54 protein-coding genes, 1 tRNA gene and 1 pseudogene (1 of these 56 running past the window's edge) are annotated in these 56,151 nt (G+C 66.7%); 20 read left to right on the top strand and 36 right to left on the bottom strand.

What is annotated here, in order from left to right; all coding sequences use genetic code 11:
* Positions 1-13: 13 nt before the first annotated feature.
* From GGQ89_RS02740 to GGQ89_RS02715, 6 genes are all read right to left on the bottom strand, one after another.
* Positions 14-1,897, bottom strand: a complete 1,884-nt coding sequence (locus GGQ89_RS02740; RefSeq protein WP_338112396.1) for a methyl-accepting chemotaxis protein — start codon at positions 1,895-1,897, stop codon at positions 14-16.
* Positions 1,898-2,039: 142 nt separating this feature from the next.
* A tRNA-Arg gene (locus GGQ89_RS02735) sits at positions 2,040-2,116 on the bottom strand.
* Between the two features lie 69 nt (positions 2,117-2,185).
* Positions 2,186-2,617: a DUF1178 family protein gene (locus GGQ89_RS02730; protein WP_184103839.1), complete on the bottom strand. Its 432-nt coding sequence runs from the start codon at positions 2,615-2,617 to the stop codon at positions 2,186-2,188.
* Entirely contained in the window at positions 2,614-3,438 is an 825-nt protein-coding gene (locus tag GGQ89_RS02725) for a carbon-nitrogen hydrolase family protein (protein WP_184103837.1), read from the bottom strand. Before GGQ89_RS02725 ends, GGQ89_RS02730 begins: the two co-directional genes overlap by 4 nt.
* Positions 3,435-3,692, bottom strand: a complete 258-nt coding sequence (gene grxC, locus GGQ89_RS02720; RefSeq protein WP_042486177.1) for a glutaredoxin 3 — start codon at positions 3,690-3,692, stop codon at positions 3,435-3,437. The genes GGQ89_RS02725 and grxC overlap by 4 nt, the downstream gene beginning before the upstream one ends.
* A 31-nt stretch (positions 3,693-3,723) precedes the next feature.
* On the bottom strand, positions 3,724-4,539 hold the full coding sequence (locus tag GGQ89_RS02715) for a ComF family protein (protein WP_342354502.1): 816 nt from the start codon (positions 4,537-4,539) through the stop codon (positions 3,724-3,726).
* Here GGQ89_RS02715 and GGQ89_RS02710 point away from each other — a divergent pair.
* On the top strand, positions 4,538-5,380 hold the full coding sequence (locus GGQ89_RS02710) for a class I SAM-dependent methyltransferase (protein ID WP_184104047.1): 843 nt from the start codon (positions 4,538-4,540) through the stop codon (positions 5,378-5,380). The two genes, GGQ89_RS02715 and GGQ89_RS02710, sit on opposite strands and share 2 nt — an antisense overlap.
* On the opposite strand, the gene GGQ89_RS02705 is transcribed toward GGQ89_RS02710, so the two are convergent.
* From GGQ89_RS02705 to GGQ89_RS02670, 8 genes are all read right to left on the bottom strand, one after another.
* The gene (locus GGQ89_RS02705; protein ID WP_056430281.1) at positions 5,381-5,767 is read right to left on the bottom strand and encodes a response regulator; all 387 of its coding nucleotides are present in this window, start codon (positions 5,765-5,767) and stop codon (positions 5,381-5,383) included.
* Positions 5,768-5,833: 66 nt separating this feature from the next.
* Positions 5,834-8,248, bottom strand: coding sequence for an ATP-binding protein (locus tag GGQ89_RS02700; protein ID WP_184103835.1), 2,415 nt, complete (start codon positions 8,246-8,248; stop codon positions 5,834-5,836).
* Positions 8,235-9,548 (bottom strand): EAL domain-containing protein, encoded by a 1,314-nt coding sequence (locus GGQ89_RS02695; RefSeq protein WP_338112394.1) that lies wholly within the window; start codon positions 9,546-9,548, stop codon positions 8,235-8,237. Before GGQ89_RS02695 ends, GGQ89_RS02700 begins: the two co-directional genes overlap by 14 nt.
* A 301-nt stretch (positions 9,549-9,849) precedes the next feature.
* Entirely contained in the window at positions 9,850-11,019 is a 1,170-nt protein-coding gene (gene argE / locus GGQ89_RS02690) for an acetylornithine deacetylase (protein WP_184103833.1), read from the bottom strand.
* A 181-nt stretch (positions 11,020-11,200) separates the two neighbouring features.
* Positions 11,201-15,433, bottom strand: a complete 4,233-nt coding sequence (locus GGQ89_RS02685; protein WP_184103831.1) for a translocation/assembly module TamB domain-containing protein — start codon at positions 15,431-15,433, stop codon at positions 11,201-11,203.
* On the bottom strand, positions 15,433-17,646 hold the full coding sequence (locus GGQ89_RS02680; protein WP_338112393.1) for an autotransporter assembly complex protein TamA: 2,214 nt from the start codon (positions 17,644-17,646) through the stop codon (positions 15,433-15,435). The genes GGQ89_RS02685 and GGQ89_RS02680 overlap by 1 nt, the downstream gene beginning before the upstream one ends.
* A gap of 99 nt (positions 17,647-17,745) precedes the next feature.
* The gene (locus tag GGQ89_RS02675) at positions 17,746-18,171 is read right to left on the bottom strand and encodes a hypothetical protein (RefSeq protein WP_076715058.1); all 426 of its coding nucleotides are present in this window, start codon (positions 18,169-18,171) and stop codon (positions 17,746-17,748) included.
* Positions 18,168-18,929, bottom strand: a complete 762-nt coding sequence (locus GGQ89_RS02670; RefSeq protein ID WP_184103829.1) for a prepilin peptidase — start codon at positions 18,927-18,929, stop codon at positions 18,168-18,170. The genes GGQ89_RS02675 and GGQ89_RS02670 overlap by 4 nt, the downstream gene beginning before the upstream one ends.
* 213 nt (positions 18,930-19,142) lie before the next feature.
* Between GGQ89_RS02670 and GGQ89_RS02665 the strand changes: the two genes are divergently transcribed.
* Entirely contained in the window at positions 19,143-20,324 is a 1,182-nt protein-coding gene (locus GGQ89_RS02665) for an acetyl-CoA C-acyltransferase (RefSeq protein WP_184103827.1), read from the top strand.
* Positions 20,325-20,481: 157 nt separating this feature from the next.
* Here GGQ89_RS02665 and GGQ89_RS02660 read toward each other — a convergent pair whose 3' ends face one another.
* Entirely contained in the window at positions 20,482-20,985 is a 504-nt protein-coding gene (locus GGQ89_RS02660; protein WP_244955748.1) for an SH3 domain-containing protein, read from the bottom strand.
* A gap of 135 nt (positions 20,986-21,120) precedes the next feature.
* On the opposite strand from GGQ89_RS02660, the gene GGQ89_RS02655 reads away from it, so the two are divergent.
* Positions 21,121-22,119 (top strand): 2-hydroxyacid dehydrogenase, encoded by a 999-nt coding sequence (locus GGQ89_RS02655; RefSeq protein WP_184103825.1) that lies wholly within the window; start codon positions 21,121-21,123, stop codon positions 22,117-22,119.
* 69 nt (positions 22,120-22,188) lie between these two features.
* Here GGQ89_RS02655 and GGQ89_RS02650 read toward each other — a convergent pair whose 3' ends face one another.
* A complete protein-coding gene (locus GGQ89_RS02650) occupies positions 22,189-22,551 on the bottom strand; it encodes a hypothetical protein (RefSeq protein ID WP_056430298.1) in 363 nt (120 codons plus the stop codon).
* A gap of 162 nt (positions 22,552-22,713) precedes the next feature.
* Here GGQ89_RS02650 and GGQ89_RS02645 point away from each other — a divergent pair, with 162 nt between their 5' ends.
* Positions 22,714-22,905 (top strand): hypothetical protein, encoded by a 192-nt coding sequence (locus GGQ89_RS02645; protein ID WP_042486195.1) that lies wholly within the window; start codon positions 22,714-22,716, stop codon positions 22,903-22,905.
* Between the two features lies 1 nt (position 22,906).
* Here GGQ89_RS02645 and GGQ89_RS02640 read toward each other — a convergent pair whose 3' ends face one another.
* The 4 genes from GGQ89_RS02640 to GGQ89_RS02625 form a co-directional block, all read right to left on the bottom strand.
* Complete coding sequence (locus GGQ89_RS02640; protein WP_184103824.1) at positions 22,907-23,392, bottom strand: hypothetical protein; 486 nt, start codon at positions 23,390-23,392, stop codon at positions 22,907-22,909.
* Between the two features lie 6 nt (positions 23,393-23,398).
* Positions 23,399-24,802 (bottom strand): NAD(P)H-dependent flavin oxidoreductase, encoded by a 1,404-nt coding sequence (locus tag GGQ89_RS02635; RefSeq protein WP_056430300.1) that lies wholly within the window; start codon positions 24,800-24,802, stop codon positions 23,399-23,401.
* 101 nt (positions 24,803-24,903) lie between these two features.
* Complete coding sequence (locus GGQ89_RS02630) at positions 24,904-26,040, bottom strand: glycosyltransferase family 4 protein (protein WP_184103822.1); 1,137 nt, start codon at positions 26,038-26,040, stop codon at positions 24,904-24,906.
* Between the two features lie 197 nt (positions 26,041-26,237).
* Positions 26,238-27,098: an alpha/beta fold hydrolase gene (locus tag GGQ89_RS02625; protein WP_184103820.1), complete on the bottom strand. Its 861-nt coding sequence runs from the start codon at positions 27,096-27,098 to the stop codon at positions 26,238-26,240.
* Positions 27,099-27,135: 37 nt separating this feature from the next.
* Here GGQ89_RS02625 and GGQ89_RS02620 point away from each other — a divergent pair, with 37 nt between their 5' ends.
* The 8 genes from GGQ89_RS02620 to GGQ89_RS02585 all read left to right on the top strand — a co-directional run bounded on the left by GGQ89_RS02620 (position 27,136) and on the right by GGQ89_RS02585 (position 34,500).
* Positions 27,136-28,512: a protein adenylyltransferase SelO family protein gene (locus GGQ89_RS02620; RefSeq protein WP_184103818.1), complete on the top strand. Its 1,377-nt coding sequence runs from the start codon at positions 27,136-27,138 to the stop codon at positions 28,510-28,512.
* A gap of 142 nt (positions 28,513-28,654) precedes the next feature.
* Positions 28,655-30,085 (top strand): succinylglutamate-semialdehyde dehydrogenase, encoded by a 1,431-nt coding sequence (gene astD, locus GGQ89_RS02615; protein WP_184103816.1) that lies wholly within the window; start codon positions 28,655-28,657, stop codon positions 30,083-30,085.
* A 62-nt stretch (positions 30,086-30,147) separates the two neighbouring features.
* The gene (gene cobA, locus GGQ89_RS02610; RefSeq protein ID WP_184103815.1) at positions 30,148-30,939 is read left to right on the top strand and encodes a uroporphyrinogen-III C-methyltransferase; all 792 of its coding nucleotides are present in this window, start codon (positions 30,148-30,150) and stop codon (positions 30,937-30,939) included.
* On the top strand, positions 30,936-31,232 hold the full coding sequence (locus GGQ89_RS02605; protein ID WP_056430319.1) for a DUF2849 domain-containing protein: 297 nt from the start codon (positions 30,936-30,938) through the stop codon (positions 31,230-31,232). The genes cobA and GGQ89_RS02605 overlap by 4 nt, the downstream gene beginning before the upstream one ends.
* A 10-nt stretch (positions 31,233-31,242) precedes the next feature.
* The gene (locus GGQ89_RS02600) at positions 31,243-32,868 is read left to right on the top strand and encodes a nitrite/sulfite reductase (RefSeq protein ID WP_184103813.1); all 1,626 of its coding nucleotides are present in this window, start codon (positions 31,243-31,245) and stop codon (positions 32,866-32,868) included.
* Positions 32,861-33,319, top strand: coding sequence for a DUF934 domain-containing protein (locus GGQ89_RS02595; protein WP_056430324.1), 459 nt, complete (start codon positions 32,861-32,863; stop codon positions 33,317-33,319). Before GGQ89_RS02600 ends, GGQ89_RS02595 begins: the two co-directional genes overlap by 8 nt.
* On the top strand, positions 33,312-34,049 hold the full coding sequence (locus tag GGQ89_RS02590) for a phosphoadenylyl-sulfate reductase (protein WP_184103811.1): 738 nt from the start codon (positions 33,312-33,314) through the stop codon (positions 34,047-34,049). Before GGQ89_RS02595 ends, GGQ89_RS02590 begins: the two co-directional genes overlap by 8 nt.
* 82 nt (positions 34,050-34,131) lie before the next feature.
* Complete coding sequence (locus tag GGQ89_RS02585) at positions 34,132-34,500, top strand: STAS/SEC14 domain-containing protein (protein ID WP_184103810.1); 369 nt, start codon at positions 34,132-34,134, stop codon at positions 34,498-34,500.
* 168 nt (positions 34,501-34,668) lie between these two features.
* Here the strand turns inward: GGQ89_RS02585 and GGQ89_RS02580 are convergent, their stop codons facing one another.
* Positions 34,669-36,162: a replicative DNA helicase gene (locus GGQ89_RS02580; RefSeq protein ID WP_056430330.1), complete on the bottom strand. Its 1,494-nt coding sequence runs from the start codon at positions 36,160-36,162 to the stop codon at positions 34,669-34,671.
* Between the two features lie 97 nt (positions 36,163-36,259).
* On the opposite strand from GGQ89_RS02580, the gene GGQ89_RS02575 reads away from it, so the two are divergent.
* The 3 genes from GGQ89_RS02575 to GGQ89_RS02565 are packed head-to-tail and all read left to right on the top strand — an operon-like array spanning position 36,260 to position 37,865.
* Entirely contained in the window at positions 36,260-36,742 is a 483-nt protein-coding gene (locus GGQ89_RS02575; RefSeq protein ID WP_056430331.1) for a UPF0262 family protein, read from the top strand.
* Positions 36,742-37,416, top strand: coding sequence for a GH25 family lysozyme (locus tag GGQ89_RS02570; RefSeq protein WP_184103808.1), 675 nt, complete (start codon positions 36,742-36,744; stop codon positions 37,414-37,416). The genes GGQ89_RS02575 and GGQ89_RS02570 overlap by 1 nt, the downstream gene beginning before the upstream one ends.
* Complete coding sequence (locus GGQ89_RS02565; RefSeq protein ID WP_184103806.1) at positions 37,413-37,865, top strand: cytidine deaminase; 453 nt, start codon at positions 37,413-37,415, stop codon at positions 37,863-37,865. The genes GGQ89_RS02570 and GGQ89_RS02565 overlap by 4 nt, the downstream gene beginning before the upstream one ends.
* 382 nt (positions 37,866-38,247) lie before the next feature.
* Here the strand turns inward: GGQ89_RS02565 and GGQ89_RS02560 are convergent, their stop codons facing one another.
* Positions 38,248-39,027: a MerR family transcriptional regulator gene (locus GGQ89_RS02560; RefSeq protein WP_184103804.1), complete on the bottom strand. Its 780-nt coding sequence runs from the start codon at positions 39,025-39,027 to the stop codon at positions 38,248-38,250.
* A 113-nt stretch (positions 39,028-39,140) separates the two neighbouring features.
* On the opposite strand from GGQ89_RS02560, the gene dcd reads away from it, so the two are divergent.
* Positions 39,141-39,695 (top strand): dCTP deaminase, encoded by a 555-nt coding sequence (gene dcd, locus GGQ89_RS02555; protein WP_042486309.1) that lies wholly within the window; start codon positions 39,141-39,143, stop codon positions 39,693-39,695.
* A 450-nt stretch (positions 39,696-40,145) separates the two neighbouring features.
* On the opposite strand, the gene GGQ89_RS02550 is transcribed toward dcd, so the two are convergent.
* From GGQ89_RS02550 to GGQ89_RS02515, 8 genes are all read right to left on the bottom strand, one after another.
* Entirely contained in the window at positions 40,146-40,517 is a 372-nt protein-coding gene (locus tag GGQ89_RS02550) for a hypothetical protein (protein WP_056430340.1), read from the bottom strand.
* Positions 40,514-41,404, bottom strand: a complete 891-nt coding sequence (locus GGQ89_RS02545) for a hypothetical protein (protein ID WP_184103802.1) — start codon at positions 41,402-41,404, stop codon at positions 40,514-40,516. Before GGQ89_RS02545 ends, GGQ89_RS02550 begins: the two co-directional genes overlap by 4 nt.
* Positions 41,401-42,135 (bottom strand): DNA/RNA non-specific endonuclease, encoded by a 735-nt coding sequence (locus GGQ89_RS02540; RefSeq protein ID WP_184103800.1) that lies wholly within the window; start codon positions 42,133-42,135, stop codon positions 41,401-41,403. Before GGQ89_RS02540 ends, GGQ89_RS02545 begins: the two co-directional genes overlap by 4 nt.
* Positions 42,136-42,221: 86 nt before the next feature.
* Positions 42,222-43,655 carry a DUF2235 domain-containing protein gene (locus GGQ89_RS02535; protein WP_184103798.1) on the bottom strand — a complete coding sequence of 478 codons (1,434 nt, stop codon included), beginning with the start codon at positions 43,653-43,655 and terminating at the stop codon, positions 42,222-42,224.
* A 27-nt stretch (positions 43,656-43,682) separates the two neighbouring features.
* Positions 43,683-45,500 carry a ThiF family adenylyltransferase gene (locus GGQ89_RS02530; protein WP_184103796.1) on the bottom strand — a complete coding sequence of 606 codons (1,818 nt, stop codon included), beginning with the start codon at positions 45,498-45,500 and terminating at the stop codon, positions 43,683-43,685.
* Between the two features lie 19 nt (positions 45,501-45,519).
* Positions 45,520-46,557 (bottom strand): cyclic GMP-AMP synthase DncV-like nucleotidyltransferase, encoded by a 1,038-nt coding sequence (locus tag GGQ89_RS02525; protein WP_184103794.1) that lies wholly within the window; start codon positions 46,555-46,557, stop codon positions 45,520-45,522.
* 11 nt (positions 46,558-46,568) lie between these two features.
* Positions 46,569-47,699: a patatin-like phospholipase family protein gene (locus tag GGQ89_RS02520; RefSeq protein WP_184103792.1), complete on the bottom strand. Its 1,131-nt coding sequence runs from the start codon at positions 47,697-47,699 to the stop codon at positions 46,569-46,571.
* A gap of 30 nt (positions 47,700-47,729) precedes the next feature.
* Positions 47,730-47,873: a hypothetical protein gene (locus GGQ89_RS02515; protein ID WP_156360964.1), complete on the bottom strand. Its 144-nt coding sequence runs from the start codon at positions 47,871-47,873 to the stop codon at positions 47,730-47,732.
* Here GGQ89_RS02515 and GGQ89_RS02510 point away from each other — a divergent pair.
* Together GGQ89_RS02510 and GGQ89_RS02505 are read left to right on the top strand one after the other, a co-directional pair.
* Positions 47,872-48,192 carry a helix-turn-helix domain-containing protein gene (locus GGQ89_RS02510; RefSeq protein WP_184103790.1) on the top strand — a complete coding sequence of 107 codons (321 nt, stop codon included), beginning with the start codon at positions 47,872-47,874 and terminating at the stop codon, positions 48,190-48,192. The genes GGQ89_RS02515 and GGQ89_RS02510 overlap by 2 nt on opposite strands.
* Positions 48,193-48,230: 38 nt before the next feature.
* The gene (locus tag GGQ89_RS02505) at positions 48,231-48,725 is read left to right on the top strand and encodes an ImmA/IrrE family metallo-endopeptidase (protein ID WP_056430363.1); all 495 of its coding nucleotides are present in this window, start codon (positions 48,231-48,233) and stop codon (positions 48,723-48,725) included.
* Between the two features lie 66 nt (positions 48,726-48,791).
* Here the strand turns inward: GGQ89_RS02505 and GGQ89_RS02500 are convergent.
* Together GGQ89_RS02500 and GGQ89_RS02495 are read right to left on the bottom strand one after the other, a co-directional pair.
* Positions 48,792-49,107 (bottom strand): annotated as a pseudogene (locus tag GGQ89_RS02500) (hypothetical protein); the annotation flags it as partial.
* 62 nt (positions 49,108-49,169) lie between these two features.
* A complete protein-coding gene (locus GGQ89_RS02495; RefSeq protein ID WP_184103788.1) occupies positions 49,170-50,243 on the bottom strand; it encodes a hypothetical protein in 1,074 nt (357 codons plus the stop codon).
* A 44-nt stretch (positions 50,244-50,287) separates the two neighbouring features.
* On the opposite strand from GGQ89_RS02495, the gene GGQ89_RS02490 reads away from it, so the two are divergent.
* Positions 50,288-50,863, top strand: coding sequence for a hypothetical protein (locus GGQ89_RS02490; protein WP_184103786.1), 576 nt, complete (start codon positions 50,288-50,290; stop codon positions 50,861-50,863).
* 121 nt (positions 50,864-50,984) lie between these two features.
* Here GGQ89_RS02490 and GGQ89_RS02485 read toward each other — a convergent pair whose 3' ends face one another.
* From GGQ89_RS02485 to GGQ89_RS20320, 3 genes are all read right to left on the bottom strand, one after another.
* The gene (locus GGQ89_RS02485) at positions 50,985-51,386 is read right to left on the bottom strand and encodes a hypothetical protein (RefSeq protein WP_184103785.1); all 402 of its coding nucleotides are present in this window, start codon (positions 51,384-51,386) and stop codon (positions 50,985-50,987) included.
* Between the two features lie 189 nt (positions 51,387-51,575).
* Positions 51,576-53,201 (bottom strand): class I SAM-dependent methyltransferase, encoded by a 1,626-nt coding sequence (locus GGQ89_RS02480; protein ID WP_184103783.1) that lies wholly within the window; start codon positions 53,199-53,201, stop codon positions 51,576-51,578.
* A 104-nt stretch (positions 53,202-53,305) separates the two neighbouring features.
* Complete coding sequence (locus GGQ89_RS20320; RefSeq protein ID WP_184103781.1) at positions 53,306-54,214, bottom strand: HNH endonuclease; 909 nt, start codon at positions 54,212-54,214, stop codon at positions 53,306-53,308.
* Positions 54,215-54,501: 287 nt separating this feature from the next.
* Between GGQ89_RS20320 and GGQ89_RS19825 the strand changes: the two genes are divergently transcribed.
* Entirely contained in the window at positions 54,502-55,743 is a 1,242-nt protein-coding gene (locus GGQ89_RS19825) for an SHOCT domain-containing protein (protein ID WP_240456575.1), read from the top strand.
* 96 nt (positions 55,744-55,839) lie between these two features.
* On the opposite strand, the gene GGQ89_RS02465 is transcribed toward GGQ89_RS19825, so the two are convergent.
* On the bottom strand, positions 55,840-56,151 hold the 3' portion of the coding sequence (locus GGQ89_RS02465; protein ID WP_338112392.1) for a thermonuclease family protein. 231 nt of this gene lie beyond the right edge of the window; 312 of the gene's 543 nt are visible here — the last part of the coding sequence; its start codon lies off the right edge, out of view; its stop codon occupies positions 55,840-55,842.

Below are 56,151 nucleotides of genomic sequence, written 5' to 3'. Positions count from 1 at the left end.
CCCTTTAGGGGGATCAGAATTCCGACCAGTCGCCGTCGTCGACCACGACCGCGGCGGCGGCACTCGATGCGCGGGCGACGCGCGGAGCGGCGGCGATGCGGGGCGTCGCCTGCGCCACCCGGGCCTGAAGCTGGTGGACCGGCGAGTGATGGACCACCGGCGCGGGGGCCCGCGCGACCATGCCGCCGTCGATCAGGCGGAAGCGGCCGACCTCGCGGGTCATGTGGCCGGTTTCCTCGGACAGGCTGCGCGCGGCGGCGGTGGCCTGTTCGACCATCGCGGCATTCTGCTGGGTCACGCCGTCCATCTCGGCGACGGCGGTGTTCACCTGCTGCAGGCCGGTCGCCTGCTGCGCCGCGGCCGAGGCGATGTCGGAGACAAGCGCGTTGATCTCGCCGATCCGCCCGGTGATGCGGGTCAGCGCATTGCCCGCCTGCGCGACCAGTTGCACCCCGGTATCGACCTGCTGGGTCGAAGCGGTGATCCGCTCCTTCACGTCCTTGGCCGCGTCGGCCGAACGCTGCGCCAGCGCCCGCACCTCGGAGGCGACGACCGCGAAGCCCTTGCCCGCGTCACCGGCGCGCGCCGCTTCGACACCGGCGTTCAGCGCCAGCAAATTGGTCTGGAAGGCGATGCCGTCGATCACCGCGATGATCTCGCTGATCTCATGCGACGAGCGTTCGATGCCATGCATCGCCTCGACGGCCTTGCGCACCACATCGGTCGACTGGTCGGCATCGGTGCGGGTTTCGGTGACCGCCTGATTGGCGCGCTTGGCGTTTTCCGCCGTCTCGCGCACCGTCTCGGTGATCTCGTGCATCGCGGCGGCGGTTTCCTCCAGGCTGGCCGCCTGCTGCTCGGTGCGGTGCGACAGGTCGTCCGACGCCTCGCGGATGTCGGCGGCGCCGTTGGTGATCCCCTGCGCGCTGGCGTTCACGGCGGTCAGCGTGGCGGACACCGAGTCCATCGCGTTGTTGAAATCCTGCTTCAGCTTTGCGAACGGCCCGGTCAGGTCCGCCTCGATCCGCTTGGTCAGGTCGCCCTGCGCCAGCGCGTCGAGGCCGCTGCCGATGCTGCTGACGATCAGGCTGGTCTGTTCGGCCTTGGCGCGCTCCGCCCCGACAAGCTGGTCACGGAACGAGACCATCGCGTCGGCCAACTGGCCCACCTCGTCGCGACGCGGTTCGACCTCCAGTCTGGTGTTCAGATCCCCCGCCGCCAGCCGCCGCATCGCGGCGGTCATCGCCGCCAGCGGATTGGCGATACCGCGGATCAGGGTCATCAGCAGATAGGCCGTCAGGGCGAGCACCAGCACCGAAATGGCGATCGAGGCATTGCGCGACCAGATATAGTCCTGATTCGCCTCGTTCATTTCCTTGTCCATCAAAGCGACCTGAATGTCGGTCATGATGGAGGCGTCCTTGTTCGCCGTATCGTACATACGCTTGCTGGCCCGAAAACTGGCCAGCGCCTCCGTATTCAGATTCTGGCGGCCGAGATCGATCGTCTTGCGCGACTGCTGCTCGAACTGACCCCAATGGTCTCGAAAGCTGCGGAATTGTTCGATCGCCTTGGGCGATGACAAAGCCCGGTCCAGAAAGGCTTCGCTCTTGGCGATCATCTGCGACCGTTCCTGAAGGTCGCGATAGGCGGCGTCGATCTGATCGGGTTCGGTCGAAAGAACGACCGTCGCCTCGGAGACGCGGTAGTCGGACGTCGCGGTGTTGATCTGCGAAATGGCGACCAGCTTGTCGCGGCGAACGCGCCCCAGATTCTCGGCCACGCTGTTCAGATGCTGCTGGCTCATGATGGACAGCACCATCGTGACGACCAGGGCGGTGGCAAGGATGCCGAACGCCACGAACAATTTGCCGCTGATCTTGAGGTTTTTCATCATGCACCACCCGGAATATGAGGCGGTTATCGCATCGACCTCTTAAGATCGCGTTTCATGGCATGATTGTCGATTGACTTGCCGGAAAGCCGTTTCGCAATCGTTATGATTGCCGATTTATAACGGACGCGGCCGACATCTTGCATGGTGACCCCGACTGGATTCGAACCAGTGGCCCTCAGATTAGGAATCTGATGCTCTATCCTGCTGAGCTACGGGGCCCCATGCAGGCCGGGTGATACAGGCGGGGCGCGGCGTGGTCCAGAGCGGTTTGACGGGCGCGATGGCCGGTCAGTTGGCGAGCTTTGGCGGCACCACGGGCAAGGGCAAGGGGGCGACCGGCACTCCGTCTTCGATCAGCGCCTTGGCCTCGGCCAGGCTGGCCTGACCGTGGATCTGCGTCACGGGCGCCTCGCCCTCATGCATGGCGCGTGCCTTCTCGGCAAAGGCACCGCCGACCCAGGTGGAGGTCTCCAGCATCTTCGCCTGCGCCTGGGCGAGATGTTCGAGCGCGGCCTTCATCGCCTGCGGGCTGGGCAGACCGGGCTTGCTGTTGCCCTTGGCGGCGATCTGCGGCGCCATCACCGCCTTCTCGATGCTGCGGTCGCCGCATAGCGGGCACTCGACCAGCGCCTTGTCGCGCTGTTCGGCATAGGCGGTCGAGGAGGCGAACCAGGCCTCGAACACATGGCCGCCCGCACAGCGCAGATCGAAGACGATCATGCCACCACCACCGGCGGAATGGCACGGCGATGGCGAATGGCGGGCAGGCGTTCGCGGACCGACTCGACCTGCGCCGGATCGATCTCGGCAAAGCCCAGCCCCGCCGCCTCGCCCATGTCGAGCAGCACCTCGCCCCAGGGGCCGACGACCAGCGAATGGCCATAGGTGGCGCGACCGTCCTGGTGCTCGCCGGTCTGGGCGGCGGCGACCAGATGCACCCCCGCCTCGATCGCGCGGGCGCGGAGCAGCACATGCCAGTGCGCCGCGCCGGTCGGCCGGGTAAAGGCGGCGGGCACCGACAGGATCGTCGCCCCCGCCTCGGTCAGCGCGGCGAACAGCGCCGGGAAACGCAGGTCGTAACAGATGGCGAGGCCCAGACGACCGACCGGCGTATCGACCACCACGGCCTGCTCGCCCGGCGCATAGGATGCCGATTCGCGCCAGCTTTCGCCGCTGGGCAGATCGACGTCGAACAGGTGCATCTTGTCATAGCGGGCGCGGATGTCGCCATGGTCGTCGATGACATAGCCGCGATTGGCCAACCGCCCGTCCGCTTCCCGCACCGCCAGCGAGCCGAGATGGACCCACAGGCCATGCGCCGCCGCCGCCGCGCGCACGCGGGCAAGCACCGGATCTTCGCCTTCCGACACCAGATGCGCCGCCGCCCGCGTACGATCGCGGTCGATCAGCCCGGACATCTCCGGCGTGAACAGCATCGCCGCGCCCTTTGCCGCCGCCTCGGTGATGGCACGCTCCAGAACCCCGGCATTGGCGGCGGGATCGATCCCCGCCGTCATCTGCAACACCGCGATTCGGGTCATGCCGCCAGAAGCGGGTCGAGCCCTCCGCGCTTGTCCAGCGCCGCCAGATCGTCCGAGCCGCCGATATGCTGTCCGTCGATAAAGACCTGCGGCACGGTGGTACGACCGTTCGCGCGCTGGATCATCTCGGCACGCTGGGGGCCGCCCATGCTGATGTCATATTCCTGGGGCTCGACGCCCTTGGAGGCGAGCAGCGCCTTGGCCCGCGTGCAATAGGGGCAGAACGCCTTGGTGTAGATTTCGACCTTTGCCATGTCCTTCAGGTGTGTCGCGGGACGCCGCTTGTCAATCGCCCGCCCCTTCGATGACCCGCGCCCAGCACAGGATCGCCACCGATGCCGCCCCGGCCGCCAGCAACACCCGGACGCAGGCCCCGGCCGTCGCGCCGGTGGTATAGACATCGTCGACCAGCACGACATGCCGCCCCTTCACCGCCGCTGGGTCGGTGACGCGAAACGCCGCCGTCACCGCCGCGCGCCGCTGTTTGGGGGAGAGTCCGCGCAACAGCGGCGTCGTGCGTACCCGCTGGAGGACGTGCCGCGCCATCGGCACCCCGCTGCGACGCGACACGCCCTCGCCGATCAGCACCGCCTGGTTGAAGCCGCGCCGCCACAGGCGCCAACGGTGAAGCGGAACGGGGATCAGCAGGTCCGCCCCCGGCGGCATCCGCCGCGCCATTGGTCCCGCCATCGTCTCGGCCACACCGATCCGCCCGCCATGTTTCAGCCGGATCGGCAGCTCGCGCGCGATGGGGCCGTAAGCAACGGCCGCATACACCCCCGCATGACGCGGCGGATCCGCCAGACATGCCCCGCATCGCCCCGTCAGCCCGCCCAGCGGCATTCCGCAACCCGTACAACCCAGCGCGTCCAGGAACCGCAACTGCCCCCAACACGGCCCACAGAAACGATGATCCGCCTCCACCGGCTCGGCACAGCCCGGACAGCGCGGCGGCAAGGCCCAGTGCGCCAGGGCCAGCAGCGGGGCGACGAGCACGGCGCGGCCCCGCTCCATCGCAAATCCGGTCTGTTTCGATCCCGCCCCCATCGGCTGTGCCTTGTCCCCGATCGCGCGAGCGCGCACAAGCGCGCGGGTGAGCATGTCCACCATCTTCGACCGTCGCGCCCGCCGCCTGCGCCGCGACCGTGCCCAGCCCGATTTCGCCGAGCATGATTTCCTGCGCGCCGCGATGCTCGACGGGCTTGCCGAGCGGCTGGATGCCGTCACCCGGCCGTTCCACGACATATTGGACCTGGGCTGTTTCGACGGCGGCTTCCTACCCCCGCCGGGGGCGCGGGTGGCGCGGCTGGACCCCGGCTTCGCCTTTGCCCGCGCCGCGCGGGGCGTGCAGGGCGACGAGGACCGCCTGCCCTTCGCCGATCGCAGTTTCGACCTGGTGGTGAGTGCGGGCGTGCTCGACCAGATCGACGATCTGCCCGGCGCGCTGACGCTGATCCGCCGGGTACTGCGCCCCGATGGCCTGTTCCTGGGCGCGTTCGTCGGCGGCGGATCGCTGCCCCTCCTGCGCGCCGCGTTGCGCGTCGCCGAGGCCGAACGGCCGGTCGCGCGACTCCATCCGCAGGTCGATGTACGGTCGGCGGGCGACCTGTTGATGCGCGCGGGCTTTACCCTGCCGGTCGCGGATATCGAGACGCTGGCGGTGCGCTACCGCGATTTCGGGCGGCTGCTGGGCGATCTGCGCGGCATGGGGGCGAGCAACCTGCTGGCCGAGCGGCGTCCGATCGGGCGGGACGCGCTGGCGGCGGCGGCGGGGGCCTTTGCCGAGATGGCCGATCCCGATGGCCGCGTCGCCGAACAGTTCAACCTGGTCTTCCTGACCGGCTGGGCACCCGACCCGTCGCAGCCGGTGCCCGCCAAGCGCGGCAGCGCGACCGCGTCGCTGGCCGAGGCGCTGAAGCCCAAACCCGAGGCGGGCAAATGATCAGCCGATGATTGCGCCGCGATCCCCCGCCAGGATACGGCCCATCGCCTCGAACAGCTGATCCATCGCGACCGGCTTCACGATCACGTCGTCGGCCCCCGCGCTCAGGCAGCGTTCGCGCAGGTCGACGCCGCTGTCGGCGGTCACCACGATGATCGGCACCTCTGCCTTCTGGTCGCCCCGCGCGCGGATGTGGCGGATGGCGGTGATGCCGTCCATGCCCGGCATGCGCAGGTCGATCAGGATCATGTGATAGTGATCGCGGTCGATCATCTCCAGGCCAAGCTCGGCATTCTCCGCCTCCGCCATGCTCGCGCCCGCCACGTCCAGCATGTCGCGCACGACGCGGCGATTCATCCGGTCGTCCTCGATGAAAAGGACGTTCATCCCCGTCCCCTTCGCCCGTCCCGCCGGATCGCATATGTCATCGCGGTCATTATGGCGCCCTAACGATCATGCCGCTTGCGTTACAAGGGGTTGGGCGGCGGTTTGCGGTGAGGTGTTGAACATCTTCCGCATCAGCTCGGCCCCCGTGATCGGCTTGACGATGATTTCGATCAATCCCTCATCGAGGAACTCGTTCCCCTCCATCGGTTCCGTTTCCGGCCACAACAGGCGGACGGGCATCGGGCGGTCGCTGGCAGTCACGATCCGGGCCAGGGCGGCGATGACGCCCTCATCGCGGATCGCGCTGTCGTCGATCAGCATTTGCGTGACGCCGCCGTCACTCAGCCGACACGCGGCCTCCCCGGCGGTCGCGGCAAAGGCGACCTGCGCGTGCGGCGCGCACAATTGCGTCCACATGGCGCGGCGGATCGGATTGCGGTCGAGGATCAGGACCAGTGGACGCTCCGGCCGGGCCGCAGGCTCGACCTCGGTCAGCGGCACGGTCAGCAGGAAGCGCGAGCCCCGGCCCTGCTCGCTCTCCACCGTCACGTCGCCGCCCATGGCGCGCGCCAGCCGTCGACAGATCGCCAGCCCCAGCCCGGTACCGCCGAACTGGCGGGTGGTGCTGGCATCGGCCTGATGGAATGCCTCGAATATCTCCTCCAGCTTGTGCGGCGGGATGCCGATGCCCGAGTCGATGACGCTGATCGACACGCCGCCCGCGTCCCGGCGCGCGACCAGTCGGACCTGCCCGGCGCTGGTGAATTTCAGGGCATTGGACAAAAGGTTGAACACGATCTGCCGGATACGCGCCGGATCGCCCATCACCGTGGCGGGGCAATCGTCCAGATCGACCGCGAAGCCGATCGCCTTGGCCGCCGCCTGCCCCTCGAACAAACGGGAGGCGTCACGGATCGTGATCGCCAGGTCGAAGGGCGTGTGCTCCAGCGTCAGCTTGCCGCGCTCGATCTTGGCGACGTCGAGCAGATCGTCGACCAGCGCACGCATGGTCAGTCCGGCGCCGTGCATCACCTCCACCCGCTCGCGCTGTTCGCTGGCCAAGGCGGTATCGGCCAGCATGACCTGCGTCATGCCCAATATGCCGTTCAGGGGGGTGCGAATCTCGTGGCTGGTCGTCGCCAGGAACTCGGTCTTGACCGCCAGCGCCTTTTCCAGCTGGTCGTTGGTCACGGCCAGTTCGCCATGCGCGGCGCGGATGCGGTTGCGGCTGCGGCCCAGCGTCACCAGCCAGATGCCGAGCAGCGCCAAGACCACGATGATGCCCGCGACCGAGCCGATCAGGATGAACCGCTCGGTCCGCAACTGCGCCCGCTCGAACGCGATGTTCCGTTGGAGGTCCGCCGCCTTCATCCGCGCGATGCGCAGCTCCTGATTGGCGAAGTCGAAGCGCGCGCCCATCAGGGCGAGGTTGGTCGAGGTCGCGAGCCGTGTCGATTCGTCGTCGATCCGCTTCAGCGCCTGCAAATGGCGCAGTGCATCGGCGGTCCGCCCGACCGCCTGATAGATGCGATAGGCACTTTGATGCGCATCGCGCTGCGCCACCGGGGTTTCCGTGAGATCGACGCTTTCAAAGCTATGATCGATCAGCTGCGCCGCATCGGCCGCCCGCCCCCGCTGGAACGCGGCCTGAGCGGCAATCGCATCCAGGGCGCGTTGGTCGGACGGGTCGGCGCGCCGGGCACGGGCGATCGCCCCCTCCCCCGCCGCGACATGGCCCCGGCGCAATTCCGAGCGCGCCATGTTGCGCCAAACCTGTGCGAGCAATGTCGGGCTGTCCATCTTGCGAGCCAGGCTCGCCGCTTCGCGAAGCTGGTCCAGGGCATCGTCGATCCGCCCCAATTCGCTCAGCGTGACCGAGCGGTTGTTCAGGATGACCATGCGCAGCGCGTCGTCGCCGCGATAGATGGCACGCGCCTGCTCCAGATAGCGCAACGCCGAGACATAATCCTTGGCGTCGAGATAGAGATTGGCGATCTGGACCAGCGCCCGCGCCTGTCCGCGCATGTCGTTCAGATGCTGGAAGATGCGATAGGCGGCCTGATAGGTGCTCAGCGCGTCGGCGATCCGGCCGCCATCGGTGTCCAGCCCCCCGGCGGACAGCAGGAGATTGCCGTAAAGGTCGGATTGCGGCGCCCTTTGCCGGGCCGTGCGCAACGCACCGGCAATGGCGGCCTTTGCCGCCTCATGCTGCCCGAGGCGGCTGGCCCCCTCGCCACGCAGCCAGTCGGCCGTGGCGAGCGCCAGCGATCGCTGCCCCGGATCGCCGATGCCATGGGCCAGCAGGCGTGCCCGTTCGGCCTCCTGCATGGCACGCGCCGGATCGCGCAGCATCTCGGCCTTGGCCGTATCGACCGCCCGGTCGAAGGCGGGCTGAAAGGCGGTGGCATTGCTCTGGCCCCGGACCTCGGCCGCCGCCACCAGCAATCCGGCAATGACCAGCGCGATCCTAAGCGCGCGCACGGGTCACCAACCGGGCCAACGGCGTCGGCCGGGCCAGTTCCGTCACGGCCTGATGCGCCTGTTCGTTCAGGAAGTGGATCAGCGCCTCCAGCCCGATCGGGCGACTGATCAGGTAACCCTGGATCATGTCGCACCCCATGACGCTGAGCAGCGCCAGCGTCGCGGGCGTCTCCACCCCCTCGGCGACCACTTCCATCTCCAGCGCATGGGCCAGATCGATCGTCGAGCGCACGATCAGCGGGTCACGGTTGCTGCTGGTCAGTTGCGTGATGAACAGCTTGTCGATCTTCAGCTCGCACGCCGGAAGCTGCTTGAGATACGACAGCGAGGAAAGCCCCGCGCCGTAATCGTCGATGGCCACCGCGATGCCCATGTCGACAAAGGCCTGAAGATTGGCCATCGCGCTGTCGGGATCGCGAATGACCGAGGTCTCGGTGATCTCGAACCCGATGCATGCGCCGCTGTCGAGGACGAGCGCACAGGCCTCGCGCACGAAATGCGGGTCGCCCAGCAACATGCCCGAGATATTGATGAAGATTCGAAGCGGGTGGCCCGCCGCCGCCAGACGACGCTGGTCGGCGATGACGTGACGCAGGATCCACAGGGTCAGCGGGCCGATGATCCGCGATTCCTCGGCGACCGGGATGAACTCGACCGGGCTGATCAGGCCATAGCTGGGGTGCCGCCAGCGCAGCAGCGCCTCGACGCTTGCGACCCGCTGTTGGCGGACATGCACCTTGGGCTGATATTCAACGAACAGCGCGTCCCTGGCGATGGCGCCGGTCAATTCATGCGCCAGCGCGATGCGGTCGAGCCGTCCGGTGGGAACCGCCATTTCGCGCACGACCAATCGCCCCTCGACCTGCGCATCGGCCAGGGCCTGCTCCGCCTCTTCAAGCAGGCGGATATCGTCGTCATGCGGCACGGCGGCGACGGCAGCGCCCAGCACGGGTTCGATGCGACATTCGCCCTCCGGCAGCGCGAAGGGATGTCCCAGTACCTCGGAAAGCGTCACCAGATGCGAATCCAGCGTCTCGCGAGCCTCGGCGCGGACCATGACCTCGACCTGGGCGGGGGCCGTCGGTCGGGCAATCGCGTCGGGGATATATTGGGCGACCCGTTCGGCAACCGCCTCGACCAACGTGGCGCTCAGCGTGCGGCCCAGTTGGCGGCGCAGCAGGGTGAAGTTGCCGATGCCGATCAGCACCAGCGATTGCCACTGGGAATCGCCATGGGCGGCGGCGGGCACCGTGGTGGACGGAGACGCGTCAGGCGCGGCGGACGGAGGGCCGTTCTTCACGCCCGCGACACTAGGGTCGGGGATTAAACAAGGCGTTAACCCCGTTAGCCCCGCCAATCCAACTATTTGTCCGTTCGTCGCTTACCCATTGCGTAATGGTTAATGCCGAATTAACCATCTCACGGCACTCAAAAGGGTGCTTTCGAGGGAGAAAACCCATGCTGAAGTTCATTCTGGCGCTGATTCACGGCGAGACGATGCGTCCTTGGTAATCCAAGTTGAGTCATGGGGCGATCGCGGCGGAGTTAACGCCGTCGATCGCCTCATGATTTTTGACTAACCCAAGTGATGATCGCATCCGTTAACGGATCAGATCATCCGCCAGCCGCAGCATGAACGCGGCACCGCGCTCCATCTGTTGCACCTCGATATATTCGTCCGGTTGATGCGCTTGTGCGATCGAGCCCGGACCGCAGATCACGGTCGAGAAACCCGCCCCCTGAAACTGCCCGGCCTCCGCCGCATAGGGCACTGCCCGCGCCGGGCCGTTATCGCCCGCCCAGCGCCGCGCCAGTTGCTCCGCAAGACCATCCGCCTCGGGCGCGAAGGAGGGGGTGCGTGACCGTCGTTCGACCCGGACCCCGGCTTCTGGAAAGCGGATGCGCAGTTCCGCATCCGCCGCCTCGCACGCCGCAAAGAAGGGCGCCAGGATCGCCTCCGGCTCCTGCCCCGGCAGGGTGCGCAGGTCGAAGGCGAAGCGGCACTCGCGCGCCAGGATGTTGACCGCCGTACCGCCGTTCATCTGGCCGATGGTCAGCGTGGCGTGATGCGGGCAGAAGGGCCCATGCGGATCGCCCTCCCCCGCCAGCCGGTCGGCGAGGTCCGCCAGTTGCTGCATCAACCGCACCGCCACCATGTTGGCCGAGGCGCCGAGATGGATCAGGCTGGAATGCGCCTCATGCCCCGTGACCGTGACGTTCCAGGTCGCGATCCCCTTATGCCCGCTGACCACCACCATCTCGGTCGGCTCGCCCACCACCACGGCGGCGGGTGACGGCAGCTCGCGCGCGATCTCGGCGATCATCGACGGCGCGCCCAGGCATCCCACTTCCTCGTCATAGGAAATGGCCAGATGCAGCGGCCGCACCATGCCGCCCCGCGCGACATGCGGCGCCAGGGCCAGCGACAGTGCGAGAAACCCCTTCATGTCGCAGGTCCCCCGCCCCAACAGCCGGTCGCCGCGCCGGGTCAGCCGCCAGGGATCGCTGGTCCAGGGCTGGCCGTCGACCGGCACCACGTCGCTATGCCCCGACAGGACGACGCCGCCCGGCTCCATCGGGCCGACCGTGGCGTAGAGATTGGCCTTGCTGCCATCGGCGTTGAATACCCGCCGCCCGGTGACGCCGATTCCACCCAGATGCCGCTCGACATAGTCGATCAGCGCCAGGTTCGATTCGCGCGACGTGGTGTCGATCGCGATCAGGTCGGCCAAGATGGCGGTGGCTTGGGCGGAGAGCTGGTCCGGGGTCATGCTGACATCCTGCCGGATGTTTCATTTTGATGAAACCCTGATGGGGACGTCACCTTCCTCCCCTGCAAGGGGAGGTGGCAGGGCGAAGCCCTGACGGAGGGGTGTCATCCTCTCGATAGCAGGACACCCCTCCGACGCGCGATGCGCGCCACCTCCCCTTGCAGGGGAGGAATTTTCTACCTCAGAAATCCCGCGAGTAGCGCAGGCTCGCCGCCGATCCGCCGAACGAGCCGGTTTGGGTCAGCAGGCTGAGCGTACGGGTCAGCGCGATCTGTAACTGGGTGGCGGTGAAGCCGCGCGCATCGGTGACGATCTCCACATAGATATTGTCGGTGATGTATTTGCCCGCCGCCAGGCTGGTGCCCCGGCCGGTCGCCTCGTCGGCACCCAGCACGCGCAGCCGGTCGAACCCGGTCGCCGAGCGCAGCTTGCCCAGCGGGTTCAGCCCGCCGCCGCCCGACCCGCGCAGCGAATTGAGCGCGGCGGCCAGCTGGATCGCCTCGGTCGCGGACAGATTCTCGGGGTTGGTCCCGAACAGCAACCGGCTGAGCACTTCGTCCTGTGGCAGGGTCGGCGTCGAGGTGAAGCTGATCTGCGGACGCTGGCCGGTGCCGGTGACGTTGATGACCGCGGTGATGCCGTCCGTCGTCGTCGTCGCCTGGATGTTGATGTCCGGATCGGTCAGCGCGCCGCCACGGAAGCGGATCGTGCCGCGATTCACCTCGAACCGCTTGCCCGCAAAGCTGTAGGTGCCGCGTACCAGGTCGAGCCCGCCATTGATCGTCGGCGCCGCACTGGTGCCGCCAATACGCAGGTCCATCTCCCATTCGGACTCCAGCCCCATGCCGGAGACGAACAGCTGGTTGTCCGCCCGCACCCGCAGGTCGAGGCGGAACAGCCCCGGCGGCGCGGCGGGCGCGGGCCGGTCGGTCGGACGCGGGGTCCGAATCTCGCTGCGCCGGCGCACGCCGGTCAGCTCGGGCACCTCGGCCTGGCCCTGACGGATGATCTGATAGCGGGCGTTCGGCACGGTCAGGTCGCCCCGGATCAGGCCGCCGTCGCGGTTGTGAGTCAGGCGGATCGTGCCGCTGGTCGTCGCTGCCAACGCATCGCTGTCGGCCAGCCGCGCGTTGTTGAGCTGCGCGCGGATGTCGACGGGATAGCCGCTGTCCGCCGCAAGGCCGATCGAGCCCTGCGCCTGGATCGTCCCCTCGCCTGCCTTGGCCTGCAACCGGGTGATCTCCAGCCGGTCGTTGTTGAAGCGGCCCGCCAGCTGCATGTTGGTCAGGCGGGTGCCGTATGCCTCATTGTCATAGGTCAGGTTGTCGGCGCGGATCAGGCCGTTGAGCTGCGGCGACGACACGCGTCCGCCGAAATCGGCGGCGACCGCGATCGGGCCGCTCAATTGCTGGTTGGGAAGCGCCGCAAAGGAGAACAGCACCGCCGAGGGACCGTTGTAGCGGATGCCGCCCGACAAGGGCGCCTGCATCAGCCGGTTGACCCAGCCGCCATTGCCCGGCGGCAGCGGACGCAGGTTCGCGACCATACGGCCGACGACCGTCTGCCCACGCCGGATCAGCGCGCGCGCCTCACCGCCATCGGGGACCAGACGGCCTGCGAACACGATGTCCACCGACTCCGACACTGCGGCGAGACCGGTGCGCCGGAAATTGGCGACGGTCAGCCGCGCCTCGGCGGCGGGGAAGCTGGCGTCGCGTGCCTGCGCGAAGTCGAGCGCGCCGCTCGCCTCGCCCGAAATGCCGAGATTGGGGACGAAGGCGTCGAGGATCGACAGTTGCAGCTTGTCCAGCCGCGCCTGCACCTTCAGGCCATTGCCATAGGACCCCGCGACCAGCACCGACCCGCGCCCGAAGTCGATCCGGGTCGGCGTCACCTGCCACTCGCCCTTCACATTCTGGATGCGCGCGGGGCTGGCGGTGCGGAAATTGATGCCGTTGGCCTGCCCCTTGGCCGCGACCAGATAGTTGTTCGGCGCGAGCTGCGCATTCAGCGCGATATTGAACGGAATGCTCGACGATCCGGTCAGCACCGCCTGCGCGGTGCCGCGCCCGCCGGTATAATTGACCTTCGCCCGCGCCGACTGGATCACCACCTCGCCATAGCGGGTGTCGGCCAGTTGGGCGTCGGCGACGATCTGCGGCGCGCCCGGCAGCATGACCACGCTGGCGTTGACGATGGCGCGACCGATGGTGAAGTCGACCATGCCGGGCACACGGGCATTATAGGCCCGTGCAGCGATATCGGCCCGCTGGTTGCCGCCCTGATCGGACAGCTGGGCGCGGCCGTTGATCCCCTGGCCGGCAAATTGCAGCGTTCCCGCAAATGGCCCCGCCGCCGTCTGCACCAGCCGCCCGGTCGTGTTGATCCCGGCAAAGACCAGGCTGCGAATGTCGACCGCCAGCTGCCGCCCGGTGCTGACCAGCACATTGGCGGTGAAGGGACCGTAATTGGTGTCACCGCTGGCATTGACGGCATAGGCGCCGTTCTGCCCCACGACCCGCGCCTGGAGATTGGCGAGGCCGACCCCGACGCCCGGCCTGGCCGCGCGCAGCACAATCACCGGGTTGGTCTGCGATCCCGTCACCCGTGCGGTGATCGGGCCGTACTGGTTGGAATAGGCATCCGCCTCGACCGCCAGCGCGCCGTTGGCGGGATTGTAGCGCCCGCTGCCCCGCGTCACGCGGAATTGCGGCGCGGCCAGCCGCAGGCCGCTGAAGGTCACGATGCCTTGCGGGCTATACTCGACATCGGCGCGAACGATCGCATTGCCGCCCAGGAAGTTGCGCGCGCCCTCGTTGAAGATCTGCGAGGTGCGGGCGACCACCCGGCCCTTCATCCCGAAGCCGCCCGGCGTCGCCACCAGATTGGCGTCGGTCGTCAGGTTGATGATGCCGATGCTCTCGACCCGGTAATTGTTGACCCGGCCCTTCAGCGCGCCGGTGTAGCGACCGGTGTTCAGATTCGCGACGACCACCGCGGTCGCATCGATATTGTCCGACCGGATGCGCAGATTGTCCGACAGGATATTGGGCATGGCGATCGCGAAATCGCCCTGGATCGCGACATTGGTGGTCAACCCGCCGACAGCGGCGTTCAGCCCCGCGATCCGCTTCGCCCGCGCCTTGACCGGCACCAGGATGCGATCGGCATTCACCTTCGCCAGACCCTCGGCATAGAGATTCTGGACCGAGGTTTCGCCGAACCCGAGCGCGGCGGCGCGCAGCTTATAGTCGACCGTAGGCGTCGCGAACGCCCCGTTCAGCACCACGCGCGCCAGCACGTCGCGGCCCGTCAGATTGGGCGCGATGGCGCCGGGCGTCAGCAGCTTGGCATCGACCGCGAAATTGCCGAACTGGCTCTTGGCCAGATCGATCAGCCCGCCCGCATCGACCAGCAGCGCCGAGGAACGCAGCTTCATCCGCGTATCCGCCCGCCGCTCGTTCAGCGTGGTGTCGATCGCGACCTGGAGCACAGGCGCGGTCAGCCGCTCGACCGGGCCTTCGAGGTACAGGCCGGGACGGGTCACGCCCCGAACCTCGATATGGCCATCGCGCGCCGTGGCGTTCAGATTGGCGAGCTCGCCGCCACCCAGCGTCGCGATGGCACGCCCCTGCCAGGCTTTCCACCCGCCGCGTCCGTCGACGGTCACGGTCATCGGTGCCTTCAGCCCCGCCATCGACGCGACGACGCCGCCGGTCGGCGCGGTCAGCTTGACGTCCACCGCCAGCCGGTCGGCATCGGGCACCGCATCGAGGACCAGGCGGAGCCGGTCGCCGCCCGCGATACCGGGCCCGCGCAGCGCATCCGCGCTCGCCGTGACCTGCGCACGGCGGTCGGCGATATGCACCTTGCCGTCGATCGCCAGGATGTGACGCTGCCCCGTCACCGGCGCACCGATCACGAAGCGCTTGATGGCCAGACGGTTCACGTCGATGTCGAGATCGGGGAGCAGCGGCGCGTTGGGATCGCTGGGCGTCGGCTTCAGCTCGGGCCGCCTCGCCAGCGTGACGAGGTCCGCGGTCAGCGACCGGACATCGACATGGTTCTTGGTATAGGCAAAGGGCCGCCAGTCGACCGCGAGGCGCGGGCTCGACAGGAACACACCCTTGGGGTCGCTGACCCGTAGGTCGACCAGGTTCATCCGGCCATAGAGCGAGCCCTCGATCCGCCCGACCTTGATGTTCAGGCCCGAGGCGGTGGTATAGCCGCCCAGCTGGTCCGCAACGAAGCGGCGGCCCGGATCGGTGTTAATGCCCAGCAGGATCGCCCCGACCAGCAGGATCAGCCCCAGGATCGCGATGCCGATCCATTTGAGCACGCGCTGCCACAAGGGGCGACGGACGATGACCGTCTCGTTGACGGGTTCGGCGGCCATGGTCTGTTCGTCCGCCATCAGAAGGCCTGCCCGATCGAGATGTACAGGGCGACTTTGCCGTCACCCGGTCGCGGGTTCAGCGGCGTCGCCACGTCGACGCGCAGCGGCCCAAAATTGGTGTAGAAGCGCCCGCCGATGCCCGCGCCGAAGCGCAGGTCCTTGCCGGTCGGCAGCGTGCTTTCATAGCTGTTGCCCGCATCGATGAAGGGCACGATGCCGAAATTGCCGAAGCGATAGCGCGCCTCCAGCGCGAACTCGTTCAGGCTGCGTCCGCCGACCGGATTGCCCTGCGGATCGAGCGGCCCCAGCCGCTGGAAGCCGTAACCGCGCACCGACCCGCCGCCGCCGCCATAATAGCGCCGCGACGGGGCGAGGTCATCGCGGTCGATCCCGAAGATCGCGCCCGCTCGCGCCCGGCCCGCAAGGACGAGGCTGTCGTTGAAGGGATAATAGAAGGTCCCTTCGATCATGGTCCGCGCATAGGGCCGCACCGCCCCGCGCACCGAGGTTTCGGGGCTGAGGTTCAGTTTGAGGCGATAGCCGCGCGTCGGATTGAGCAGGTCGTTGGACTGGTCGAACACCACCTGTCCGGGGATCGCCGCGATACCGAAGGTCGCGCGCCGCCGGTCGCCCAGCGCGAAGTCGTAGACGCTTTCGTTGGTGCCGGTCAGTTCGCCGCCAAAGGCATAGGTGAATTTCTTCTGCCAGATCGGCGTCGAGTCATAGCTCCAGCGGAAGGCGACCGTGCCGATGAACGCGTCGAACGCGTCGTAATTCTGGTGGCTGGCCGAGGCGATGACCTGGAAGGTCCGGTCACGCCGCCCGGCATTGGAACGGCGGAAGGTGCCGCTCAAGCCCTGTTCCTGCGTACCCGCGATGACCGAGGCGATGATAGCCCCCTCGGGCGGGAAGGCGTTGCGGTTGGTGAAGCTGCCCTGCAACCGCACGCCCTGGCCGGTCGAATAGCCGCCCTCCCCCGACAGGGTACGGCTCGGCCCCTTGGTCTGCGTGACCTGAAGATCGATCTGCTCGGTACCGTCGGGATTCATCCGGCCGGTCCGCTTCGGCTCGACCGCGACGCCGTTGAACAGGCCGGTGGCGACCAGCGCGTTGCGCAGGTCGTCGGTCAGCCGCGAGTCGTACAGCTGCCCCTCGTCGAAGCGCGGGAAGACGTTCAGGTGATTCAGGTCGAAGACCGTATCGCCCACCGTCGTCAGCTTGCCGAAGGACGAACGCGGCCCGGTATCGACCGGCAGCGTATAGGCGCCGACCGGCTCCGGCCCCTGATCCTCCAGCAGGATGTCGCGCTGTCCCACCTTGACGAAGGGATAGCCGCGCTGGGGCAGGACCAGACTGACATTGGCCTCCGCCCCCTCGATCCGCGCCGCCTCGATCGCGTCGCCGACCTTCAACGGCAGGTTGGAGCGGATCAGGTCGGTCGGCACGGTCGGTTGCGCGTTCACCGTGATCGACGACAGGCGATAGAGCCGCCCCGGCGTCGCGGTCAGCACTACCTTCAGGCGCCCGGCCTCGCCGTCCTCCGCCCCTTCGCGCTGGAGCGTCGAGATAGCGGTGGCGTCGTAATAGCCCAGCGACTTCATCAGCCGGATCGCCAGCTGCTCGTCCTCGCGCGCCCGCGCCGACACCTGGGTCGCGTTCGCCGCCTTGCCCTTGCCCTCGCGCAGCGCCGACAGCCCCTTGAACTCGTCGTCCAGCTTCAGCTCCGCGAGCCCGCGCACCTCCATATCATAACGGATATCGGGCGCGCGCTGGCCCTTGGCATCGGCCATGGTGTCAAGTGGCGTCGTGTCGAAGCTGCTCAACGGGGTCAGCGGCTGGGCGAGCTGCGGGTCTTCGGGCGCGATGGCGCCGATCGTCTCGCCGGTCGCCAGCGGTTGGTTGGTCTGCGCGCTCGGCAGCGGCGGCGCGGTCTGCGGGGAAGGAATGGCCTGCGCTGGGAGCTGGTCCTTCGCCATGGACGATATGGGCTCCAGCGGTGCGTTGATATCGCCGCTCAGCGGCGGCAGCGCGGCGTTGAACTGCGCATCGGGGACGATCGGGGCATTGCCCTGCGGGTCTGCGGTGCCCTCGCGCTGGTCCTGCGGCAGGCTCGGTCCTTGCGCGGGGGCAGTGCCGGGTTTGGACAGCTGTGCCGATACCGGGGAGGAAAAAAGGGTGGGAGCGATCAGCGCGAACGCAAGCCAGGTGTGTCTGCCGATCCGTTCCGCCACGCCGTCAAAAGCCCCTTTCCGACAGGGCTCTTCCGCAATTCGGAACGATCCCCCACCGCACCATAACGCCGACAGAAGCCGTGAAGTTCCCTCGGGTGATCAGCGCTCGGCAGGCGCACACCCGACCAGACCGCCGACGGGCACAATGATTTCATCCTGATTTCCGCGCGTTAGGCGAATACTGGCATCGGAGACGATCGCCCCATCCTGCAAGGTTTCACGCTGGGTGATCGTCATGTCGAGTGTCGCGGTGACGCCCGCCCCGGCATAACGGGTCGTGCTCGCCAGCCCCAGCGTCGCGCCGCCCCCGGCCTCCGCCGCGGTCAGGTCGGTCGGCTTGCCGTCCAGCATGATGCGCAGCCGACCCGGCTCGACCATGGCGACGAAACGCTGGTCCTGCACCGCCCAGAGATAGGCCGCGCAGCCGCGCTGGGGCAGAGCCTGTTTGGGCAGTGCGCCCAGAACCGGGGGCGCGGGCACGGTCGGGGTCGCCTGTGCCAAAGCGAGGATCGACAGAAGCATCATGCGGCCATTCCTATCATCAACACCCAGGCCGGGTAAGCCGCCAGGGCCAGCAGCGATCCCAGCGGCACCATGTCCTGCCCGCTCGCCCGCTGCCCCAGCAGATGCCGCATGGCGACGAAGCCCAACCCGATGACGCATGCCGCCAGCAATACGCCCGGCAGCATCCGCCAGCCCAGCCACAGCCCGATCGCGCCCAACAGCTTGGGGTCGCCGCCGCCCATCCCCTCGCGCCCACGCCAGCGGCGATAACCCTCGGCAATCGTCCAGAGCGCGCCGAAGCCGACCACTCCGCCGATGACCCGCTCACTCAACAACGGTGCATGGCCGAGCACCCCGGTCAACACCCCCGCCCCCGCCAGCCACACGGTCAACCGGTCGGGCAGCCAGAAGGCCAGCGCGTCGAGCGCCCCCAATGCTAATAGCGTCCAGCCGAACAACGCCCCCATCCAGCCATCCGGCCCCGCGACCCAGCCCGCCGATACGCCGATCAGCGCGGCGACGACCTCGATCCGCCAGTGCACCGGATCGATCGGCTGGCGGCACCGCGCGCACCGTCCGCGCAGCGCGACGAAGCTGACAACCGGGACTAGCTCCCACACGCGCAACGTCTTGCCGCAATGGTCGCAGGCCGACCGCCCCGTCAGCACCGACCGCTCGTCCAGCCAGCGCAGCACCAGCGCCGCGACGAACGACCCGATGATCGCCCCCGCCACGCCATAGATCGCGGCCCAAACCGCCGATACCGCCCCGAACGTCATGCCGAACCCTTACATCTCCCCTCCCCTTCAGGGGAGGGGCCGGGGGTGGGGCGCTTCCGCGAACGCAACGCCTGTGGCGACGCCCCTGCCCAAACCCCTCCCCCGAAGAGGGGGGGCTTCGACCAGCCCTAACCCCTTTGCTTGCCGGGGGCAAAAGGCGTAAGGCCCGCGCCAAATAACGACATCAAAACAGACCCAATCGGAGAGTATGCCATGACGGATCCCATCGTCATCCTGTCCTATGCCCGCACCCCCATGGGCTCGTTCCAGGGCAGCCTGTCGAGCCTTTCCGCAACCCAGCTGGGTGCTGCCGCCGTCAAGGGCGCGGTCGAGCGGGCGGGTGTCGACCCCACGCTGGTCGAGCGTATCCATATGGGCTGCGTCCTCCCGGCCGGGCTGGGCCAGGCGCCCGCGCGCCAGGCGGCGATCTTTGCGGGCCTCGGCGAACATGTCGAGGCGACGACGGTCAACAAGATGTGCGGGTCGGGCATGCAGGCCGCGATCATGGCGGCGGAAGCACTGGCGGCGGGATCGGCCGACCTGATCGTCGCGGGCGGCATGGAGAGCATGACCAACGCGCCCTATCTCAGCCACAAGCATCGCGGCGGCGCGCGGATCGGGCATGACACGCTCTACGATCACATGTTCCTCGACGGGCTGGAGGACGCCTATGAGCGCGGCCGCCTAATGGGCCATTTCGCCGAGGAAGCCGCGCAGGAATATCAGTTCACGCGGGGCGCGCAGGACGATTTCGCCATCGCCTCGCTGGAGCGCGCCAAGGCGGCGCAGGGCGCGGGCGCGTTCGACCGCGAGATCGTGGCCGTCACGGTCAAGACCCGCAAGGGCGAGGAACAGATCACGCTCGACGAACAGCCCGCCAAGGGCGACCCTGCCAAGATTTCGACGCTGAAGCCCGCCTTCTCCAAGGACGGCACGATCACGGCGGCCAATGCCTCGTCCATCTCGGACGGTGCGGCCGCGCTGGTCATGACACGCCTGAGCGTGGCCGAGAAGCTGGGCGTGACGCCGATCGCACGGGTGGTGGCGCAGGCCGGCCACGCCCATGCCCCCGCCCGCTTCACCACCGCCCCGGTCTTTGCGATGCGCAAGGCCCTGGAGCGTGCGGGCTGGGCGACCGGCGACGCCGACCTCTACGAAGTCAACGAGGCGTTCGCGGCGGTGGCGATGATCGCGATGCGGGACATGGACCTGTCGCACGACCGACTGAACGTCCATGGCGGCGCCTGTGCGCTGGGCCATCCGATCGGCGCCAGCGGCGCGCGGGTGCTGGCGACCCTGTTGTCGGCGCTGGAGACGAAGGGCGCCAAGCGCGGTGTGGCGTCGCTCTGCATCGGCGGCGGCGAAGCCACCGCGATGGCGGTGGAGTTGATGTAAGCTCCCTCTTCCCCTTCCGTGGCAGGAGAGCACCTTCTTCTTACTCCCCTCCCGCAGGCGGGAGGGGTCGGGGGAGGGCACGGAGTCTCACCGAGACCATCGCCTGCGGCCGTCACTCCCCCACCCCCTCCCGCCTGGGAGGGGCGTGCCAAGTGCCTTACGGTAGAACCTCACCCGGCTCGACACCCCAGATCGAGCCCACCGGCACGAACCCGGCCTGCCCCTTCACGTCGAACCGGCACCAGCCGCCGTTACACTCGCTGATCCGCCCGACCACGCCGGGGGCCGCGCGCCACAGCGTCTTGGCGCCCTCATCCGGGGCCGAGCGCATCGGCAACGGCTCGGTGCCGCGCACGATCGCGGTGCGCGTGTTGCGCAGCAGGACGGCGAGCATCCAGCCCTCCGTGCCGTCCGGGTCCTGGACCTTGCGCCATTCCTTGAACACGGCGACGACCTTCACGGGCAGGTCGGCGCGGCGGTAATTCCAGCTGGCGGGATAGGTACGCGCCGGGCCGGTCCGCATCCGCGCCACCGATGCGCCGATCGACCCATAATAGGGCAATGCCCGCTTCTCGGTCGCGGCCTTCGCCACCGGGGCAAGCGGCCCCACCGCCAGCATTCCGCTCGCCAGCGTCGCCGCCAAAACAGCCAGCCCGGCCATGGACCTGCGCATCATCCGTACCTTTAGTTGCTCGCCTGCGCGTTGCTCTACGCCGAGCCGGGGGGCCGCTTCAACCATGTTCGGGCGCGCGATCGCCGGTTGACGGACCCGCAGGCTTGCCGCAATCCGATGGTCATGGTCGATCCACGCCGCTGCCTGAACCCCAGGGTGGTCGTCACCCGCGAACTGCCCGATCCCGTGATGGAGCGGATGGCCGCGCTGTTCGAGACACAGCTCAACCAGAGCGACGAAAAGCTCAGCCGCGAGCAACTGGCCGCCGCCATGGCCGATTGCGACGTGCTGGTCCCGACCGTCACCGATCCGATCGATGCCGACCTGATCGCGAATGCCGGACCGCGCCTGAAGCTGATCGCCAATTTCGGCGCGGGCGTGAACCATATCGACCTGAAGGCGGCGCGTGCGCGCGGCATCATCGTCACCAACACGCCTGGCGTGCTGACCGAGGACACCGCCGACATGACGATGGCGCTGATCCTGTCGGTGCCGCGCCGCCTGCCCGAAGGGGAAAAGCTGGTCCGTTCGGGCGCGTGGAAGGGCTGGAGCCCCGGCGGGATGCTGGGCCACCGGATCGGCGGCAAGGCGCTGGGCATCGTCGGCATGGGGCGGATCGGCCAGGCGGTCGCACGGCGCGCCCGCCCCTTCGGCCTGTCCATCCATTACCACAACCGCCGCCGCCTGCCCGCCAGCGTCGAGCAGGAACTGGGCGCGACCTGGCATGACGATCTCGATGCGATGCTGGGCGCGGTGGACATCGTGTCGATCCACACGCCGCTCAACGCCGACAGCCACGACCTGATCGATCGCCGCCGCATCGCGCTGATGCGTGCCCACGTCTATCTCATCAACGCCAGTCGCGGCGGAATCGTCGACGAGGACGCGCTGGTCGAGGCGCTCGAGAAGGGGCAATTGGCCGGGGCCGGGCTGGACGTATGGCGGCACGAACCCGAGATCGACCCGCGCCTGCTCGCCCTCCCCAATGTCGTGCTGACCCCGCATATGGGCTCGGCTACATTGGAGGGCCGCGTCGCCTCGGCCGAAAAGGTCATCGCCAATATCCGCAGCTGGGCCGATGGCCACCGCCCGCCGGATCAGGTGCTGGAGGGGTGGCTATAAACGCGATCGGCACTGTTTTCCCCTCTCCCCTGGAAAGAGGAGAGGCATGAAGAGGATTGCTGACTGGGATTACTCGGCGGCCTGCACGACGAAGGTGAACCACGCGCTGTCGGCGTGATCGTAAAGCTGGACGACCTGATCCTCGATCCGGCAGGTGAAGTGGCCCGAGCTGCTGCGGTCGAAGCCCTTCGTCTCGCCATCGGCGATTTCCATATAGATCGCGGCCCCCGTTCCGGTTTCACGCAGTTCGGGAAGCGTGCCGCCGAACTTCACGTTCCGGTCGCCGTCCAGCCCCTGCAGATGTTCGCCCCGAGCCTCCGCCGCGATGCGGCGGTGCCGGTCCTGCGCCTGGTCATAAAGCCCGGCCACCTTCCTGCCGGTCACGAGCGCATGGGACGAAGCGGCGATGATCGCGCGGATATCTGGTTGCATGACGTGCGACTGACACAGCCCATGGACCGGATCAACCTCGCGCTCGATGATGGTGACAGGCTGCCGGGAAGAGCCGCCCCTGATCCATGTCAAATTGTTGCAATGCGGAACCGTTGCTGCGGGATTGCATTCCCTTCCTGTCATTCAACGGGAGCTACCACCATGAAAAAGCTGGCAATTACCTTCACCTTGGCAGCCGCGGCGATGTCGATCTCGGCCTGCTCGACGCTGAAGGGGGCCGCCATCGGTGGTGCGGGCGGCGCAGGCGTGGCGGCGGCAACCGGCGGTAGCGTCGAGCGTGGCGCGGCGGTCGGCGGCACGGCGGGCGCGGTCGTCGGGACCGTCGCCGACTAATCTATCGTGCGGGAGCGGCGGCCTTCCCTGCCGCTTCCGCCATCAGCGCCCGGATACGCGGCGCATCCTTGGGCCGCCCGAAAAGGCGGAACAGTGCGAGCAATTCCTGCTGGTCGGGCACGAACAGGGGCCCATCGGATTTCATGATCCGCTGACGCGTGCGGGGTTCGACCCGCTGCCAGCATCCGGCGACGGCGACATCGAGACCGGCCATCACCTCGACCGGAACCGGTGCGGCCTGCCACCGCGCAAAGGCCGTCGAGCGAAACAGCGGATCAGGCGGCAAGAGGATCGGCGCGATACCCAGCCGATCGAACACCGCATCGGCCAGCCCGGCCTCGATCAGCAGATCGACATCGTCAACCGGACCGGCATCGATACCGTGCAACGTCAGCGCCGCGCTGCCGATGATCCACCAGCCATCGGGGAATGACGCCATCGCCCCTGCGACGCTGTGCAACGTCGCGCAGAGTTCCGGCGTCATCATGATGGATCAGTCCCCGGTCAGGATGCGGTCGACCAGCTGCTTCACGGTCGGCACGAACCCGTTCGAGTAGAAGGGATCGCGCTTGAAGTTATAGGCTGCGTGCCCGGCGAACATCAGATTCTGTTCGACATCCCCGCCATGCGCGATCTCCTGCAGCGTCTTCTGAATGCAGAAGCTGCGCGGGTCGGCCAGACGGCCGGTCGAATTGGTTTCGCTGTCCGCCCAGCTGGAGAACAGGCACTGCGACAGGCAGCCCATGCAGTCGGCCTGATCCTTGCGGATTTCCTTGGCCTCTTCCGGGGTCACGAATACCAGCGTGTTGTCGGGCGTCTTCAGCGCCATGGTGAAGCCCGCGCCGAACCATTCGCGCGCGCGCAGCAGGTCGCCCTTCGTCACCCAAAAATTCTTGCCCTTCACGCCCACGTCGAGCTGGAAGACATGATCACCCGCTTCCTGGGTCGAGAAAGCGATCTGGCGCTCCGAACGCGCCTCCAGGCTGCGCAGGAAGGGATTGCGCACCGCACTGGAATAGAAGCCGGTCGGCGAGAAGCGGTGGAGCAGGACATCGCCCTGCTCGATCGTCATCAGACGCTGCTTCCACTCTTCGGGGATCGGGCTTTCCTGGGTCAGCAGGGGGCGCGTACCGAACTGGAATGCGATCTTGCCCAGCTCGGGATTGTCGATCCAGTCGTTCCAGTCGCGAAGATACCAGACGCCGCCCGCCATCACGATCGGCACTTCGTCCGAAATACCGCCCTCGCGCATCGTATCGCGCAGCGCTTTCACGCGCGGATAGGGGTCCTGCGGCTGCAACGGGTCTTCGGCGTTGGACAGGCCGTTATGGCCACCGGCGAGCCAGGGGTCTTCATAGACCACCGCCGCCAGCCATTCCGACGCCTTGGAATAGGCGCGCTTCCACAAGGCGCGGAAGGCGCGGCCCGACGACACGATCGGCAGATAGCTGACCTGGTGATGGGCCGCGATCTCGGACAGCTTATAGGGCATGCCCGCACCGCAGGTGACGCCCGCGACCAGACCCTTGGTGCGCGCCAGCACGCCTTCCAGCACCCGCTGCGCGCCGCCCATTTCCCACAGAACGTTGATGTTGATGGCGCCCTTGCCACCGGCAATGTCCCAGGCGCGCTTCACCTGCTGGACCGCACCCTCGATGGCGTATTCGATCAGTTCCTCGTGCCGCTCGCGCCGGGTCAGCGCACGGTAGATCTGGGGAATGATCTTGCCCTCGGCGTCATAGCTGTCCGCGTTCACCGCCGACACGGTGCCGACGCCGCCCGCCGCCGCCCAGGCACCGGCAGAAGCGTGATTGGTCGCAGCAACGCCCTTCCCGCCTTCGATCAGCGGCCAAACCTCGCGGCCGTTGTACAGGATGGGGCTTAGGCCTTTGAACACGTCTTCACCTTACTGGTCCGAAAGGGTTTCATATAGCGTGTTAGGATCGCTATGCGAGGGGAATTAACGGCACCCCTCCGTGCCGGGTTCCGCCACGACCTTCAGCCAAGCGCGCCGGGTCGTCCGAGCACCTGTTCGTAGAGCGCCTTGTAGCGCGCGACCATCTGCGCCTGGTCGAACTCGGCACGCACCCGTGCCTGGTTGGCCGCCCCCGCCTGGGCGCGCAACTCGGGATGCGTGATCAGCGCCTGGATCACGTCGCGCAGGCGCACCTCATTGGGCGCGTCGGCGATGAACTGGCGATTGGGCTCGGACACCATCATCGGCACATCGCCCACCGGCAGCGAGGCGATGGGCAAGCCCGCCGCCATCCCCTCCAGCACCGAGATCGGCGCCTGTTCCGACAGCGAGGACAAGGCGACGATGTCGAAATGGCGGATGTAATTATACGGCCGCTCCAGGAAGCCCGGCATCACCAGCCGGTCGGCGATGCCCATGGCGGCGGCGGCCTGCATGATGTTCGCCCGCTCCGGCCCCTCGCCGACGATCACCAGCCGGAAGCGGTTGGGTATGCCGCCCATCGCGCGGACCAGCATGGGCAGGTTCTTGACCGTCCGAAGTCCTGCCAGCGCGCCGACGACGATCTCCTTGGGCTGGCGGACGAAACCGGGAATGCCCTTGGGATCGGGATCGCGGGCATAGAGCCGGGTGTCGATGCCGTTGGGGATGCGATGGACGCGCTCGGCAGGCTGTTTCCAGGTCTGGCGTGCGATGCCCTCCAGGATATGGCTCGGCACCGCCAGCGCATCCGCCGCCGACAGCGCGATGCGGCGATAGATGTTGCGCTCGATCTTGAGGCCCCGCGCCTCGTCGGCGTTGAAACCGTCCTCGTGATGGACCAGCGGCGGCGCGCCCTTGGAATAGACGCGGCGTGCCATCACCCCGTCGATCGCACCCCAATTATACGTCAGCACCAGGTCGAAGCGGCGCATATAGCCCGCAATCGCCTCGTACCGCTTGACCGAGGGCGTGCCGGTCAGCGGCGGCGCATCCTGCGCGATCTCGTAGCGAATGCCCTTGGCAATGGCATCGCGCGCGCCCAGTTCGTCGGGCAGTCCCGAGACGATGGTATGCTTGGCGGCATCGCCAAAGGCGTTCATCAACGCGACCGCCCGCGCCTCCTTGCCGCCCAGCGAGAAGGAGGAGTGGAGATGCAGGATGTTCAGCGGACGGGCCATGCCCGCCGGATTAGCGGGCGGCGGCGGCGTTGAAAACCGCTGGCGCCATTTTCCTCCCTTGCAAGGGGAGGTGGCAGGCCGAAGGCCTGACGGAGGGGTGTCACGGTTGGAGAGGTTGGGGATCGCTCGCGACCGGGGACACCCCTCCACCAGCTTCGCTGGTCCCCCTCCCCTTGCAGGGGAGGAATTTGCCGGTCTTACCCCGCCACCGTGTCGAGCAAGCGGCCGATCCCCGCCAGCGCCTCGGGCTCGGTCAGCAACGGCGTGTGGCCGACGCTCGGCACCGTCACCAGTTCGGACGGCGACAGCCGCGCGACCATCCGCTCGGCGACCCCGGCGCTCAGGATATCCGACCGCTCGCCGCGCATCACCAGCGTCGGCACGCCGTTCAGCGCATCGAGCGCGGCCCACATGTCCGGCCCGCCCTCGGTATTGGGCACGCGGAACGGCTCGGCGATCTTGAGGTCGTAATCGAGCACGATCCGCCCCGCGCTGGTCAGGCGGTGCGTGCGCTTGGCCATGGCCAGCCAGTCCTCGACGCCCCAGCCGGGATAGACGTCCTCGTTATTCTCCTGGACGCAGCGCGCGGCGTGCAGCCAGGTGGGAAAGCTCTGCCCCTTGCCGACATAACCACGGATACGCCCGAGCCCCGCCGCCTCGATCTCCGGCCCGATATCGTTCAGCACCGCCCCCGCCAGCCGCTCGCGCGCGGTCGCCGCCAGCACCATGGTCACGATCCCGCCCAGCGAGGTGCCGACCGCGACGAAGCGCCCGATGCCGAACTCGTCCAGCATCGCCTCGACGTCCTGCACATAGGTCAGCGGCACATAGCTCATCGGATCCTTGGCATAGGCACTCTCGCCCCGCCCCCGGAAGCTGACCGCGATGACCCGCGCGCGGCCGTCAAGCGCCTCGGCCAGCCCCTCGAAATCACGGGCATTGCGGGTCAGGCCGGGCAGGCAGATGACCGGGGGCAGCGTATCGTCCCCCGGATAATCCCGTGCATGGAGCCGCAGGCCGTCCTTCGACCACCAATATCGATTCTCATGAGGGATCATGCTTGAAGGTCCTCCGGTGCCGCCTCCATATCGCGGCATGCCCGTATCCCCGCAAGCCTATCGCCCTTCGACCGCCCTGACCGAGATCGCCGATTTCATCGCCGATCCCGTCGCGCCCGCCGATTTCCCGCAGACGATCATCCGCTTCCGCAACGACCGGGCGGCGGCCGAGATCGGGTTGGAGACGCTGACCGATGCGGAATGGGCCGCGCATCTCGGCCGGTTCCAGCCCTTGCCCGACACGCTGCCGGGGCCTTTCGCGATGCGCTATCACGGGCATCAGTTCCGCCATTACAATTCCGACCTGGGCGACGGGCGCGGCTTCACCTTCGCGCAGATGACGGCCTGCGATGGCCGGTTGCTCGAACTCGGCACCAAGGGGTCGGGGCAGACGCCGTACAGCCGCTCCGGCGACGGTCGCCTGACGCTGAAGGGCGGCGTGCGGGAAATCTTGGCGACCGAGATGCTGGAGGCGCTGAACGTTCCCACCTCGCGCACCTTGTCGATCATCGAGACGGGCGAGGCGCTGCACCGGGGCGACGAACCCTCCCCCACCCGCTCGGCGGTGATGGTGCGGATGAGCCATGGCCATATCCGGATCGGCAGTTTCCAGCGGCTGGCCTTCGAACGCGACGAAGCGGGCATGCGGCGGCTGGTCGCTTATGTCCTTCGCCACTTTTATGGCGAGGACTCGGACGATCCCGTCCGGCTGCTGACCCTGGTGGCGCAGCGGACCGCGACGCTGGCGGCGCGCTATATGGCCGCCGGGTTCGTCCACGGCGTGCTCAATTCCGACAATATCAACGTGACCGGCGAGAGCTTCGACTATGGTCCCTGGCGGTTCGCCCCCACTTGGGACCCCGAGTTCACCGCCGCCTATTTCGACCATAGCGGCCTCTACGCGCTCGCCCGCCAGCCCGAGGCGATCCAGTGGGACGTGATGCAGCTCGCCTCCAGCCTGCGCCTGATCGCCGAGAGCGATCCGCTGATCGCCGCGCTGGAGGGCTTTGCCACGACCTATCAGCAAGAGATCGTGACCGCGATCCTCTGGCGGCTGGGGCTGACCCCGCGCGGCGGCACCGAGGACCGCGCGCTCGTCCAGACTTTCGAACGCGCGCTGCGGGACAGCCAGGCGAGCCTAGACCGCGCCTATTTCGATCTGTTCGGCGGACAGGTGCCGGATCATTACGACGAGACGTGGAACGCGCTCCGCGACCTGATCGAGCCCTATGCTCCACGCCGCGCGCGCGACGATGCCTATTGGCAGGGCGAGCCCGAGTCGATGCTGATCGAAGAGGTCGAGTCGATCTGGGCCCCGATCGCCGAGCATGACGACTGGACCCTGCTCCACGACAAGGTCGCGCGGGTGCGTGCCATGGGCCGGGCGCTTGCCGACCCGGTTGCGGCGGCCTAGCATCGCATCACAAGGGCCTGACTCCCCCTTCCCCTTCAGGGGAGGGGCCGGGGGTGGGGCGCCCGCCCCAGACCTGGCATCGGTGGAGAGGCCCCACCCCAACCTCTCCTCTGAAGGAGAGGGGCTTGTCTGGATCAATGCCATGTCATCACCGCGCACGACCGAAACGCTATCGACCTACGAACCCGCAACCGGCGCGCTGATTGCCGAGCTTCCCGTCGGCGATGTCAGTACGGAGGTCACTACCGCCAGGGCGGCATGGGCCGGTTGGGCGATGACACCGCTGGCCGAGCGGATCGAGACGCTGCGCCGCTTCGCCGAAATCGTGCGGGCACGCGCCGACGCCTTTGCCGACCTGATCGCGCGCGAGACGGGCAAGCCGCTCTGGGAAGCGAGGACCGAGGTCGACACCGTGATCGCCAAGGTCGCGATCTCGATCACCGCGCAAGCCGAGCGCGCGGGCGAGCGTTTCACCGACCAGCCGGGCGGCGGGCGCATGGCGCTGCGTCACCGGCCGCATGGCGTGCTGGCGGTGCTGGGGCCGTATAATTTCCCCGCCCATCTACCCAACGGCCATATCGTGCCAGCCCTGCTGGCGGGCAATGCGGTGGTGTTCAAGCCATCGGAAAAGACACCCGCGACGGGCGCGTTCCTGGTCGAATGCTATCATGCGGCAGGGGTGCCCGATGGGGTCGTGCGGCTGCTGATCGGCGGACCGGATCAGGGCCGTGCGCTTGCCGGGCATGACGATATCGACGGGCTGCTCTTCACCGGCTCGGCGCGCACGGGCCTGGCGCTCAACCGCCAGTTCGCCGAGCAGCCGGAAAAGATCCTGGCGCTGGAAATGGGCGGCAACAACCCGATCATCGTCTGGGACGATCCCGACCTCGACGCCGCCGCCGCGCTGATCGTCCAGTCGGCCTATACCACCGCCGGGCAGCGCTGCACCGCCGGGCGACGGCTGATCGTCGAGGACCGGCTGTTCGATCCGCTGATGACGGCGCTGACCGGGCTGGTCGACCGGCTGATCCTCGGCGCGCCGCATGACGAGCCCGCGCCCTTCATGGGGCCGGTAATCGACAATGACGCAGCGGACCATCTGCTCGCGCGGGTCGAGGAACTGGTGACGAGTGGCGCGAAGACCATCCGCCCCTTGGAGCGCATCTCGCCCGACCGGCCGCTTCTGACCCCCGCTATCCTCGACGTCGGCACCGTCGCCGAGCGTCCCGACGACGAGTTGTTCGGCCCAGTCCTGCAAGTCTCCCGCGCATCCGACTTTGCGGATGCGATCGCGGAAGCCAACGCCACCCGCTACGGCCTGTCCGCCTCGCTGATCTCGCCCTCGCGCGAGCGGTACGACGCCTTCTGGACCGGCATCCGTGCCGGGATCGTCAACTGGAACCGCCCGACCAACGGCGCGGCCTCCAGCGCCCCGTTCGGGGGCATCGGCTGGTCGGGCAATCACCGCCCGAGCGCCTATTACGCCGCCGATTACTGCGCCTATCCGGTCGCCAGCGCCGAAAGCGACAGCGCCGCGGCTACGATCCCGATCGGCCTGCGCCCGCATAGCTGATCTAACTCCACCCCAAGCATCGCTCGGTTGTCGATCGTGGTCGGGGGGATCATCTTTGGAGCATGGCTAGTCTTCTCGATCCCACCGCGCGTGGCCGCGTGATCCTGGTTGGTGCAGGCCCCGGCGATCCGGGCCTGTTGACCGTGCGCGCGGTCGAGGCGTTGAAGACCGCCGATGTCGTCGTGCATGACGGGCTGATCGATCCCCGCGTCCTCGACCTTGCGCCGCCACAGGCCCAGCGCATCTCGGTCGCCAAGCGGCGCGCGCGGCATACGCTGTCGCAGGACGCGATCAACGCGCTGATCGTCGCGCATGTGAAGACGGGTGCGATCGTCGTGCGGCTGAAGGGCGGCGACCCGTTCATCTTCGGACGGGGCGGCGAAGAGGTGGAGACGGTGCGCGCCGCCGGCCTGCCGGTCGAGGTGATCCCCGGCGTTTCGGCGGCGCTCGGTTGCGCGGCAGAGGCGATGCTGCCGCTGACCCACCGCGACCACAGCTCGGCCGTGTCCTTCGTCGCGGGCCAGTGCAAGGGGCTGACCGATCAGGACTGGTCCGGGTTGGCGGGTCAGGGCCGCACGCTCGTCATCTATATGGGCGTGGCGACCGCCAACGGTATCGCCGACAAGCTGATGGCCGACGGCGTCGCCCCCGACATGCCCGTCGCGGTGCTGGAGCGCGGCACGCTGGAGGGGCATCGCGCCATCCGCACTTTGCTCGCCGATCTCGGCGCGATGGTCGAGCGCGAGGCGGTGCAGAGCCCGGCGATCATCGTCGTCGGCGAAGTCGTGATCCTGTCGGATGCCGAAGACAAGCTCGCGCGTTGGGCCCGCGTGGCGGAAGGAATGAGCGCATGAAGCTGTTGACGGGCAATGACTTGGGTACCGGCGATGTCGTCTGGTGGACGGGGCGCGACTGGTCGCGTCATATCGAGGACGCGGTCGATGTCGGCGGACAAGGCGAGGCCATCCTTCGCGCCGAGGAAGGCGCGCGCCGGGTCAACGTGCCCTATCTGATCGATGCCGAGGCGACCGAACAGGGCCCCCGCCCCGCCCATATCAAGGACCGTATCCGCGCGCTCGGCCCCACGGTGCGCCCCGACCTGACGCTGAAGCCCGCCGATGCGGATGCCGGCGCCTGGGTTATCTGAGAGAACCGCCATGTATCGCTATGACGAATATGACCAGAGCATCGTCGATGCCCGTGTCGAGGAATTTCGCGACCAGGTGGAACGCCGCCTGTCGGGCGCGCTGACCGAGGATCAGTTCAAGCCGCTCCGTCTGATGAACGGTCTCTATCTCCAGTTGCATGCCTATATGCTGCGCGTCGCGGTGCCCTATGGCACGCTGGACAGCCGCCAGATGCGGATGCTGGGCCATATCGCGCGGAAATACGATCGCGGTTACGGCCATTTCACCACGCGTCAAAACATCCAGTATAACTGGATTAAGCTGGCCGATGCGCCCGACATCCTGGCCGAGCTGGCAACGGTGCAAATGCACGCCATCCAGACCTCGGGCAATTGCATCCGCAACATCTCGTCGGATCAGTTCGCCGGGGCGGCCGCCGACGAGGTCGCCGATCCCCGCCCCTGGGCCGAGCTGCTGCGGCAATGGTCGACCTTCCACCCCGAGTTCACCTACCTGCCGCGCAAGTTCAAGATCGCGGTGATCGCGGCGGACGAGGATCGCGCGGCGATGCGGCTGCACGATATCGGTATTCAGCTGCTGACGCGCGACGGCGTGCTGGGCGCGAAGATCTTCGTCGGCGGCGGCATGGGTCGCACCCCGATGATCGCGCATGAAGTGAAGGACTTCATCACCGCCGACCATCTGATGAGCTATCTTGAGGCGTGCCTGCGCGTCTATAACCGCTATGGCCGTCGCGATAATATCTACAAGGCGCGGATCAAGATCCTGCTTCATGAGATCGGCGTCGATGCCTATCGCGAGCAGGTGGAGGCGGAGTTCGCCGCCATTCGCGACCTCGGCATCGACCCGCCACTCGCCGAGCTGGAGCGGATCACCGCCATGTTTACCGGTCCCGACTTCGCCAGCGATGCGCCGGACACGGTCGACCGCGCCGACCCCGATTTCGCGGTCTGGCTCGATCAGAATGTCGCGGCGCACAAGCAGCCGGGCCACGCCATCGTCACGATCAGCCTGAAGCCGATCGGCGGCATCCCCGGCGATGCGTCTGCCGACCAGATCGACCTGGTGGCCGACCTCGCCGAGCGTTACGGCCATGACGAACTGCGCGTCACCCACGCCCAGAACATCGTCCTGCCGCATGTCCGCAAGGCCGACCTGTACGTCATCTGGACCGCGCTGCGCGACGCCGGGCTGGCCGAGGCGAACCTCGACCTGATCTCCGACATCATCGCCTGTCCGGGCCTGGATTATTGCAGCCTGGCCAATGCCCGCTCCATCCCGCTGGCGCAGAAGATCGGCGAGCGTTTCGCCGGGCGGCAGCGCGAGCTGGGCGAGTTGAAGCTGAAGATTTCGGGCTGCATCAACGCCTGCGGTCATCATCATGCCGGGCATATCGGCATTTTGGGTGTCGATAAGAAAGGCACCGAGAATTACCAGCTGCTGCTCGGCGGATCGGGGGCGGAGGACGTCTCGCTCGGCAAGATCACCGGCCCCGGCTTCGATGAGGACGGCGTGGTCGACGCGATCGAGCGCGTGACCGACCGCTATGTCGCATTGCGCGAAGCGGACGAGCGCTTCCTCGACACCTATCGCCGCGTCGGCATGCAGCCGTTCAAGGAAGCGATCTATGGTTGATCCCATCACCGTAAACACGAACGCGGGCGAGACGCTGCTGCGCTTTCGCGACGATGTGGTGCATGACGAACCGGCGGTGACGCTGGACGCCTTTCTGGGCCAGACCAACGCCACCGCCGTCCGGCTGGAGGCGGGCGACGATGCGCGCGAGCTGCTGGAGCATCTGGGACAGATCGCGCTGGTCGAGATCAGCTTCCCGACCTTTCGCGACGGACGCGGCTATTCGGCGGCGCGTATCTTGCGCGAGGCGGGGTTCGAGGGCGAGTTGCGTGCGGCGGGCGACGTGCTGGTCGACCAGATCCCGCACATGCGCCGCTGCGGCTTCGACAGCTTCGCGCCCGAAAAGCCGGTCGATGCGGCAACGCTGACCAAGCTGCTCGCGCTCTACCCCCAGCCCTATCAGAAGGCCGCCGACGCCCGCGTGCCGGTGTGGAAGCTACGCCATGGCTGAGCGTGCACTCGACCGGATCGACGTGCGGCCGACCTATACGGACGAGGATGCGGCGGCGTATGAAGCGCGCTTCGCTGGCGTGCCCGCGCCGGACATGCTGCGCACCCTGCTGACCGGCGAGTTGCACGGGCAGATCGCGGCGGTGTCGTCCTTCGGCACCGAGTCCGCCGTGCTGCTGCATATGGTCGCAAGCGCCGATCCGGCGACCCCGGTGGTCTTTACCGACACGCTGAAGATGTTTCCCGAAACGCTGGCGTACCGCGACACGCTGGTCGCGCGACTGGGCCTGCTGGACGTCCGTGTGATCCAGCCCGACCCCGCACTGCTGGCGGCGAAGGACCCGGACGGCATCCGCCATGGATACGACCCCGATGGCTGCTGCGACCTGCGCAAGGTCGAGCCGCTGGCACGCGGCCTCGCGCCGTTCGAGGCGTGGATTTCGGGTCGCAAGGGTTTCCAGGCGGGCACCCGCCGCGCCCTGCCCCGGTTCGAGGTCGAGGATGGCCGGTTGAAGCTCAACCCGCTGGCGGACTGGGACAAGGCGGCGCTGGACGGCTATTTCGCCGCATACGACCTGCCGCGCCATCCGCTGGAGGCGGAGGGCTATCTCTCGATCGGCTGCGCGCCCTGCACCAGCCAGGTGAAGCCCGGCGAAGACCCGCGCGCGGGGCGCTGGCGCGGATTCGACAAGGTGGAATGCGGCATCCACCGGCCTGTTTCGGCGATATAAACCGGAGCGTGACGGGCTTCCATTTCATCCTGTCTTAACCGCGCCGCGACACAAGTCGCCGGACAGGATGAAGGAGCCTTCCATGTACAAGGTGACGGTCGACCTGGCCCGCGGCTATTTCGAAGTGACGCCGCACGGGTTCTGGACCCTGGACACCATAGCCGACTTCGCCCGCGAGCTGGAACAGACCGTCCACCGCATCCGCGCCACCGGCCGCACGCCTGTCAGCCTGTGCGATCTATCGGGTGCGATGATCCAGAGCCAGGAGGTCGTCGCCGCCTTTATCCAGATGATGCAAAATCCCGCCGTCCGTTCGGGCCGCGTCGCCGTCTATACCCCGGGCGCGCTGACGCGGTTTCAGGCGGTACGCGCCAATCAGGACCACGAAGAGTTTCGGTTCTTCACCTGCAAGGAGGCAGCCCGCACCTGGCTGTTCGCACCGCAGGAGTGAGGTTGCGAGAAGCCTCGCCTACCCCTCGCCTACCCCCACCTCCGTTCGCACTGAGCGAAGTCGAAGTGCATGCTCCGGACCATGCGGCGGGGGACTCCCTTGGCCTTCGACTTCGCTCAGGCTGAACGGAGGGCGGGGTTAGACACCCCAGCCCTCAACCGCAGCGGATCAATACCCCGCGAAATCCGTGAACCGCGTGATCGTCGGGTCGAACTTCATCACGACCTTGCCGGTCGCACCGTGACGCTGCTTGGCGACGATCAGTTCCGCCAGGCCGTACACCCGCTCCACCTCGGTCGCCCACTTCGCGTGGTCCTCGAAGACCTTGCCGTCATCGCCTTCCATCGGGCGCTTGGGCTCGCGCTGCATCATGTAATAGTCTTCGCGGAACACGAACCAGACCATGTCGGCGTCCTGCTCGATCGAGCCCGATTCGCGAAGGTCGGACAGCATCGGGCGCTTGTCTTCGCGCTGCTCGACCGCACGGGACAGCTGCGACAGCGCCAGCACCGGCACGTTCATGTCCTTGGCCAGCGTCTTCAGCCCGCGCGAAATCTCCGAGATTTCCTGCACGCGATTGCCCTCGGACGACTTGCCCGAGCCGGTCAGCAGCTGGAGATAGTCGACCACCACCAGACCCAGCTCGTTGTTCAGCCGCCGCTGAAGCCGCCGGACGCGGGTGTGGAGCGCGGAGATGGTCAGGCCGCCGGTATCGTCGATGAATAGCGGCAACTGCTCCAGCTCGGCGGCGGCGGCGGCGAGTTGGGCGAACTCGTTGCGGCTGATCTTGCCCATGCGCAGCGCTTCGGAGCTGATCCCCGACTGCTCGGCCAGGATACGCGTCGCCAGCTGGTCGGCCGACATTTCGAGGCTGAAGAACGCGACCTTGGCGCCGACCGACTCGGAGGGCGGGATGCCGTCCTGCATGTCGCGCATCCAGCGACGCGCCGCGTTGAACGCGATGTTGGTCGCCAGCGAGGTCTTGCCCATGCCCGGACGGCCCGCCAGGATCATCAAGTCGGAGCGGTGCATACCGCCGATCTTGGCATTGACCGAGTCGAGACCCGTGGTGATGCCTGAGACATGGCCGCCCGAGTTCAGTGCGCGCTCGGCATTCTTGACCGCCATGGTGGTGGCCTGGGAGAAGCTCTTGACCGCATTCTCGGAGCCGCCGTCCGCCGCGACCTTGAACAGCTCATTCTCGGCCAGCTCGATCTGGGCGCGCGGGTTCACCTCTTCGGAGGTGTCCATCGCCCGGTCGACCAACGTGCGGCCCACCGTCACCAGCGCGCGGAGCATCGCCAGGTCATAGATCTGCGTCGCGAACTGCCGCGCACCGATCAGGCCCGCGCCGGAACCCGTCAGCTGCGCCAGATAGGACGGGCCGCCCAGCGCCTTCATCCCCTCGTCCGCCTCGAACATGGGGCGCAGCGTGACAGGCGTCGCCAGCATGTCGGTGGCGCGCAGATTCTTGATCGCGGAAAATACGCGGCCATGCACCGGCTCGAAGAAATGCTCCGGGTCCAGCCGGTCGACCAGATCGTCGGCCAGCCGGTTGTCGATCATCATCGCGCCCAGCAGCGCGGCCTCCGCCTCGATATTGCGGGGAAGCTGCTGCGGCTCGGTGGCGGCAGCGGGGTTCTGGAATGCGAGGGTGGCCATTTCGTCGGCGTTAGCGCGGAGTGGCGTCGGAGCAAAACGCATTGCGTCGATCAGCGGGGGATTTGCGGCGCACGCGCTTCGCGACTATCCCCGTCCCATGGCCGATCCCCGGATCATATCCATCGATCTCGACGAGCGCAGCCTGGGCTGGCGCTCGGCCGATGTCGAGCAGGAACGGCGGATCGCGATCTTCGACCTGATCGAGGAAAATTACTTCGCGCCGCAGCGACCGCAGGCGGACGGCTATGCCGGGCCCTACCGCATCAAGCTGGAGTCGGAAGAAGGCCGACTCGGCATCCATATGCACCGCGAGGACGGCACGCATATCGAGACCCTGGTGCTGGCGCTCGGGCGTTTCCGGCGGCCGATCAAGGACTATTTCGCGATCTGCGACAGCTATTACCAGGCGATCCGCGCCGCCACGCCGCAACAGATCGAGACGATCGATATGGCCCGGCGTGGCATTCATAACGACGCCGCGCAGATGCTGAAGGAGCGGCTGACCGGCAAGATCGAGGTCGATTTCGACACCGCGCGCCGTCTGTTCACGCTGCTCTGCGTCCTGCATATCCGCAACTGATGGCGATTCTCTGGAAAATCGGCGCGGGCCTGCTGGCCCTTGGCGCGATCAGCGCGGGCGGGCGGCACTGGGCCACCCATTGGCAGCCACCGACCGAGCGTTATGCGCTGCAAGGCATCGATCTGCCCGAGAACCCGCCTGCCGTCGAATGGCGCACGCTGCGCGCGAACGGCGCAGACTTCGCCTATCTGGTCGCCACTTCGGGCACCGACCGGCGCGACCCTTCGTTCGAGGGCAATTGGGACGCCCTGCCCGAGGCGGGGATGCGGCGCGGCGCGGTCCATATCTATTCGCTGTGCCAGCCTGCCGCGGCACAGGCGGATGCCTTCAACATCTTCGTGCCGCGCGCGGGCGACGCTCTGCCCACCGCGATCGACCTGTCCTTTCACGACGATTGCGCCGCCCGGCCCGAGCGTGCGCAGCTGGTCGCCGACCTGACCCGCTTCGTGGCGATGGTCGAGACGCATACGCGAAAGCCGGTGATGCTGCGCGTGTCCAAACCGTTCGAGCGCGAATATGACATCACCACCGCGCTCGACCGTCCGGTCTGGGCGATCGGCAATCTGCTCAAGCCCGATTATGCCGCGCGCCCCTGGCGCATGTGGCGTGCCAGCGATTTCCGCCGGGTCGAGGGGGTGGAAGGCCCCGTAAACTGGGACGTCGTTACACCATGAATGCCATCGATCCTCACGCCCTCATCACGGCCGCCCGCGATGCCGCGCGCAACGCCCATGCGCCCTATAGCCGCTTTGCGGTCGGCGCGGCGTTGCTGATGGAGGACGGCTCGGTCATCACGGGCGCCAATTTCGAGAATGCCAGCTACGGCCTGTCGCTCTGCGCCGAGACCGTCGCGATCGCCACCGCCTCGGCGGCGGGGCGACTGCGCGAGATCGTCGCGATCGGCGTGATCGGCGGCGCGATGGACGCTGCGGGCGTGCCGACCGGCACCACCCCGGTCAGTCCCTGCGGCCGCTGTCGCCAGGTCATCAACGAAGCCGCACAGATGGGCGGCCGCGACTTGCCCGTCCATTGCGGCGCGGCCGAGGGCGACGCGGTGCGGACCTATCGTTTGTCGGAACTGCTTCCCGACGCGTTCGGCCCGGCGGATTTGGGAATCGGCTGAATTCGCGCGAAGGCGCGGATATCTTGTTCGCGCAGAGAGCGCAGAGAGGAAGTTTACAGTTCTTCTTTTTTAGGAGCGGCTAGTAACCTCGCACTCTCTCTGGGTCCTCCGCGCCTCTGCGCGAACCAATCTTGAAACTTCGCAGCTTCGCGCGAGCACATAGCTTGGTGCAATGGCTGATTTCTCACGCGAAGGCGCGAAGACGCGAAGATTTTTTCACGCGGAGACGCGGAGGCGCGGAGAAGAAGAGGTTTAGTCTCCCGTGCCCCCGGCAATGACCCGCCATCGCTTACGATCGGATACGCTCCCCTCCGCGTCTCCGCGCCTCCGCGCGAACATCATCATTCTTCGCGGCGTCGCGGCTTCGCGTGAACAAATTGACTCAAGCTTCCGGCATTTCCCCCCGCGACCGAATCGCCGCACCGGCGGCCTGAATGAACTGCCACACATCGGCCGAAAAGCCGGGATCGGCCTGTCCATCCCAATCCGCGCGATTCTCGTGCAACCGAGTCGCACCCGCCCACATCTCCGATGACGCCACCGCGCGGAACGGTGCCAGCAGCGCGAACCATTCGCGCACAAAGCCTCGTGCCGCCTCCGAGTCCGGGTCCATCGGCAGCGCCGCCGCGATCCGCTGGCCCAGATCGGACCAGCGCGCCTGATAGGCCTTTTGGTCGAATTCGGGGCCGAGTGCCTCCATCCGCGTCGCCCAATGCACCTGTTCTTCCTCGGTGAAATGGCGGTCGACCACCGATTTCCATTGTGTCGTCGTCATGGCATTCCCTTTTCGTATCAGCGAGCACAGCGTCGCGACGTCGATGCGCTCGCCGGCATCGATGCGGGACTGGATGGATGTCAGGAGCGCGGCGGTCTCGGCCAGTGCCCGACGTTCCGCCTCGACCGCCTTTGCCTGGGCCGCGATCATCGGCCCCAGCGCCGCGCTTGGCCGGTCGAGCATCTGTCCGATCGCCGCCAGCGTGAAGCCTGCGCGTTTCAGCGCGACGATGGCGTGCAGCCGCTCCAACTCGCCTGCGCCGAAAATCCGCCGCCCGCCCTCGCTGCGCAGTGGCCGGATCAATCCGCGCGCCTCGTAAAAGCGCAGCGCCCGGCTGCTCAGGCCGGTGGCGCGGGCAATTTCGGTGATGTCGAGCATGGTGGTCATGCGCCGCACCGTACCGCTTGACGTTGCGTCAACCGCAAGCCCCTTTTTGACGGTTGCCGCTTGCCCTCCCCCCGCGATCCGGCGATGAGCGGCCAAACCTGAAGGAAATGAAGATGTCGATCCTGTCCGACCGCTGGATTCGCGAAGCCGCGCAGACCCAAGGCATGATCGAACCCTTCGTCGAGAGCCAGCGTCGCGACGGCTGCATCAGCTATGGCCTGTCGTCCTATGGCTATGATGCGCGGGTGGCGGACGAGTTCAAGATCTTTACCAATGTCGACAGCGCGGTGGTCGACCCCAAGGACTTTGCATCGAACAGTTTTGTCGACCGCAAGACCGATTGCTGTATCATTCCGCCCAACAGCTTCGCACTGGCCCGGACGGTCGAATATTTCCGGGTGCCGCGCGACGTACTGGTGATCTGCCTCGGCAAGTCGACCTATGCGCGGTGCGGGATCATCGTGAACGTCACGCCGCTGGAGCCGGGTTGGGAAGGCCATGTGACGCTGGAATTTTCCAACACCACGCCGCTGCCCGCCAAGATCTACGCCAATGAGGGCGCCTGCCAGTTCCTGTTCCTGAAGGGCAACGAGCCCTGTGAGACCAGCTATGCCGACCGGGCGGGCAAATATATGGGCCAGCGCGGGGTGACGCTGCCTCGGCTATAATCATTCGCACAACCTTACATTGACACTCGCACAACCTTACACTGACATTCAGCGAATTTCCGCCACTTTCATACGGCTCGAGGCTGTCCTGTGCCGTCGAACCGATTTACTACCGTCCGCGACGCGTAGTCGACCACACTTACGCTTCGCCCGCCAGCCAAGCCGAGGCGCCGGTATGCCGTGCGCGTGACGGGTCTTGTGGGGCGCGAAGTCCGAAAGTACGAATTTCCGAGCCAATGCGTCATCGGCTCGGACCGGACGAAAGCATGGAATTAGTCGCGGCAGAATTACGTGACCATGCGGGTCTGCCCTCGCTCGAGCGTTCAGCTGCAAACGCTCTTCAGTCGCACTAGGTGCTTTCGGTCGACCTCCTCCATCATGACGGATAGGGTATTTGCCGCCTCTCTCGTCTCCTCAGTCCTCAGGGGGCGTCGGCGCCGTTGGATGATCTCATCGGCACGTGAGCTTGGCGATGCGCACCGCCTCGTCGACGGTGCCGAGCAGCGCCGCCACAGCCGCGACCATGCGCTCGCAGTCCCGGAGAGCGTCGATCTCCCTCTCTATCTCGGGGACTGCATCGGAAAACGCCTTGGCATGACGTGCAATCTCATCCGTCTGCCGCGCGAGCAGCACCCGGCCCGTCGAGGTCACGCGTGCGTTCACCTCGGCCATCTGCTCGGTGATGGCAACGATCGCCGCAGCGTCCGGGGCGGAATCGATCGCCCACTCTAGCCGACGGACGAGGGCGACGAGATCGCGGTGCATCGCATGCAGGTCGGGATTGTCGCCGGGGCCGACCGCCATGGTATCATCGCTGTTCATCTCGCGTCTCCCGCCTTCTCGATCGCCCGGTAGGTGGCTTCCGTCCTATCCAGCCGATCGTTGATGTCCTTCAGCACCTCACCGAACGGGCGCCGCGAACCGTTGGCGGCGGCGGTGTGCGCGTCGGCCAAGCCAAGGAGCGACGCGCGCAGACCGGCGAGTGCCGCGAGTTGCGCGTCCCGCCTGTCGATGCCGACGAGGTAGTCGGACACGATCTGTCGCTGACGGGCATCAGCCTTCTCCGTGGCGGCAGCGGCGTATGCGCGCTGATGCACAGAGAGCGCCGTCGCCCAGTTCGAGGCGACCGTGCCCCGCAACCCCTCGGAATCGCTCCTGCCGACGGCGTCCGCCATCGCGATCAGAAGGGTGCGGACTTCCGGGTCGGTGCGTCGAAGAATGTCGCGAGCGCTGGACTGCGCCCGGAGATCGACCAGCGCGCCTGCTAGGGTGGCGAATCCGGCGGACACGCCGGGATCGAGGCCGGCTGCGGTCGGCCCCGCGTTCAGCTGGACACCCAGTTCGCGGAAGGCGTCGGTCTGGACGCCGCCCCGCCCGCGCCCGGTCAGGGTCGCCAACAGGTTTCCGTAGCGGGCGAGATCGCCGAGTGCGCCGCGCCATTTGGCGGCGACCTCGGGTGGAACAGCCGCCGGGAAGCGCCGCTCCGACAGGCCGATCGCGCCGGACCGGACGAAGCGGTCCACTTCGACCGATCGGGTCAGTCGATTGGCCTCCGCAAAGGTCGTGGTCGTGTCCGTCTGCAGGGTTGATGCCGCGCGGCCGAATCCCGTCAGGTCGGCGGAAGGCGCCGTCGCGCAGCCGCTCGGAACCGTCGGCAGCAGCAGGCAGACGACGATGCGGAGCGTCGGACCGGACGGGATCGAAATCATGGTACGCACCCCAGTTCGGAGGAGAGATTCCGGAACGACCGGGCCGTGAGGCGTGGGAACAGACCGAGGCGTGACCGAAGTTCGACCTCGTCCAGCGTCACCCTGGCGTCGCAATGGTCGAGCGTCCTCGGTGCGACCGTGTCCATGATGAAGGCGGCGAGACGACCGTCCTGCGTCGCTATCACCTTCCAGTAGCCCGATGGGACCCGATGACGCTCGTCGGCATTCGGCATCGGCGGGAGGACACGCTCGAACAACGGCCCCGTCAGGACGTAGACCCCTATGTTCTCCTTGCGGGCGAGGTCGTTCTCCCGCGCCTCCAGCCGCTGCCACGCCCCTTGGTTCAAAGCCGCACCCTGCGGCGTGATGTTGGAGAGGATGTTGGTGTCGGCGGCGAACGGCGTGCCGGATTGGCCGGCGAGCGGCGCCTGGTGCCCACGGTCAATTCCCAGCGCCTTGGGCGCGCCGTCATAGTCTGCCGGTTCCAGCGTCTCGTCGGGATCGAGCCATGGATCCGCCGTCCACTTGCGTTCACCGGACGGTCCGATCGAGGACGGAGTCACGCGGTAGGCGACCCAGTCCGCCATCTTCGTCAGGTCGTTGGATGCCAAGGTGTAGATTTCTCGCACGACGATGTCGTCGATGTCGGCGGCTCCGATCGGGCATCCGTGGAGACAGTGGAAGGTGTGCAGTTCCGACTGGACAGCCATGGTCGGGGTCGATGCGGTCACCCCGACCAGACAGACCGCCGTCGCAATCCACGATCTCGCGTGGAGGGGCGGCCTGCCTACGGAGTGTGACCGCAAAGGCCACTTCATCATAGGTAATGATCCCGGAAGAGCTCGTGCGTCCGCAGCACAGCGGGTCTATATGGTCCATCGGCACCCTGCCGGGGCACGGCATCAAGAGCGAAGCGCTCGGACACGCTCGGATGCATCGTGGCGGTGTCCTTCAGGTCGCGCGGCTGCACCTTCCAGGTGATCGACCGCGTGAGCCGACGCAGCCAGAACGGTGTGCGGCTTCGCACGGTGTCGGACATGCCCACTACCTCATCATGCTGGACGCCATCCGCCGAAGGGAACAGGTGGATGCGGGTATCGTCGACGATCAGCGGATGACGCACGGAGCGCGCCTCCTCCAGCATCCACTCCAACGCTATGTCGGACAGCCTCGACTCCGCCTCGGGATAGCTGCCGCCGATGTCCGAATGGTTGCCCGCGAACCACATTTGGACGAACGGCTTCGGTTCACCCTCGACTTCCGGGCGGCGTTCCACGCCCTTGCCGGGCCCCCAAGGCACCCGAGGGAAATCCGCACGGTTCTCGTCTATGGCGATCGCATGTCGCGCATGGACGACCGCCCGGCCAAGCAGCTTGTCGTAGTCGCGTCCGCTCCATTGCGCCAAGTGGAAGGTCCTGCGTCCTCCCGCTACGGACGGCTTGAAGGTCTTGAGGGCTGTCCGGAGATAAAGCCAAGCCCCGACCAAGACGATGATCGCGGCCGCGACGATGAACGAGGCAGTCCAGCCGGTGTCGAACAGCCGATGGATTATCGTCGCCGCCGTTGCGGCGGAAGCCGCCGTCAAGAGCGCGAGAACCGCACCAAGCGCAATCCGCAGAGGCCCCTTCGCGCCGAGCGAGGCTACAGTGTCGAATACGCCTATGAAGTAGGGCGCGGCGTTCGCCTCGCCGTTGACGTCCGATCCGTGTTCGATGCGGAAGCGATGGGCGAGTTCTTCGCGCTCGGCCTCGTATCGCGCGCGCGGATGGCCCGCACCATGCTCAGCCACCCGGATGACCGCTTGATCCGCGACCTCCCTACCCGCATTCCGGAAGCGGGGCAGGTCCCCCTCCGGAATGCGGGTAGGGACGCCGCAGAGTCGAAGGACGGTCGCCACGCTGCGGGCGGTGTACGCGCCGCGGCTGAAGCCAAACAGCCAGATGCGGTCGCCGGGACGGTAGTGGTTGATGATGAATTCATAGCAGTCTGCGATGTTGGTGGTGATGCCGCGTCCCGTCACCGACGACAGCAGCTTCGCGATCCAGCGGCGGACCGAAGTCAGCCCCGTGGCCCCGGCTTCCGTTCCAAGACCAGGATCGTAGAAGACGACCTGATCGCGGGGATCGACCAAGCTGTCGGGGCCCGGCCTGGATGCGCGATACATCTTGAAGATGTTACTCATCCGCTGCTCCGGACGGACGCCGCCGTCCTGGCCCGTGCCATCGGAGAAGACCACTATGTTCTTCGGCATCGATGCCCCCTCCATTCTGTTTTCGTCTCAAGCCGCCAGATTGATAGCGTTCGTACAGTGCTCGCAGCCCTTCGGCCAAGGCGCGGTCACCAGTCCGCCTCCGAGCGGCACCTGATTTGAACGGCGCGTCAGCGTCTCGGCCAGCATCGCTCCCGCCGCGACCGTGTTGGCTCGAGCGGTCAGCCAGACATGCTCGACCGATTCCGCTGGCCTTTCAAGCAGTGCGTTAAGGGATGTCGTCGCGACTAGATCGACCGCGAAACCGAGCTCAACCGCGCCGTAGGGCTGGTAGTGATTGCCGCATGCCGGCTCCTCGTGCTCGGTGCGGCCCGACGGCCAATCCAACGCAGGGAGGAGCGGAACACCGGTTGGACCGAAGCCGCAGCGCAGGCATCCACCGGTCTTGGATATGGTCACGGCGTGCGCCGCGAGCGCGAGATCCTCCAGCCAACCATAGACGATCGGAGCGTTGCGTCCTGTCGCCACATGCCACCTGTCCAGTGCGCCTTCCGCTCCCCAGCTTCCTGTCGCTGCGACGATGAGATCGGCATCGATCAGCAGCCGCTCGTGGTGGGAGAGCAGTACGTGCATTCCCAAATCGTGCCCCGCCACATCCATGTGCGGAAACTCGCGACGAAGGCGTTCGGCCAGCGCCTTCGCCTTGTTGAACCCGACGCAATCGGCACCCAGTTCGTGTCGACCGACATTGGACCACGCCAGCGCGTCGTTGTCGACGAGGTGCAGTCGCCCGACGCCAGCACGGGCCAGTCTGGCGGCGACGGATGAGCCGAGCGACCCGCACCCGATCACGACGACGGTGGACGCGATGAGCCGTTCGATCCTGGGATCCCTGCCGCGTCCATGGATCCATCTCGCATCGGCGCGATCGACCTGAAGGCGCCGCATTGGCGCCGCGGAGAACATGCGCGAGGCGGCCACGCTGGCAGGGAGAGGCGCCGCCCTGAACCCTTGGGTCAACGGATGTTCGGTGCCGCCGCGTGCGCCGCTACGCCTATGCGCCACGGTCGTCTCCACAGCGATCAGTCCTGCGCCGCCGCGACCCTCCGCCCCGAAGACGACCAGCGCGTTATCGACCGTGGCTGCCGCGAGCTCCTCCACAATGCCCGAAGCCCCCGGACCCGCGGTGGCAGCGAGGGTGACAACGTTTGCACCGATGATCGGGTAGTCGGCCGGCACAGGAGGCGTTGGCAGCCAGACCAGCGCTGCGGGTTCATGCCGACAGGTCTTGCGGGCATGCGGGGAACCGGAAAGGTTGGCGAGCCAGCGCTCGAGCGTCGCCGCATCCTCCGCAACCGTCATCGCGCCTGCCCGATCGCGCCACACCCGCACCATGCGGGACGGTCCGCCGGGGCGGAGCAGGCTGCGCACCTTCGGTGCTCCGAAGTCCGATCCGTAGAACCAGTAGGTGAGGAACTCCTCCCGGAAGTCGCGCTCGACGATGTCGCCGGAAAGCAGCTCCTCGATCAGTCGGGCGGATCGGGCGAGCAGATTGACGGCGACGGCCGCCGGATCACCGGCATCCACTTCAGCGTGGATCGGCAGGAGGCACATCACGCCATCGCCTTCGACGTGAGGCCATTCCAGGTCGTCGGGACGGTCGACCAGCGCGGTGCGGGGATATGCTGCGGGGAATGCCGAAACGATCAGAAGATCGACCCGACGCGTCTGGCCGTCCGAACAGTCCACGGGGATTCGCCACCCATCGACGAAGGCCCGGCGCGGATAAGCCGCCCGCAGCCGACCCGCATCGAGACGCTCCGGGACGATCCCCAGATCGGCGGCGAGCCTCTCATCGACGAGCTGGACGGCGACATCGGACGTCATCTGGCCGCGGACGCCTCTGTCAGGCATGCCGTCCACCACCGGCGCCGACTACCGCCGCAGCGGTGGGGGCCTCCAGCGCCATGAGGGCGGCCGACCCGATGCCGACGCGACAGGCGAACGCCGCGGCGCGTTCCTCCTTGTAGCGGGCGCTGAAGAAATCGGTATTGTAGACCTTGTCCCAGCACGACAGCGCCTTCTCGCGGGTGCAGTCCGCCTCGAACAAAGGCTCCATCCAGCCGAGGGCCTCGTCCAGCTTGGATCGCAGGAAGGAAGCCTTACCGTCGGAATCGCCGCTGGTGATGGTGTCGCCGGGCGTCACCGGATGGGAGACGACGAGGTTCCAGTCGAGCCGCTGCTTGATGGCGCGCATCGTCTCGTGGACGGCGCGGTCGTCGCGCGCCACGTCGAGGTGCCGGTTCTCGACGACCAGCACGGTAATACCGAAACCACTCAGGATACGTCCGGACCAGCTCGACCGGCTTCGCGCGAACTTCTTCACGTGGCGCACCAGCCGGCGTAGCAGATAGGTCTGCCCGCTGGCGTTCAGTTCGCGATCGAACCACGCCGTGACATCGCGAGCATCGGACCGTCGCCACCCGGCCCCCGACGCCAGCTCATAAGAATAGGATCCGTTCGTATCGACGCGACGATATACGGGGACGTCGACGTGGAATCCGGCCGCATAGAACACCCGGACGCAGTTCGGTCGCACCTCGGGTGCATCATTGAAGCTGCCGTCGTCCAATGCGTCGCGCACCATCCATCGTGCGTCGAGCGCCGACATCGCGGCGCCTCGCGAGCCGACCAGATCGTCCTTCCGGAAATACACTCCGTCGTCTATGTCGTAATCGTTCTGCGGATGCTGGAGCATCGTCTTCATGGCGTAGCTGCCCTGCTTGACGAACTCGATCGGCGCAGGTTTGCCGTTGTCGGCCAGTCCCTTGCGGAGGCGGCGGCGGTTCGCATCGCGCCGGTCACGCATGGCGGTCTGCTCCGCCTGCGAAAGGACCACCTGCTTGTCGTGGAAAGCGCGCACGTCCTTGGAGCAGTCGAACACCGGTCTATTCCTCAGTTGGCCGCATAGGCGGGGGAAGGATGCGCCTGACCGGCGGCATCGGGCAGATCGTCGAGCAGGGCGCGGATCATTGCCCCCTCCCCGTTCCGCGGATCGTCGCAGTTGCTGCGCGTCAGATCCGCGTCCGTGTGCGCCTGCGCGACGAGGCGATCCATAGCCTCGTCACGGGCGTCGTCGAGACCGAGGAACGGCATCATTCCGGCCGGCACCTCCCTATTGGGAAAGCGCACGCGGCGGACCTGTCGGCCGCACTGGCTCATCGCGTTGGCGAGCAACCTAGCCATGTTGTCGTATGCGAACTCCTGCGCCGCGATGCCGAGCGGCGCCACGTCCGCTCCGAATCGCCACTCCATCATGGATCGATGCGCGGCATCGCCGGTCACATGCTCTCCTTCGGGGCGGGGGCAGGTGCCGAGCGAGAAGATCTCGATAGGCTGATCGGGTGCTGCGACGGTGAGCGCGTCGGTCAGACCGACCATGATGGGATTGTTGGCCCATAGACCACCGTCAGCGAACACCTGTTTGACGCCGGAGCCGTTCGGCTCGTCGATCTCAGCAAGCGAACGATAGATGGGTGCCGCGCTGGTCGCCAGGCAGACGTCGACGAGCGGATAGTTGTCGTCCCTCACGCCGCTGCGCGGGGTCTTCTTGAAGACCCATGCCTTGTGGTTGCTCATCCTCACGGCCGGAATGGACAGCGAGATGCCACGGTCTCGGTAGACGTCGATCATCGTCGTGGTGCCGAGCACCTCGGTCAGTGCCTGCCGCAGCGCCTTGTCGCCTTCGCGCACATAGCGTCGTCCGGCGAACGCACGGTGGAGGACGCTGGCGCGACCGGTGATGCGGTGAGGGAAAATGGCTCGCCCGTGTTCCCGGTACAGGCGCACGACTTGCACCATGGGAACGCCGACCGCGGCGGCGCAGCCGACGATCGCTCCCGTGCTGGTACCGACGATGAGATCGAAGCCGAGGCCGAGATCAAGTGGGCCTCGTCCTGTCCGCCGCGCATGCTGATCGAGGAGCCGGTCGAGGAACGCCGCGGTGTAGATCCCGCGCGTTCCGCCGCCATCGAGGCTCAGCACGCGATAGGGCCGCTTCGTGTCATCCTGCCGATCTTCAGCCACCGAATCGCTCCTGCCGCTTCCCAGTCGGATTTACGCGATGTTAAGAATAATGACAACCAGATTGGCAACGCCGCTACAGCCCAGGATAGCAATTTCGTTGATTTCGGGCGCGTCAAGGTGTTTGACTTCCACCTTGGCATGATTCATTACCCCCGCATGCGGGAGATGGTTCATGGCGGCTGACATCTATGCCCGGGTAGGCGCGGCCATCCGCGCGCGGCGCGGGGCCATCGGACTCACGCAAGCCATGCTTGCTGCGGAGACCGGTCTTTCCAGAAGTTCCATCACGAATATCGAGAACGGTGGGCAGGCGATACTGCTGCACCAGTTGGTGGATGTCGCGAGAGCGCTGAAGACGGATGCGTGTGAACTGCTGATCGCCGGTGCCGTGAATGGCGAGCATGACGTTCGAACTGACGTACGCGTTGGGGACGGACGGGCAACGGCGCTTCTGTCACGATTGACACCCATCGGCGGGAGTGTTTCGCGGTGAGTACGTTCCGTCGCGCCCGTTACGGCAGAATCGAGCGGATGGTCGACGAACTGCTTGACGCGGACGGCATCGGCGATGCGCCACCGGTCCCAGTGGAGGCCATGATCCACCGCCGTGGGATCAGTCTTCAGAAGGGCGATCTCGAAGACGTTTCAGGACTTCTGGTCCGGAACGGAAGTAGCAGCATCATCGGGGTCAACGGCAGTCATCCGGCCGTCAGGCAGCGCTTCACCATCGCACACGAGTTCGGCCACTTCCTGCTGCATGAGGGGATCGTGGAGCACGTGGACCACGGGTATCGCGTCAACTATCGCAACGACGCGTCATCGTTGGCGAGGGACGTCGAGGAGATCGAGGCGAACTTCTTCGCCGCATCCCTACTGATGCCCAAGCGCATGCTGGACGCCTGCGGCGGGGTCGACGCGATCGATGATGATCAACAGGTGAAGCAGCTCGCGACGCGCTTTAACGTAAGCGCCCATGCTATGAGCCTGCGCCTCGCCAACGTCTATCGCCGCTTCGCTCCGTATTGAGTAGCCTTCGGCGCGCAACGTGCCCGTATATGGGAGGTTGCCGTTAATAGGGTCAGGACTTGTTGATCACAGCCAGAAGTTAACGGTGGCAGCGAGGGCGATGGCCGAGAAGAAGGCGGTTGGGCAGCGGTCGTAGGGGGTGGCAACGCGGCGCCAGTCCTTCATGCGGCCAAAATCCCCTTTTAACTCGCAGGCTCGATGCCGTGCGGCATGCCTTTAGGTAAGTGGCGTCGATCATGACCGTCTGCGGCTCGGCGCCAGTAGTAGCTAGACCTTACACCATTCGCGTGAACACGCCAGCCTCGCCCCAACGCTTCCACCGATTATACAGCTTCTTTTTCGGTCCATACTCGCTGGTCGCATCTCGCCAGCGCAGCCCATTAGCGTCGCTGCGCCTCGAAGCCGCTTACGCTCGACTCCGCAAATCGACAAGTTTGGACATCGTCACTTACGCGGCGCAAACTCGATGTCAGTGATGGTTGCTGTGGCCTTCCCCTCGGCCCACTCGGATGGGACACTCTTGGCGTTGTAGAAATGATCTTTCTCATTCTGCCAGATGTAGTTCGGACGCAGCGGGGTGTTGTTATCGCTGGAATAGCTGTTTTCAACCACCCAAACCGGGCTGTATTCCTCTTCTGCGATCGGCTTTCCCTGTGAATCCTGAAACACCACCTTGACCTTCACCCGGTTCAGCGTGCGGCCGCCATTGTTCTTGATCTTGAAATCCACACCGGGAACGCGTCCGTCCAGCATGCTCTCATAGTATTTGGTCTCGAGGTCGTAGAGCTTGAGATTGTTCCGGATATACGCAGCCTCCTCAGGGCCCGGCCCTTCCGCTTCGACGCTTGGCAATCCCACGCCATCCGATATCGTGCTCGACAGGCCTGACGCATTCTGGCCGGTATCGCTGCCTGCCGTCTTGATGTTGCCCCCCGCGATGGTCCAGCCGATCACGCCGACTGCCAGCAGGGTCGAGATGCCGGCGACCGTCTTCGCCGGACTGTCCGGAAGCGCGGTCAGTGGCTGCTCCAGCTCCCGACGTGCCCTGATGCCCGCATAGACCAGCAGGCCTGCGCCGGCTGCGAGCACGAGCCATCCCCATTGAAGTTGAATCGCGCCGACCGCCGTCTTAGCGAGGCCAGCGAACGGATTGTCCTTCAACTCGTCCATGCTGCTGCGAATCTGGGACAATCGGTACTGCAGGGTGGCGAAGTGGTAGACGAGTATCACGGCTCCCGCGACACCGGGCCACAACGTGTCGTGTTCGCGTCCGTTGAGCGCCATGGCGCCGCCGATGACGGCGATAGCGAGCAGCACCAACGCGATCAGGTTCGTGCCATCATTGAAGATGTTGACGTTGCCAAGAAACGGCAGCGTGACGATCGGGCAGAACAGTCCCACGATCAGCACTGCGGCGCCCGCCAATCCAAGATTCTTGTTGCTCGTCACGACATCCCCCAGTCTCGACCCCATAAAGCCCTTCAAAGGAATGATCGCCCAGTTCTGGCGGCCGATCAACTACCTGCTATAGCGAGCCTTCACTCTTGGGTGGGGCAGAGACCTTGGAAAAGATGAAGTTTTGGCTGGCAGCGACCGTTGCGGCGGTGACTGTCGTGTCGCCAGCGATGGCGCGCGACTTCGGAAACGCGGGCGGCTTCGACATATCCGCTCAGGAAAGCGATGCGGAAAAACCGAACAGCGGTTTCTGCGGCATGCTGGAGGAATACGAGGGGTCGGGCGACACGCGACTGCTACTGTTCCGCTACCTCAGCAATCCCGAAATGATCGTGGTCATCGTGGACAACTACAACTGGTCGATTAAGAAGGACGAGGAATACGAAGTCGAATACCTGTTGGGCGGATCGTATTACGACCGCAAGGCAATCGGCACCGAGGACAGCATCCGAAAGGGATTGATGTCGGCGTTCCCGGCCAGCGAATTCCTGCCGCTATTCGCGAAGAGCTCTAACTTCAAGGTGACGAAGGGAGCGGTGACCGTTGATAGCCTGAGCCTCAAGGGTTCCGGCGCCGCCGTGGAAGCCTTTAATCGCTGCTGGACCTATCTTCGCGGTGACGAAGCCGCCAAACAGCGTGAACGCGATCGCTTTTCCCACATTCCAAAAGACCCGTTCAAATAGTCCTGACGACGGACTGCCGCGTGGGCAGTTGCCCCGGTATCCCGGCTTACCGACGCATGGGGTGTCGGAGATACCGAATGTTGCGGAGCGCACAGGTAAGCGGTGAGATGCTGCCCTTGGATCAGCGTTCGACGTGCGCACGGAAGGCGCCGGTCGCTTCGTCGAACTCGTCGAGTCTCCACCACACGCCCTCCTGCGGATGACAGGACGCGATGTCGCGCGGGTCCGCGGTGACGTCCACGGCGCGAGCGATCACGGCCCGGAAGCGACCATCGTGCCGGTCGCGGCAGATCGCGAGATGACGCACCCGTTCCGTGTGTCCCGGTCGTCGCCGCCATTCGGCATCGAGATCCTCGTCGTCGAAATAGGTCAAGCGGCCGTCGCGCCCCTTCACCACGTCCTGCCATAGGACCAGTGCCACCACCGAGCCGTCAAGCGCGATGCCCGACCAACTCCATCGTGCATTGGTCAGCGTCGTGCCGAAATGCGCGAACGCATCAGTCTTCGTCCAGGTGCGCGGCATCGTCAGCTCCTTTTCCTGCCCGGTCGTGGGATCATGATCTCCCACATGTCCTCGCTTTTCATAACTATCCGACGTTCCTGGGAGGATCTTGTCACATCCCGCGTCGGGCGCCGCCTCCGCTGCGAAACCGCAGATCAGAGATGACGTCCTGAGCCGCAACACACGAAATGCTCATGCGCCCCGCCGCCTTCACGTCACATCCTGCAACTGGCGAGACCACTCCGGAAGCTGTTGGTCCTGCGCGAGCCGCAGTCGGCGCCAGTCGAGAGCCGCGAAGACTTCCGCGGCGTCCAAAGCATCGGACACGGGCAACGAGCCAAGCGCCTCCCTGCCGAACCGCGCGGCGAGTGCCGGATCCGACAGGTAGGCGTCCTGCCACCAGCGCATTATCCGTTCACGGCTCTGCGAAAGCAGCGCTGCCGAGGGCAGCCGGTCCCGCTTCTCATGGCGATTGACCCGGGAATCGCACGGCCCGAGGTTCCACAGGTCGCCGCAAGGCCATGCGGCCCAAGGAAGGCAGTGATCTACATCGAGCCTGACGGAAGAAAGCGGCCGGCCGGTCCAGACGCACTCGATCTGCCGGCCCTCCGCCAAGATCCGATCCGCAGCCAGTCGCGCGATCGCAGTAGTCCGTATCGGTTCCCTCCATTCCAGCGCCGCCTCGACGATGCCCGTTTCGACCGGAATGCTCATCCGATCCGCATAGCCGCGCGTCAGCCGAGCCCACTCCGCTACGAGCATCGGATCGATCCAGGGTCCGTGCCGCGACAGCGCGCGCCAGAGTCCTCCCGGGACCACGATCGCACCCCAGCGCCGCAATCCGGCGACTGTCAGTTCCAACCCGCCCGCACGCGAGCCACCACCACGCACCACCTCGAACACGCGGCGATCGCTGTTGGGAAAACGGGTGAAGTTCGCGGGCATGCTCGCAATCGTCGAAGCGGCTTCCGACAACGCCGACACCAACGCGGAACCGCGCTCCGCATCGAAGACGGCGCCGACGCGAAGGTCTGACGCGTCCACGCCGTCCGCCAGCAACCGACGAAACCCGTTCTTCGCGAAGCCGAGCCCGTCGGGACCGCGATTATTCGGGGCCTGCGGCAGCCCCAGCCGCACGAGCGGGAGATACATGCGTATCCAGAACAACGCGACCAAACCAAGCGGCAGATCCACGGCGTCGGCTTGGCCGGCTACGGGCGCCACCGCACCGGGGGCGTGTTCCGCCACGCGGGCGACTGCCCGAAGCAGGCCCAGCTTGTAGGTCGACGACTTGTCGTCTCCCAGCACGATGCCGCGGATCAGCGGCAACGCGCTCGTTCCGTCATCAGGCATGCGCATCGCCACCGACGACCACGTCACATCCGCTCGACCCTGCAGGTCCGAGGCGGTCTCGACCTTCAGGATCTCGAGACCGACCGATCGCGCGAGCCCCTCGACTTCTGCGGCCGACGTTGCGTGCATAGGGCGGTCGGAAGGAGACGGACCCGACCTGAGCGTGATCGCCAGAACGCCGCCCGGCTTCAGCAGGGTCGCGAGCTTACGGAACGAGCGCTGCCTGTCCGCTGGCGCGACGTGCTGCCACACTGCCGACAGTAGTATCAGATCGAAGCCGAGCCCGAGTCTGTGGACGCGGTCCAGCGAGGGAAGACGGTCGTCCACCCAGCGTATGTCATCGTCGGGGTTTGCGGAGGCGTGTCGGCGGAAGCCGGCGGCCGGCTCGACAGCGACGACCGACATTCCGAGCGAACGCAGCCATCGGGCGTCACGCCCGGAACCGGCGCCAACGTCCAGCGCGAGGCCGCGCGATGGGAACAAAGCGCTGATGCCGCTGAACGAGGCGCCTCCTGCCAGCCCGTCGTAGCGGGCTGCAAGGTCCCCGGCCGCCGCGTCATAGGCGGCGATGACACGGTCGCTCTCGTTCAGACGGCGTCTCCCATGAACCGAGCACGGTGCCGAGCGACGTATTCAGGATGCGGCCGCAGTCTCGGATCCTCCGGCAACCCGATGGGCACGCCGGACGACGGGAACAGCCGGACGAGCTCCGACGGCACCTTGTTATGGGACACCAGCAGGTCGAAGCCCTCCCCGATGCTGATGAGATGTCTGTCGAACAGCCAGTGCGCCGTCGCGGAAAGTGCGATGCCGTTCTGCACGACGTCGGGCCCTCCGTCCGCAACGGACCATATGTGCGCGGCCTGCGCTTCCGCCTTCCCGCCTCCATTGACCATGCGCAGACCGGTCACGGCGCATCTGTCGCCGTAGGCATGGAGCACGTGGGCGCGGAACGCAGCATCCCTGATCTTCCGGTTGACCAGCATCTGCTCGACCCGCCGCTCCGAAGGCTCGGACGACAGCAGCGCTGCGGTGGCTGGGTCGATATGATCCGCGTCGAGTTCCAGACGAATCGCGCGCTGTGGAGACAGAGTGTCGGACAGGCCGGCATCGACGATCGCAGCGAAGTCCGGCCCGTCGAGCGGTCGTACAGATCGACCGCGAAGCGCCCGTCCCGCAAACGCCGGATTTTCGAGATCGCGCAGCATGCGCTCCGCGAAGCGTCCACCGTCATCGCGGTAGGGCACGGGCCGGTCGAACTCGACGAACCGCGACACGCGCGCATAGTGCATGCCGGCTGAGGCGGCGTCGATCCGGTCAACGAATGCGGTGGCGACGTAGGCCTTCCGACCGCCGCCGGAACCCGTTTCGCGATAGACGATCCAGTCTTGCACACAGGCCGTGGCAGCCCGCAGGTAAACGCTGGGGAAGTGATAGCGCTCGGCGATGAGGTCGTCGTAACGCGAAGATCCGCTGATCTCGAACACCCCCTTCACGTGACGCACCTCCCAGCGAAATCATTCGAGAACATCAGGCAAAGAGGAGCTGCCGCGCAAGGGCAACCTTCGCAGCTGGACGATATCCGGGCCGTACCGAGGCCCGAGCGATCGAGAACGAAGATGCCTGCTCAGCGTGCGCACCATGCTCGTTGGATGCGACGGCATCGAGAACCCGGCGATGCCGTCTTTGCAAACGCCAAACGGTCAGTCGCGTGTTGACAAGCGCCTGCGCCACCCGCGATTGCATGGCTTCGCCGTGGGGACGGCGAGACGGGGGAGACGACATGCGACGTTCGATCAACATCTTTGGAGCGGCATGCGCCTTGTCCGCCATCGCCGCATCGTCGGCGGCCACCGCCCAGGACAGGAACCAGCTGAAGACCGAGGCGAAGTCTTCGGTCGCGCTGCTTAGAGCCGCCGGCGAGCCCAAGGACCGCTGCGCCACGAACGCCGAGATCCAAGGCGATAACGTCGTCACGCGCACCTTCCCGGGATCCTCCTTCGTGCCGGGCGACAGGGTCCTTTCGGTCAACGGCGTCGATCTTGCCGACAAGACCCCGAACGACGTGATCGCCGTGCTGCGCACCGTCGCGCCCGACGCGAACATTCCGGCAACGGTCAGCCGCGGCGGCGGCACGCGCGCCATCCAGATCACCTGCGTCAACAGCCGACCCGTCATGGAGGCCTACGTGCTCGGGCTGGACCAGGCGGCCGCCGGCAGGTTCGATGATTGCGCCGCGACCTTCGCGCGTCCTGTGAACCTGGGATTCGGCGGAGCGGCGCTGCGCGCGCGGTGTGCGGCCCTGTCCCGTAAGCCAGACGACACCGTGATCGGCGAAGCCAACTTTCAGGCCATGCGCATGGCGGTCGAGGATGCGACCTACCTTCCAGCATCACGAGTCCGCGTCGCTCAGAACCTTCGCGCGATGCAGGCCTCGATCACGCAGAGCGTGGGTGCCACGCGGTTCCGGGAAATCGCCGATCTCGCGAGCCGGTGGCCGGGCGACGAGACGACCTTCGCCAAGTCCGAACCCGACTGGGACCTGTTCCGTCGCAACGGCGAGCAGGCGCTTCGCGCTCGGCTCATCGACCCGGATTCCGCACGCATCGAATGGCCGCGGGGCTTCCTCTACGGGACTTGGAAGCCGCTTCTGAGCAAGCGCATCGAAGGCTATTGGACGTGCGGACTCGTCAACGCACGCAACCGGATGGGCGGCTACACGGGATCGACCGCCTTCGTAGTCGTCATGGACCAGTCCGGCGGCACGCTCTACGCCGACATGGGTTCGGGACGCGACTACGACATCGTCTCCGCTCAGTGCGGCAACTCCGCTAAGCTGCTTCCGCAGGCCCCGGCCTCGTTCGCCACCGCGACGCTTCCTTCGGGCGCTCCATCGTCGCTGGCGGCCGCGCCTTCGCTGAGCGACGAGCTGGCGAAGCTCGCCCAGCTCAAGGCGAGCGGTGCGCTGACGGAACAGGAGTTCCAGGCTGCCAAGGCAAAGCTGCTGACGGCACCAAGGCCGTGATCCGAATCGTACGTAGATAAGGGGCGATGTGATCGGGGCGGCGTCGACGCAGGCCGCGAGACCGATGGGCACGAGCGTAAGATTCCATCGACGCGATTAGCACCAGGGACGCCGCCGCCCCTCCCACGGTCGCGCCAGCCCCTCCCCGACCAGCTGGTCGCCCAGCGACCGGCCGTCGCGGACAAGCACGCGCAGACGCCGCCCGTAGAAATCGACATCGCGGTCCGACCGGCGGAGCTCGAACGGGCCGGCGTTCATGAGTTCCGCCAGGCGCCTGGTCGCCCTGTCGCCGAGCTCCGCCTCCGACCCGCATCTTGGCGGATGCGTCTCCGGCGCGTCGATGTCAGCGATCCGCACCTTCTCCCCATCGATCCAGGCGGTGTCGCCGTCCACAACGCAGTTCGTCCC

The organism is Sphingomonas yabuuchiae (assembly GCF_014199595.1).
GTDB classification, from domain to species: domain Bacteria; phylum Pseudomonadota; class Alphaproteobacteria; order Sphingomonadales; family Sphingomonadaceae; genus Sphingomonas; species Sphingomonas yabuuchiae.
The sequence above is the reverse complement of the archived record's forward strand: the minus strand, read 5'-3'. Positions and strand labels throughout refer to the sequence as shown.

Coding starts and splice junctions, on each gene's coding strand:
- GGQ89_RS02740 (WP_338112396.1), bottom strand. CDS start 1,897: ATGATGAAAAACCTCAAGATCAGCGGCAAATTGTTCGTGGCGTTCGGC.
- GGQ89_RS02650 (WP_056430298.1), bottom strand. CDS start 22,551: ATGCAACCAGATATCCGCGCGATCATCGCCGCTTCGTCCCATGCGCTC.
- GGQ89_RS02660 (WP_244955748.1), bottom strand. CDS start 20,985: ATGGCCGGGCTGGCTGTTTTGGCGGCGACGCTGGCGAGCGGAATGCTG.
- GGQ89_RS02565 (WP_184103806.1), top strand. CDS start 37,413: ATGAATGCCATCGATCCTCACGCCCTCATCACGGCCGCCCGCGATGCC.
- GGQ89_RS02485 (WP_184103785.1), bottom strand. CDS start 51,386: ATGCCGCGCACCTGGACGAAGACTGATGCGTTCGCGCATTTCGGCACG.
- GGQ89_RS02665 (WP_184103827.1), top strand. CDS start 19,143: ATGACGGATCCCATCGTCATCCTGTCCTATGCCCGCACCCCCATGGGC.
- GGQ89_RS02640 (WP_184103824.1), bottom strand. CDS start 23,392: ATGATGACGCCGGAACTCTGCGCGACGTTGCACAGCGTCGCAGGGGCG.
- GGQ89_RS02620 (WP_184103818.1), top strand. CDS start 27,136: ATGCCCGTATCCCCGCAAGCCTATCGCCCTTCGACCGCCCTGACCGAG.
- GGQ89_RS02570 (WP_184103808.1), top strand. CDS start 36,742: ATGGCGATTCTCTGGAAAATCGGCGCGGGCCTGCTGGCCCTTGGCGCG.
- GGQ89_RS02575 (WP_056430331.1), top strand. CDS start 36,260: ATGGCCGATCCCCGGATCATATCCATCGATCTCGACGAGCGCAGCCTG.
- GGQ89_RS02585 (WP_184103810.1), top strand. CDS start 34,132: ATGTACAAGGTGACGGTCGACCTGGCCCGCGGCTATTTCGAAGTGACG.
- GGQ89_RS02625 (WP_184103820.1), bottom strand. CDS start 27,098: ATGATCCCTCATGAGAATCGATATTGGTGGTCGAAGGACGGCCTGCGG.
- GGQ89_RS02535 (WP_184103798.1), bottom strand. CDS start 43,655: ATGCCGAAGAACATAGTGGTCTTCTCCGATGGCACGGGCCAGGACGGC.
- GGQ89_RS02590 (WP_184103811.1), top strand. CDS start 33,312: ATGGCTGAGCGTGCACTCGACCGGATCGACGTGCGGCCGACCTATACG.
- dcd (WP_042486309.1), top strand. CDS start 39,141: ATGTCGATCCTGTCCGACCGCTGGATTCGCGAAGCCGCGCAGACCCAA.
- GGQ89_RS02515 (WP_156360964.1), bottom strand. CDS start 47,873: ATGAACCATCTCCCGCATGCGGGGGTAATGAATCATGCCAAGGTGGAA.
- GGQ89_RS02685 (WP_184103831.1), bottom strand. CDS start 15,433: ATGGCGGACGAACAGACCATGGCCGCCGAACCCGTCAACGAGACGGTC.
- GGQ89_RS19825 (WP_240456575.1), top strand. CDS start 54,502: ATGCGACGTTCGATCAACATCTTTGGAGCGGCATGCGCCTTGTCCGCC.
- GGQ89_RS02725 (WP_184103837.1), bottom strand. CDS start 3,438: ATGACCCGAATCGCGGTGTTGCAGATGACGGCGGGGATCGATCCCGCC.
- GGQ89_RS02645 (WP_042486195.1), top strand. CDS start 22,714: ATGAAAAAGCTGGCAATTACCTTCACCTTGGCAGCCGCGGCGATGTCG.
- cobA (WP_184103815.1), top strand. CDS start 30,148: ATGGCTAGTCTTCTCGATCCCACCGCGCGTGGCCGCGTGATCCTGGTT.
- GGQ89_RS02715 (WP_342354502.1), bottom strand. CDS start 4,539: ATGCTCACCCGCGCGCTTGTGCGCGCTCGCGCGATCGGGGACAAGGCA.
- GGQ89_RS02730 (WP_184103839.1), bottom strand. CDS start 2,617: ATGATCGTCTTCGATCTGCGCTGTGCGGGCGGCCATGTGTTCGAGGCC.
- GGQ89_RS02510 (WP_184103790.1), top strand. CDS start 47,872: ATGGCGGCTGACATCTATGCCCGGGTAGGCGCGGCCATCCGCGCGCGG.
- GGQ89_RS02505 (WP_056430363.1), top strand. CDS start 48,231: ATGGTCGACGAACTGCTTGACGCGGACGGCATCGGCGATGCGCCACCG.
- GGQ89_RS02560 (WP_184103804.1), bottom strand. CDS start 39,027: ATGACCACCATGCTCGACATCACCGAAATTGCCCGCGCCACCGGCCTG.
- GGQ89_RS02595 (WP_056430324.1), top strand. CDS start 32,861: ATGGTTGATCCCATCACCGTAAACACGAACGCGGGCGAGACGCTGCTG.
- GGQ89_RS02550 (WP_056430340.1), bottom strand. CDS start 40,517: ATGAACAGCGATGATACCATGGCGGTCGGCCCCGGCGACAATCCCGAC.
- grxC (WP_042486177.1), bottom strand. CDS start 3,692: ATGGCAAAGGTCGAAATCTACACCAAGGCGTTCTGCCCCTATTGCACG.
- GGQ89_RS02545 (WP_184103802.1), bottom strand. CDS start 41,404: ATGATTTCGATCCCGTCCGGTCCGACGCTCCGCATCGTCGTCTGCCTG.
- argE (WP_184103833.1), bottom strand. CDS start 11,019: ATGACCCCGGACCAGCTCTCCGCCCAAGCCACCGCCATCTTGGCCGAC.
- GGQ89_RS02675 (WP_076715058.1), bottom strand. CDS start 18,171: ATGATGCTTCTGTCGATCCTCGCTTTGGCACAGGCGACCCCGACCGTG.
- GGQ89_RS02630 (WP_184103822.1), bottom strand. CDS start 26,040: ATGGCCCGTCCGCTGAACATCCTGCATCTCCACTCCTCCTTCTCGCTG.
- GGQ89_RS02655 (WP_184103825.1), top strand. CDS start 21,121: ATGGTCGATCCACGCCGCTGCCTGAACCCCAGGGTGGTCGTCACCCGC.
- GGQ89_RS02580 (WP_056430330.1), bottom strand. CDS start 36,162: ATGGCCACCCTCGCATTCCAGAACCCCGCTGCCGCCACCGAGCCGCAG.
- astD (WP_184103816.1), top strand. CDS start 28,655: ATGTCATCACCGCGCACGACCGAAACGCTATCGACCTACGAACCCGCA.
- GGQ89_RS02605 (WP_056430319.1), top strand. CDS start 30,936: ATGAAGCTGTTGACGGGCAATGACTTGGGTACCGGCGATGTCGTCTGG.
- GGQ89_RS02600 (WP_184103813.1), top strand. CDS start 31,243: ATGTATCGCTATGACGAATATGACCAGAGCATCGTCGATGCCCGTGTC.
- GGQ89_RS02530 (WP_184103796.1), bottom strand. CDS start 45,500: ATGACGTCCGATGTCGCCGTCCAGCTCGTCGATGAGAGGCTCGCCGCC.
- GGQ89_RS02670 (WP_184103829.1), bottom strand. CDS start 18,929: ATGACGTTCGGGGCGGTATCGGCGGTTTGGGCCGCGATCTATGGCGTG.
- GGQ89_RS02705 (WP_056430281.1), bottom strand. CDS start 5,767: ATGAACGTCCTTTTCATCGAGGACGACCGGATGAATCGCCGCGTCGTG.
- GGQ89_RS02710 (WP_184104047.1), top strand. CDS start 4,538: ATGTCCACCATCTTCGACCGTCGCGCCCGCCGCCTGCGCCGCGACCGT.